Raw genomic sequence first — 57,671 nt, forward strand, 5'->3', positions numbered from 1 at the left:
GATCCGAAGGGGGTGGGGTGGAGGTCAGGCAGCGAGGAGTCAGGCCACGCGAGTTTTGGTGCGCGGGATCCATTCGTAGACTCCGGCTGCGGCGTTGTGGTGCAGGGAGAGGTCGATGGCATCGAGGATTGCCTGTCGGGGCGCGGGGCGTCCGAGTTGTTTGGCGCTGATGGCCAGGCGCACCACTCCCCCGCGTCGGGCGGTGCGACCGGCGCCGAGTACGAGTGCTTTGAACCACCAGGGTTCGGCTTTGAAGCCTTCGCCGATTCCCCAGACCCGGGCGCGGATGGTGCCGTCTCGGTCGAGATCGTGAATACCGTTGAGCGAGGCGATCATTCGGAATCCTGCCTCCGGGAGCGCCTCGATGGCTCCGGGTGAGGCGATCCAGCGCGGAGCGGCGAACACTCGGGTGCGCAGACCGGTCTGTTCCATGACGCGGTCCGCGGCCATCAGTCGCAGTCGAGCTTCGTGGCGCGGCAGTGCGGCGAACTCGGAACGTCGACGCTTAGTCGCGGCCTGGTCGTAGCCGTGCAGAACGATGGCGTCGCCACTGTCGCGACGGGAGCGCAACCATTCCTGGGTGGGCACGTCCGCGGCCAGCCGGTACTTGTCCTTCAGCCGCGGTGCGACGAGCAGCGACAGCGGGACGCCCCGTCCGTCGAGGTCTCGCGCGAACTCGGCGGCATGCTCGTAGGTGTCGTTCTTGATTCCGCTCACCGACACGATCAGGCGTCCAGACATGACTCGAGCCTCGCACACCAGCGTGAACGAGGCCCGAAGTCGATGCAGACAGAAGCTAAACGGCGATCGTTTCCTTCGGCAGGATCTTGTCGATCGCGGCGAGGACCTCGGGCGCGTCCGGCTCGGTGCGCGGGCGGAACCGGTTAGTGACGACGCCATCCGGGGAGATCAGGAACTTCTCGAAGTTCCACTGAACGTCTCCGGCTGTGCCGTCGGCGTCCTCGGTCTTGGTCAGTTCGGCGTAGAGCGGGTGCCGATTGTCACCGTTGACGTCGACCTTCTCGGTCATCGCGAACGTGACGCCGTACGTGGTGGAGCAAAAGGTTTCGATTTCTTCGGCGGTGCCGGGCTCTTGGCCACCGAACTGGTTACACGGCACCCCGACGACCGACAGGCCGCTGGCGGAGTACTCGTTGGCGAGCTTCTCCAGCTTTTCGTACTGCGGGGTCAGTCCGCACTTGGATGCGACATTGACCACGAGGACGGCCCGTCCGGCGTACTCGTCGAGCGAGGTAGGCGCACCACCCAGCGTGTTGATGCCGATGTTCTGAACTTCAGTCATCATCCGAACTTACCTGTGAGTACCGACAGAATGGAACCGACGCACAAAAGCAAGTACGACCCCGCTGGTGGCAGGGCCGTACTTGCGTTCTTCCGAACCGGGCGACGGGGGGATGCGCGTCGCCCGGCAGGTTCTTATGCCTTGGCGGCGTTCTTTTCGATGATGACCTGCTTGTCTGCGGGTGCGTCGTCTTCGGGGTAATGGTCGTCGACCATGGTTTCCTCGTCGAACGGCAGGTTGCCGTCGAGCACCGTGTTGACTCGTTCCTTGTCCAGGGTCTTGGTCCAGGTGCCGACCAGCAAGGTGGCAACGGCGTTACCCGAGAAGTTGGTGACGGCGCGGGCTTCGGACATGAAGCGGTCGATTCCGACAATGATCGGGACGCCGTCCAGCAGCTGAGGGGCATGACTTTCCAGGCCGCCGGCCAGCGTGGCCAGTCCGGCTCCGGAGACTCCGGCTGCGCCCTTGGAGGCGATGATCATGAACAGCAGCAGCGAGAACTGCTCGGGGATCGAGAGCGGCAGGTTCATGGCGTCAGCGATGAAGATCGAGGCCATCGTCAGGTAGATCGCGGTGCCGTCCAAATTGAACGAGTAACCGGTGGGGACGACGATGCCGACGGTGGTGCGCTCGACTCCGACGTGTTCCATCTTGGCGATCAGACGCGGCAGGGCCGACTCGGACGAGCTGGTGGCGACGATGAGCAGGTACTCACGGGCCAGGTACTTGACCAGCTTGAAGATCGAGAAGCCGGAAACGAACTTCAAGATCAGGCCGAGGAAGAAGAACACGAAGATGAAGCAGGTGACGTAGAAGGCCAGCATCAGAGTGCCGAGCTGCAGTACCGCGTCGAATCCGGTCTTGCCGACGACACCGGCGATGGCACCGAAGGCACCGATCGGGGCGAGCCACAGGATCATCGTCAGGATGCGGAAGACGAGCTTCTGTACTGCACCGATGCCCTTGAGGATGCCTTCGCCGCTCTTGCCCATGGCCTGCAGGGCGAAGCCGACGAGGATGGCGACGAACAACGTCTGCAGTACCGAACCTGCGGTGAGCGACGACAGCAGCGAGGTCGGAATGATGCCTGCGATGAAGTCCATCGTGCCGCCGGCCGCCTCGGCCGTTTTGACCAGTTCATCGGCTCCGCCGCTGGGCGGGATGTCCAGACCGTCACCGGGCTGGATCAGGTTGCCGACGACCATGCCGATACCGAGCGCGATGGTGGACATGCTGAGGAAGTAGGCCAGGGCCAAGCCGCCGACGCGACCGACACTGGCTGCCGCGCGGACCGAACCGATGCCGAGAACAATGGTGCAGAAGATGACCGGGCTGATCATCATCTTGATCAGGCTGACGAAGAGCGTGCCGAGCACGGCCAGCGAGACGCCGAAGTCCTTCCACACCAGGCCGACGATGACTCCGGCGATGACGGCGATAATCACCGCGATGTAGAGCCAGTGAGTCTTGTCGCGCTTCTTCTTGGGCTCGGTGGGCGGATTGTCGAACCGCTCCGCATCGATGGTTGTCATGAATGTTCCTTCTGGTTCAAGTGAAGCGCGAGTCGAACTGCGGACTTCGTAACTGTCGCGGGTGGAGTGAGGTGGGTCACCCCTGCTGAGAGATGATGTTGCTGCACCCAGTGACTGGAGTCACCTATACGTTCATTCTGTTCACATCGATGTTTCTTGTCTGAAAGGAATGTGTTGTCCTCGAAGCGGCCGCTGAGCGTGGCGGGCCAGGTTTTGGTCCTGCAACTGGTCGTCATGGCCGTCGTCGTTCTCGCCGGCGGGATCCTGACGATCCTCAACGAGAGGTCCAACAGCGACGACGCCACCCGACGTGAGGTGACGGCGATCGCGGTGAGTATCGCCAACGAACCGTCGACGCCGCTGGCCATCGAATCCGAAGACCCGACGTCTCGTCTGCAGCCGGAAACGGAGAAGATCAGGCAGGTCACCGGGGTCGACTTCATCGTCGTCATGGCTCCCGATCGCACCCGCTTCACGCACACCACCGTCGACCTGATCGGTAAACCGTTCAGCGGCAACATCGATCGCGCACTGCTCGGTGAGACGTTCACCGAGACGTACGTGGGCTCTCTCGGCCCGTCCATCAGGGCGGTCACACCCGTCACCGATACCGACGGCGAGATCGTCGGTCTCGTGTCCGCTGGAGTCACCCGCCAGAAGATCAGCGATCAGTTCCTGCAAGGCCTGCCGTTGATCCTCGCCGTCGTGCTCGCGGCCTTCGTCGTCGCTGCGGCCGGTTCGACGCTGCTCAGCCGCCGGCTACGGCGTCAGACATTGGGGATGGCTCCGGCCGAATTGCGGACGATGTACGAGCATCACGACGCCGTTCTGCATTCCATTGGCGAGGGTCTGTTGGTGTTCGGACGCAGCGACGAGGCGGAGTTGGTCAACGACGAGGCCCGACGCCTTCTCGACCTACCGGACGGGCCGGTATCGCTGACGTCGTTGCCGGAGTCGATGCAACAGATGGACACCGGGATCGTCCGCGGTGAGCTGCATCTGACGAAAGATCGTGTACTCGTCGTCAACCAGGATCCGGTCATGTGGGAGGGCAAACGCCTGGGTAACGTCCTGACGATTCGCGATCAGACCGAGTTGCGTTCGTTGATGGGCGAATTGGATTCGGTGCGCAGTTTCGCGGAGTCACTGCGCTCGCAGGCGCACGAGGCGGCGAATCGGTTGCACACGGTCATCACGATGGTCGAACTCGGTCGGCCCGAAGAAGCCGTCGAATTCGCGACGGCCGACCTCGAACTCTCGCAGACGCTCATCGACCGGTTGATGAACGCGGTCGGCGAGCCTGCGCTCGCGGCGCTGTTGCTCGGCAAGGTCAGCCAGGCTGCCGAACAGGGCGTCGAGCTGACGATCACCGACGACACGGCGATGGAACACGAAGGGGTTCTGACTGCTCGCGAATTGGTGACGCTGGTAGGCAATCTGATAGACAATGCGATCGATGCCTCGAAAGAATCCGACCAGCCGTGGGTCGAAGTGACGGTCCGCGACGCCGACGGTGAACTCGTCGTCCGGGTGGCCGACAGTGGTCCCGGCATGCCACCGGAAACCTTGAAAGCTGCTCTCCGGCGGGGATACTCGACCAAATCCGGATCTCGCGGACTCGGCCTCGCGCTCGTGACGCAGGTGATCACGCGGCACGGTGGCACGTTGACCTCGGAAGTGACGTACGGGTCGGTGTTGGTGGCGACCATTCCGGGAGCGACGTCGTGATCCGCGTACTGATCGTCGACGACGAACCGCTCATCGCCGAGGCACATAAGACGTACGTCGAGCGGACACCCGGTTTCGACGTGGCCGGAGTCGCACACACCGGCGCTGCGGCCATGCGATTCGCCAGCACCGAACCAGTCGATCTGGTGTTGCTGGACATCGGCCTGCCCGACGCCAGTGGCATCGACGTCGCTGCGGCGCTCGGCGGTCTTCGTCCGAGCCCCGACGTCATTGCCATCACCTCCGAACGTGATCTGTCAGTAGTTCGTTCCGCAGTGGCGCACGGCATCGTGCTGTATCTGCTCAAACCGTTCACGTTCGCGGCGTTTCGAGACAAGCTCGAGCGCTACCGCGAATTCCACGACGCATTACCCGCCGGCGAGAACGCGTCCAGTCAGCGAGACATCGACCGTGCGATGGCACACCTGCGCACGGCCGACGAACGCGTCTCCACCCCCAAAGGCATTGCCCCGCAGACGATGGACGGCATCACCGCCAGCGTCAAGGAATCCGTCGACGGCCTCAACGCCTCCGAGGCGGCCAAGGTTGTCGGCGTATCCCGGGTGACGGCCTGGCGCTACCTCGAACGACTGGCCGACGACGGCCTCGTCACCCGGCACACCGAATACGGCAAAGCCGGGCGACCACAGGTCCGCTATGTGTGGCGTTAGAGCGGCTGGCGCCGCATGTGAGTGGAAACTCGTAGCAGGCTACGAATTTCCACTCACATGGGCACCGGTCTTCTCGACGATCCAGGCGTACTCGAAAGCCGCTTCTTTCCATTTCTCGTAGCGTCCGCTGACTCCGCCGTGTCCGGCGCTCATTTCGGTCTTGAGGAGCAGGTCCGAGTCACCCGTCTTCGTGGCACGCAGGGCCGCAACCCATTTGGCCGGTTCGACGTACAGGACGCGGGTGTCGTTGATGGACGTGATCGCGAGGATCGACGGGTAGTCCTTGGCCTCGACGTTCTCGTAGGGGCTGTACGACTTCATGTACTCGTACACCTCCTTGTCCGCCAACGGGTTTCCCCACTCGTCCCATTCGATCACCGTCAACGGCAGCGACGGGTCGAGGATGGAGGTGAGTGGGTCGACGAACGGCACGTTGGCCAGGATGCCGTTGAACAGCTCGGGTGCGAGGTTGGCCACCGCACCCATCAGCAGTCCGCCTGCGCTGCCGCCGTCGGCAACCAGATGCTTCGGTGAGGTACGGCCGGTGTCGATCAGATGCTGTGCGGCAGCGATGAAGTCGGTGAACGTGTTCTTCTTCTGCAGCGTCTTGCCCTGGTCGTACCAGTGTCTACCCATCTCACCGCCGCCGCGCACGTGTGCGACGACGAAGACGATGCCGCGGTCGAGCAGGGACAGACGCGCTACCGAGAACGACGGGTCCATCGATGCCTCGTACGATCCGTAGCCGTACAGCAGCGTGGGAGCAGGCGCCTCGGGGACGTCCTTGCGAGCGATGACCGACAGCGGAATCTGTGTTCCGTCCGGCGCGGTCGCCCACTCTCGGTGCTGCACATAGTCGCCGGCATCGAACTGACCCAACACCGGCTGCGATTTACGAAGCAGCAGTTCACCGCTCGCGATATCCAGGTCGTAGACCTGACCGGGCGTGATGAACGAGGTGTAGACCATCCTCAGCAGGGGCTGATCCCATTCCGGGTTCGAGCCCGCACCGACGGAGTAGAGCTCCTCGTCGAACTCCAGCTCGCGGTACTCGCCGTATCCCTCGTCGGTCAGCGGCCAGATCGCCATGCGGGTCAACGCTTCTCGGCGGTAGGTGAAGATCAGGTGGCTCGCGAAGGCGTCGATGTCCTCGACTCGGACGTCGCCCTGATGCGGAACCAGAATGCGCTGATCGAGTGGATCGCTGACCGGGGCCTCGGCGAGCAGGAAGTTCTCGGCCTTCTCCCCCTCAGTACCCCAGCCGTTGACCGAGCCGTTGTGGGTGATCAGGAAGCGATCCTCACCGGCCACGACGGCGTGTTCGATGCTGTACTCGATGCCGTCCGTGCGCGGCAGTACGACGCGGAACTCGCCCTCGGGATCGGTGGATTCCAGGACGAGGCACTCGGAGGTGATCTTGGAGCCGACCCAGATCATCAGGTACTTCTCACTGCGCGTGGAACCGAATCCGACCCAGTAGCTCTCGTCTGGCTCGTGAAACACCTTGACGTCCTCGGCTTTGCCGAGGGTGTGCCGCCAGACGGTGTCGGGACGCCAGGACTCGTCGACCGTCAGGTAGAACACGTGGGTAGCGTCGGCGGTCCAGGTGGCTCCCGGCGCGACGTTCTCGATGGTGTCGGCGAGCAGCTCACCGGTCTCGAGGTTCTTGAAACGCAGCGTGTACCGCTCGTCACCCTCGGTGTCGGTCGAGTACGCCAGCAACGTGCCGTCGAGGCTGATCGAGAAGGCCCCGAGCGAGAAGAAGTCGTGACCTTCGGCTTCGACGTTGGCGTCGAGCAGGATCTGCTCCCCCGGCACATCCACGTCGGACGACAGTGTCGGCGGTGTCCAGTCGTCGGAAGAGTCGACGGGACAACGGCATTGGAGGCCGTACGACTTTCCCTCGACGGTGCGTGAGTAGTACCACCACTGGCCCATGCGCGTCGGCACGGACAGGTCGGTCTCCTGGGTGCGCGATTTGATCTCGTCGAAGATCTTGCCGCGGAGTGCTTCCAGTCCGGCCGTCTGCTGCTCGGTGTACGAGTTCTCGGCTTCGAGGTAGGCGATCACCTCGGGGTCTTCCTTGGCGCGCAACCACTCGTAGTTGTCGATGAACGTGTCGCCGTGATGGGTGCGCCCCTGCGGCACCTTCTTGGCAATGGGAGGGGTGATCGTCATGGCGTGACCCAATCGTCGAAGTTCAGGCCCGAGATGCGCTCGTAGGCCTCGATGTAGCGGCTGCGCGTTGCGGCGACGACGTCGTCGGGCAACGGTGGCGGTGGGGTGTCGGACGCTCGGTCCCAGCCGGATTCGCCGGTCAGCCAGTCGCGAACGAACTGCTTGTCGAAACTGGGCTGAACGCGACCTTCTTCGTACGAATCGGCAGGCCAGTAGCGCGAGGAATCGGGGGTGAGCACCTCGTCGGCGAGAACGAGGTTGCCGTCGGCATCGGTCCCGAACTCGAACTTGGTGTCCGCGAGAATGATTCCGCGTTCCAGAGCGAAGTTGGCTGCACGCGAATAGATCTCGATGGTGTCTTCGCGGAGCTTGAAGGCCAGCTCGGCACCGACCAGTTCGACGGCCTGGTCGAAGGTGATGTTCTCGTCGTGCTCGCCCAGTTCGGCCTTGGCGGCAGGAGTGAAGATGACCTCGTCGAGTTTGCTCGATTCGATCAGGCCGGGCGGCAGTTCGACGCCGCACACCTTTCCGGTCGCGTTGTAGTCCGCCAACCCGGATCCGGTGAGATAGCCGCGAGCAACGCACTCGATCGGCACCATGTTCAGCTTCTTCACCACCAGGGCGCGGCCGAGCAGTTCGGCGGGGATGCGTTCGTCGAGCGGATCACCGGCCAGGTGGTTGACGCCGCCGAGCTCCTCGAAGAAGAACACGCTCATCGCCGTCAACACCCGTCCCTTGTCCGGGATCGGGGTGTCGAGGATGTGGTCGTAGGCCGAAATTCGATCGCTCGCGACGAGCAGCAGATGCGCGTCGTCGATCGTGTACAGATCGCGGACCTTGCCGCCGGCCAGATGCTCGTAGCTACTCAGTGATGGTCGCACGAGGCTCAACACTATCTGGGCCGGTGCCGCCACGTCGGCGGGCAGGGATCACAATGACTAGCAATGGCAACGACCGAATCGACCCCGGACATCGGATTCCGCTCCGAACGCGGTCCCATCCTGATCGCGCTGATGCTCAGCTCGTCGCTGGTTGCGCTGGACGCGACGATCATCGCCACTGCGGTGCTCACCATCGTCGGCGACCTCGGCGGGTTTGCGCAGTTCCCGTGGTTGTTCTCGATCTACCTGCTGGCACAGGCTGTCTCGGTGCCGCTCTACGGCAAATTGTCCGATCTGTTCGGGCGCAAAAGGATCATGGTGTTCGGCATCGCGGTGTTCTGCCTGGGCTCGATTCTGTGCGGCCTGGCGTGGAGCATGCCTGCTCTGATTGCTTTCCGCGCGATTCAGGGACTCGGTGCGGGTGCCGTGCAGCCGATGTCCATCACGATCGCAGGCGACATCTACACGCTGCCCGAGCGCGCCAAGGTGCAGGGCTACCTGGCCAGCGTGTGGGCGATTTCCTCGGTGCTCGGCCCCGCCCTCGGTGGCGTCTTCTCCGAGTACCTGTCGTGGCGGTGGATCTTTTTCATCAACATTCCGCTGTGCGCGGTGGCGGCGTTCATGTTGCTGCGCAAGTTCGAGGAAGGCGCTGTCGAACGCACCAAGCCGAAGATCGATTACCTCGGTGCAGCTCTGCTCACCGTCGGCGCGACGATGGTGCTCCTCGGCCTGCTCGAAGGCGGCCAGTCCTGGGCCTGGGGTTCGCCGATCAGCATCGCGATCTTCGTTGTGGGCTTCCTACTGCTGGCGGTGTTCGCATGGGTCGAGTCCCGCGCCGAGGAGCCGATCCTGCCGCTGTGGGTGTTCACCCGGCGGGTGCTGGTGGTCAGCAGCTTCATCTCGTTGCTCGTCGGCGCATTGATCCTGGGACTGACGTCCTACGTCCCGACCTTCGTACAGGGCGTGTTCGGCACCGGAGCCATCATCGCCGGCTTCTCGCTGTCCACGCTGACCCTCGGCTGGCCGATCGCGGCATCCCAGTCCGGACGGGTGTACCTGCGCTTCGGCTTCCGCACGACGGCAGTGGTCGGCGGTTCGATCGGGATCGTGGGTACGGCACTGACGACTCTGCTCGACGCCGATTCGCAGATCTGGCACGTCGCGGCGATGTGCTTCGTCATCGGCCTCGGCATGGGGTTGATCGCGAGCCCCACATTGATCGCCGCACAGTCGAGCGTCGAGTGGGCCGAACGCGGCGTCGTCACCTCCACCAACATGTTCGCCCGTTCACTCGGTAGCGCCGTCGGCGTCGCGGTGTTCGGTGCCATCGTCAACGCCCGTGTGTCCGGAGATCCAGAACCCGAACAACTGTCCGACGCCATCCATCTGGTCTTCATCGGAGTGCTGGTCGCCGCCGTCCTGATGACTGTCGCTGCGGTGTTCATGCCCAGGCGCACTGCCCGATAACTCGCCCACTGGTTCCGCCGCGTACCGCGACCGGAACCCTACGTCACGGCATCAACTCACCGAACGCGAAAACCAGTGCACCAGTGAGGTCACCGAGACGTTCACGGCTGTACCGGGAGCGAATCGGTCGCAGGCCCGAGCGACGACACGCAGCCGGAGCCCGGTATCGCGGTGTCGCACAGTGACCGAGCATTCGGGGCCGGTGAACACTTCGTGTTCGACGAGAAATTCGCCGTCCTCGCGCTCCGAGACCACCAACTGCTCGGGCCTGAGCAAGACCTGCCCCATACCCGTTGCCCTGGTGGTGGATTCGAGACGACCGAGAACGGTGTCGACCCAACCGTCGCGCGCGGCAGCGTCGACGTAATAGGCGTCGCCGACGAAGCTCGCCACAGCCGGCGTGGTGGGGCGCTCGTACAGTGCACGCGGCGTATCGACCTGCGCGCAGCGCCCACCCAGCAGGACCGCAACCCGATCCGCGGTGCCCAGTGCCTCGGCCCGATCGTGGGTGACGAGAATGGACGCGGTCTTGCTGGTGAGCAACAACTCTCGCACGTCCTGCCGAATCGAGGTCCGCAGACCCGCATCGAGAGCAGCGAACGGCTCGTCCATCAACACCACCGACGGAGCCGGGGCCAGCGCACGCGCCAACGCGATCCGCTGCTGCTGCCCGCCCGAGAGTTCGCTGGGTCGGACCGCACCGGCGTCGGGCAGTCCGACGAGCTCGAGCATCTCGTCGACGCGGCGGGCCCGTTCGGCTCGGCCGGACAGGTACGGCCGCACGAACCCTGTGCGCAAACCGAATTCGATGTTCCGGCGCACCGTCAGATGCGGAAACAGTCCACCTTCCTGCGGCATCAGGCCTACTCCCCGCTTCTCCGGCGGCACCTGGACACGCCCGCCGACGGAGAGGTCGCGCCCATCGGCGGTGATGCGGCCCGCGTCGATACGGTGCAGGCCTGCGATCGATCGAAGCAGAGTCGTCTTGCCGCAGCCGGAGGGTCCGAGCACGGCGAGCATCTCACCGTCGCCGAGGTCGAGATCGATTCCGTGCAGCACCGTCGTACTGCCGTACGAGGCAACGAGATCGGACATCACCATGCTCATGACAGTGCCACTCGCTTTCGCGTCGTACGCCGCAGCGCCCGCGTCAGGACGATCGTCGGGACGACGGAGATCAGGATCAATGCGAGGGCGTAGGGGGCCGCCTCGCCGTAGCGGAATGCCTCGGTGGTGGACCACAGCGTGGTCGCGAGCGTGTCCACACCGCGGGGGCGCAGCATCAACGTCGCCGGTAGTTCCTTGGCGACGGTCAAAAACACCAGAGCGGCTCCGGCCGCGATGCCGGGCGCGGCGACAGGAATCGTCACCCGCAGGTCGGTGCGCACGCGTCCTGCCCCGATGGTCCGTGAGACATCCTCCAGCACAACCGGAGTGGCCTCGATCACCGATCGGGTGCTGCCTACGGCCAACGGCAGGAACAGCACCACGTACGCCAGCACCAGCAGCACTGCGGTCTGATAGAACGACGGTAGGAACCTGATTCCGAGAAACACCGTGGCGAGCCCTACCGTGATCCCCGGTAGTCCGTGCGCGATGTACGTGGACAACTCGGCACCGCGGGCGGCCCTCGACGTGGATCGGGCCGCGAACAGCGCGACCGGCAACGCGAGTAAGGCCACCACCACGGCGGTCGTCGCGGAGTACTGGACGGTCGTGGCCGTGACGGCCAGCACGTCCACCCAGTCGACGGTGAAGCGCAACGATCGACTCAGCCACCGCACCAGGGCCAGAATCGGTACCAGCACCGAAACACCGAGGGCTGCAACGACAACGGCCAGAGCAGGCGCGCGCCACCGGCCCAGAACCACAGGCTCGGCCATCCGGTCGGTACCCGATCCCACCCTCGCCGTGGCCCCGCGTCGGGCACGCCGTTCGAGGAGGGTCAACACCAACGCGCCCACCACGAGGACCAGCCCGAGAACAGCGGCCGCGGTGCGATCGAGTCCGCCGCGATAAGCACTGTAGACGCCGAGAGTGAAGGCGTCGTACCGCATCAGCGCCACCGCTCCGAAGTCACTGATCGTGTACAGCGACACCAGCAGTGCACCTGCTGCCGCAGCCGGAACGACGCGGCGACACTCGACCGTCAACGCGGTCCGCAGCGCCCCGCGACCCAGGGTTCGAGAGACCTCGGCCAACGACGGGTCAGCGGTGGCGAACGCAGCGGACACCGGCAGCATCACCAGCGGGAAGCACGACAATGTGAGCACCAGCGCGGCACCGGAAAAGCCTGCCAACGAGGGGAATTCGGCGATCCACAGATAGCCGGACACGTACGACGGGATGGCCAACGGTGCCGCGAGGATCATCGAGAAGATGCGTCGACCCGGTAGATCGGTTCGGACGGTCAACCACGCGAGCAGCGCGCCCACCACGACGGACGCGACCACCACGGTGAGGGCGAGCGTCGTCGTCCGGACAACGAGGTCGAGCGTGCGTTGCCGCAGAAGCAGCCGCAGGACCTTCTCGGTTCCGCCGTCGAACGCTCGAACGAACAGGTAGACCAAGGGTGTCAGCGTCAGCGCTCCCACGCACAACGCGGCCGTCCCGAGAACGGGACGACCGCCGAAGTGGTGCCGCCGAAGCGGCTGGAGTGCAGACACGAACCCGGAATCGAGCACCGACTAGATGATTCCGACGTCGGTGAGCAGGGTCTGGGTGGCGTCGAGGGACGAGAGCCGGCCCAGATCGAGGTCGGTCGAGCCCAGGTCGGACAGCGGCGGCAGGTCGTAGTCCGAGGTGACACCGTCGATGACGGGGTACTCGGCGGTCTCGTTGGCGAAGTACGTCTGCGATTCGGTCGAGAGCAGCTCGCGCACGAAATCGAATGCCGCTTCCTGGTTGTCCGAGGCAGCAAGTACACCGGCACCGGCGACGTTGATCAGCGCGCCGGGGTCGCCGGGCTCGAAGTAGTGCAGCTCGACGGGAGCGTCGGCACCGTTCTCGTCCTTGAACGGGTACCAGTAGTAGTGGTTGAGCAGTCCCGTGGCGACCTGACCGTCGTTGACGGCGGTCAGCAGCGGACCGTTGCCCTCGAACGCGACCGGCTCGTTGGCGACGAACCCTTCTAGCCAGGTGCGGGCACCCTCCTCGCCGCGCTGTACGCGCAGGGCAGTGACGAATGCCTGGAACGAGGCGTTGGTCGGTGCGTAGCCGATCTGTCCGCGCCAGCGTGGGTCGAGCAGTCCGTCGATACCGGTGGGCAGATCTGCTGCCTGCACCGAATCGGAGTTGTAGGCCAGCACGCGGGCCCGTGCGGAGGTCGCGACCCAGGTGCCATCGGTGCCGCGGTACTGCTCGGGGACGAGCGAGAGGATGTCCTCGGGCAGCGGTGCGAGTGCGCCCGCCTCGTCGAGAGCGCCGAGAGCACCTGCATCCTGACCGTAGAAGACGTCCGCCGGAGTCGCGTCGCCCTCTTCGAGGATCTTCGCGGCCTGGGCGTTGGTGTTGCCCGAGTAGTCGACCTCGATGCCGCCGCCGATGCGTTCGATCAGGGGGTCGACGAGTTCTTCGCCGCGGCCGGAGTACACCACCAGGGCGGACTCTGCGGTGGCGGACTCGGAGGTGGAGGTGGTGTCACCGGAGTCCGAAGAGCTGCAGGCGACCAAACCGAGGGCAAGGGTTGCACTGCACGAGAGCAGCGCCAGACGGCGAACGGTGAACACGGTTCTCCTGACGAAAACGGGTCAAACGGACAATTCGAGAAAGTACACCACCAAGGTGAGGCTCAGCTACTTTCCCCCCCGGATTGAACGACCGGCAGCCCGGGCATTCCCGCCCGATGACCGAACGCGTGCTCGTCACCGGTGCCAGCATCGCCGGCCCCACCGTCGCCTACTGGCTCGACAGAGCGGGATACGACGTCGTCGTCGTCGAGCGCAGTCCGCAGCTGCGTCTGGGCGGCCAGAACATCGACGTCCGCGGTAGTGGACGCGAGGTGCTGCGGCGCATGGGCCTGGAGCAGACCCTGCTGGCCAACGGCACCACCGAGAAGGGCACCAGATTCGTCGACGATTCCGACGCCACCATCGCGGCCTTTCCGGCCGGAGACGGATCACACGACGGACCGACGGCGGAGATGGAGATTCTGCGCGGCGAGTTCGCGCGGATTCTCGTCGAATCAGCCGGTCCGCGAACCGAGTACCGGTACGGCGATCGCGTCGTCGACGTGGCTCAGGATGCCGACGGCGTCGATGTCACGTTCGCGTCGAACGCAGCGGAGAGGTTCGACCTCGTCGTGTTCGCCGACGGAATCCGTTCCAGTAGCAGAGAACTGGCGTTTCCTGCCGAGGCGGAGACCACGCCGGTCGGCTTGTACACCGCCTACGGGGTTTTGCCGAAGGGACCGAGTGACGACGGCTGGTGGCGGTGGTACAACGCCCCCGGATCCAGGGTCGCCAATCTGCGCCCGGACAACCTCGGCACGACGCGTTTCAGCCTGTCCTGGGTGTCCGACGACGGCGGGTACGAAACCGCGTCCACCGAAGAAGTCGTTGCCGCCTTGCGAGCGACGTTCGCCGACGTCGGCTGGGAAGTGCCCAGAATCCTGAATTCGCTCGGACCGGATTCGGAGCTCTACGTCGACTATCTGGCCCAGGTGCAGGCTCCGCGATGGTCGAACGGCAGAATCGGCATGCTGGGCGACGCTGCTTGGTGCGCAACACCATTGAGCGGGATGGGCACCACGTTGTCGGTCACCGGGGCCTACGTGCTCGCCGGGGAACTCGCCCGAGCGCGCGATCATCGCGCCGGGTTCGAGGCCTTCGAGGCGCGCATGCGTCCGTTCGTGAATCAGGCTCAGAAGCTGCCGCCCGGCGTGCCTCGCGTCGCGCATCCGAAAACGACTGTGGGAGTAGCTGCTTTTCGCACCGTGCTGCGTCTGGCCGGATCGAAGCCGGTCCAGGCGGTCACGAGCAGATTCCTCGGTCCCGACGCGGCGACGCTGGAATTGCCCGACTACGAATTTCGGCGCTAGAGCCCGACCCGCTCGAGCAGCGCGTCGAATGCCTCACTGGCTTCCTGCTCGGTGCGGCCGGATTCGATGACGCCGTTGTACACAGCGAGCGCCTCCTCCTGATACTGCTTGTACTTTTCGAGCCACTTCTCGGAATCTGCCCGCCAATATCCGATGATGTCGAAATGCGCTATGTCGTAGCCCAGTTCCTTACGGAAGTACTTACGCACCCGACGCGAGGACGACGCCTCTGCGGCGAACCACACGTAACCGCGTCCCTCGGGCAACGGGTAGGCGAGCACGGCGTCGTCGAGCACGCTGGCGCTGTCACCGTTCCCGGATCCGATACGCCAATCGAACGTGACATCGGCCGGGGTTTCGAAGGATTGGATGTCGCCGCGCTCGAGCACCTCGACAATGGCGTGCGCCTTCGCCCCGGCCGGCAACTGTTCGACGAGCCGGCCGAGCGCGGGCAACCCGGTCATGTCGGCGACCAGCAGGAGCCATTCGACGTCGGCGGGAGGTGAGTACCAGGATCGCGGACGCGTGAAGAGCACCGTCTGACCCGGGGCGGCCTGCTGGGCCCACGTCGCCGCGACCCCACCCTCGTGCGCGAAGAAGTCGATGGTCAATTCACCACGTTCCTCGTCGAGGCGCCGAATGGTGTAGTTGCGGCCCTCCGGTGCGTTCTCGAGACCGTGGAACCACCACACACCGTCGACCTCGGTCATCGGCGGCGGCTTCGTTTCCCCCGCCCGAGGGAAATAGACACCGACACATTCGTCGGGCACCCCGAGTGTGCGGTAGCCGGCAACATGCTCGCCGCCGAACGTCACGCGCACCATGTGCACGGTCAGCCGTTCCACCGCAACGACGTCGGCATAGTAGAAGCCGACCGATCCTTCACTCATCTTCGTCCTCGATACATATCTCGTCGTTTCTTCCGAGAACCCTCAGGCTAACCCCGGTAAGCATGTCCGCCGAACTCGGCGATGGTCGAGCCCCAACCCAATGATCCGAAACGGGGCGGCTCGAACCCCGACCCGACGACCAACTCCCGTACTTCAGCGGCACTGCGACGACCCGAGCCGTACAGACACAGCCGCAACAGGTCGTCCTCCGTGTCATGGTCATCGGCGGTGTCGGGATCGAGCAGGTCGGTGATCAGCACCACCCGCCGCCCCGAATTCCCCAGTGCCGTCAGCAGCACTCGGGCATCGGCGTCGGGGTGAGAATCGAGCACGTCGGCCGCGATCACCAGATCGACAGGCTCGACCAACGGAACGAATTCACTGGCGTCGATGCGTTCGACCAGGTCCCGACGCGACGGAGCCACATCGGCTGCCGTGCGATCGCCCTGAGCGGGGAGTCCGACGAGACGTAGCGTCAGGTCGGGGTGCATGCGCGCCAGAGTATCCGCGTACACACCACCGCCCTCGCCGTAGATTGCGACGGTCCGAACTGCCTTCAGGTCGACTGCATCGGGCAGCGCGGGCGCTCGATACACGGCACCGAACGCTGCTTCTTCGTGAAAGTCAGCGGCGAACCCGTCCTCGTTCATCTTGTCGACGAAGCCGTGCTGCCGCGCCGGTGCCCCGCTACGTACGGTGTCGAGAAGGCCGAGGAACGCCATGTCCAGTCGTGAATGAACCCTGTCGAAATTCAACGACTGAGTGACGAAGGCTTCCGGGTCGCTGAGAAGCGCACCCATCTCGGAGAGTCCGAAACGGGTGCCGTCGGTGGTCAACAGTCCCATCAGAACCAGATGCCGCAGCAGCTTGGCGGTGGCACCGGGATGCGTCGAACATCGAGCTGCGATGTCCGACGGCGTGCCTGCCCCGCCGTCGATCGCGGCGAAGATACCGACGGTGACGGCGGTACGAATGGCGAACGGCGGCAACAACTCCGACAATTCGTGCAGCTGGGCATCGGGATCCGACTCCGCCGATGATCCGACAGCTGCGATCTCGCGTCGCTTCCAGTACCCGGCGATCTCGACGAATTGCTTCGCAATTTCCTTGTCCACCTTGGCCCAGCGACGCAGGGGTTTGATCGTCGACGCCTCCCCCGCCACCCACAGGTATGGCTGTCCGGGACGCCACTGCGCATGCTGCACCGTCTCCACCAAGCGTGACTCGCCGCCACTGTCGGTCCGACAGAGCCAGGTGATATCCACCGGCGCAGCGCTTGTCAGCTCCTGCCGGTGTGCGTGCTCGGAAACCTCGATGACCACCGTGGCAGGTAGATCGGCGGGCAACTTCTCCAGACAGTGCGCGATTGCGGGCAACGCAGTCTCGTCGCCGGCGATCAACATCCAGTCGACGCCGACGGGCAGTCCGGCCGAATGCTTGGGTCCGGCAACGAGAATCTTCTCGCCGGGCTGGACCGTCTTGGCCCAGTCGGCTGCCAGTCCACCCTCGTGGGCCGCGAAGTCGAGAGCCATCTCGCGGCGCTCGTCGTCGAAACGACGCACCGTGTAGGTCCGGCCGTACGGGAACGATCCCGGTGGCCAGTCGACCGTTCCGTCACCCGCGTTCTCGGGCACCGGAAACGGCAGCTTCCCGCTGATCGGATCCACCGGAAGGACTTTGACGTCGTCGTCGAATCCGGTGCTACGCACCGGTGGCAGCTCGACGCCGTCACGCACATGCGCATCCATCGACGGACCGCCCACGACGACGCGCCGCATCCCGGGCGTCACGTCTTCCACGGCCAGTACGTCGAGTTCCCGCATACAGATCGGAAAAACTCGAACCTCGCGGACGGTCCCCGCCATCGAGTGCTCTCTTTCGGTTTCGTATCGATCTCGATTACACAGCGAACGTCTGCTGGACGATATCGAGCGTGCCCATCACGCCGTCGTAGTCCGGGCGGTAGCTCGTGGCCGGAAGCTCGTACACCGTGCCGGACGTGAAAGCAGGTAGAGCGGCGTAGGCCGGATCTCCTTGCAGCTCGGCCAGACTGCGCCCGGCAACCGGAACCACGAACATCACCGGCGCACTCGCGATCGGCGCGAGCAGTTCGGGGCTGACCACAAATGAATCGCCAGAACCGTACAGCTCCGGGTTGTTCGCTTTGGTCATGACGTCGTCGGGCTCGAATCCGACCGACTCGAGCAACGTTGGCAATGCCGCGGTCTGCGGAATGAACGAGGGCTCGTTCGTGCTCAACGAGAGCAGGTACGACACCGGCGCGCCGGGAACGGCGATCGAATCCTTCACCTCGGAAACCCTGTCTTCGTACGCCGTCATCAGTGCCTCGACCTTGTTGGATTCACCGGCGGCCTCGGCGACCTCCTCGAGCTCGCCCTGCCAGGTAGTGACGCTCGACGGCACCAGCACGGTCGGTGCGATCTGGGTCAACTGCTCATATGATTGCTGCGCCAGAACAGCTGCGAAGCCTTGCCCTCCACCGATGATGAGATCGGGCGCGGCCTGTGCGATGGCTTCGAGGTCGAGCTGATCTCCGGCCGGCAACTCCAGAGTGCCTTGTGCCTGCGCCTTCTCGGCCCACTGTGGCGGAAAACCACCGTCGAGATTGGTCACTCCGAGCAGCCGAGTGTCGGCGATGGTAACGGGAGCATCGAGAGTGAACAGGTAGCCCGCCAGGCCCGCGGACAGCACGGCAATGCGCTGCGGGTCCGCCGGAACGATCACCTCGCCCTGGTCGGTCGAGATCACCCGGGTGTCGCTCGTAGAGGTTCCCGCTCCCTCGTTCGATGCGGGCTCGGAGCTGCAGGCGGCCGAGCCGAGGGCGACGAGTGCCGCCGAGGCGAGGGCAACGACGCGGAGGGCCCGTCGCTCGGTATGTGTACGGCGACGGCCTGCTTCGGGCTTCTTCCAACTCGGCACTGATGGATCCTTTCGAGATCTCCACGCGAACCCGAAGGTCCGTTTTTCCGAGTGTAAACCAAGGCTTACCTACTATGTGTCGGCGGTATAGCCGATCGTCGTCGTTCTCACCCGAGGAACCACCCGAGGAATCACCAACGGAGTGTGCGATTCGGGGTCGTCGATGATGCGGCACGGCAGTCCGAACACCGCCTCGACCAGCTCGGCGGTGACCACCTGCGCGGGTGGGCCCTCGGTGACCACCGCACCGTCCTTCATCGCGATGATGTGGTCGGCGTACCTGCACGCATGGTTGAGGTCGTGCAACACCGCGACCAGGGTGTTGCCGTTCTCCCGATTCAACGCGGCGAGCAAATCGAGAAGTTCGATCTGGTGCGCGATGTCGAGAAACGTCGTCGGCTCGTCCAAGAGCAACAGCGGTGTCTGTTGCGCGAGAACCATTGCCACCCAGACTCTTTGCCGCTGTCCGCCGGACAGCTCGTCGACCGGACGGGCCGACAACGGTGTCACTCCGGTCGCATTCATGGCCGCCACCACTGCCGCCTCGTCCGCCGTCGACCATTGCCGGATCAACTTCTGATGCGGATAGCGGCCTCGCGCAACGAGATCGGCCACCGAGATGCCGTCCGGCGCGATGGAGGTTTGCGGCAGGAGCCCGAGTCGGCGAGCGACCTCCTTCGCCGGATACGACGAGATGGACTTGCCGTCGAGCAATACCGCCCCACCGGTCGGCTTCAGCAGCCGCGACAACGCGCGCAACAGTGTCGATTTACCGCAGGCGTTCGGCCCGACGATCACGGTGAACTTGCCGTCGGGAATCTCGACGGTCAGCTTCTCGCTGATGATTCGTTTGTCGTATCCGACGGTGATGCCGTCCGCGTACAGGCGTGGCCTCGTCGTCATTGCTTCCGCCCTTCTCGTGCCAACAACCAGACGAAGTACGCGCCGCCCACACAGACCGTCACCACGCCGACCGGAAGTTGAGTGGGTGCGAACACTCGTTGCGCTGCAACGTCACTGACGATCAGGAGCAGAGCGCCCATGCACGCCGCGGGCACCATGGCCACCGACGAGGTACCGGTGAGTCGTCGGGCCAACTGCGGCGCGGCGAGCGCAACGAACGAAATGGGCCCCGCTGCGGCCGTGACCAGTGCCGTGAGGGCGACCCCGAGAATCACCAGCATCAGACGCGTCGGCTCGACGCGGATTCCGAGCGCTCTCGCCGCGTCGTCGCCCATCTCGAGTACCGGTAGCCGTGTCGACAGCGCCGCCGCCACGGGGGTGACGACAGCCAGGGCCACGAGAACGGGAACCACCTGCGGCCACCCCAGCCCGTTGAGTGTGCCCGCGCCCCAGACGGCGGCTGCGATTGCCTCGGAGACATCGGCTTTCACCACGAGCCAGGTGTTGACGGACGCCAGGACGGCACTGACCGCGATACCGACGATGATCAATCGAAAGCCCTGCACGCCGCGCTTGTAGGCGAGCACGTACACCACGGCGGCGGCCACCAGTCCCCCGACGAGCGCGCCCGCTCCGGTCCGGTAGTAACCGCCACCGAGGGTGAGGATGACGACGAGAGCGCCGGTGTACGCGCCGGTCGAGAAGCCGATGATGTCCGGGCTGCCCAACGGATTTCGGGTCAACGACTGAAAGATCGCACCCGACACCCCCAGGGCAGCTCCGAACAGGAATGCCAGGGCAACCCGGGGGAACCGCGACTGCATCACGACGATCTCGGTGATGCGCGGGGCGTCGCCGAACACCGCCGCGAGCACCTGGCCCGGTGGAACGTGGTAATCGCCGGTGCCGATCGCGAGGACGGCGACAACCGCTGTCAGCAACAGCAGGGCCGCGCAGACGAGGACCGTACGAACGTCGATTCGTGCGCCCAGCACGGTGCGAACGATCCACACCCTTCTGCCGAAGTCGATGTTCCCGGCGCGCGGTGCCCGGATCACAGCCCGCTCGCCTTCTTTCGGCGGACCAACAGGATCAGGACGGGGGCCCCGACGAAAGCGGTGACGATACCGACCTGCAACTCCCCCGGCTCGATGACGATCCGGCCGACGACGTCGGCGAACAACAGCAGTGCCGGTGCCGCGAACACGGTGTGGATCAGAATCCAACGCTGGTCCGGCCCGACGAACCAGCGCACCATGTGCGGCACCATCAGCCCCACGAACCCGACCGGTCCCGCCGCCGCAGTCGCTGCTCCGGCCAACAGGGTCACGGCAACGACCCCGACGGTCCGCGTCCGAAGCGCATCGGCTCCCAACGACCGGGCCAGCTCGTCGCCCAGTGCGATCGCATTGAGCGGACGCGCGACGAGCGCCGCAAGACACAGTCCGAGTACGACGAACGGGCCGGTCGCCGCCGCGATGTCGAGGCCTCGACCCGCCAACGAGCCTGCGCCCCAGAACCGCATCCTGGCGAAGGCGTCCGGGTCCAGCAGCAGCATCCCGGAGGTGACGCCGCCGAGCACCGCACCGAGGGCAATACCGGAGAGCGTCAAGCGAATCGGAGTTGCGCCCGCTCGCCCCACCGAACCCAGCGCGTACACCGCGACGGTGGCGAGAACGGCACCGACGAACGCGAACCACACATAGAAGCGAACGTCGGTCACGCCCAACACCCCGACTGCGAAGGCGACGAAGAGTGCCGCTCCGGCATTGACGCCCAGAATGCCCGGGTCGGCCAACGGGTTGCGCGTCATCGCCTGGATCAGCGCGCCCGCGACGCCGAGCGCGGTACCGACGAGCACACCGAGCACGGTCCGTGGAACTCGGAGCTCGCGGACGATCACCGCGTCGGTGGAACCGTTCGAAGACCACAGTGCGTGCCACACGTCACCGACAGCGATGTTCTCGGCTCCCACAGCGATACTCACCAGGCACAGAATCGCGAGGACGGCGACGACGAGAATCAGACCGGCGGTCCTGCCGGCGTCGGTTCGGGCCAGACCACCGACGAGAGCCGGAACATCGCTCTGTTCCGGCTCGTCGCCCGCAGTGATACCCCGCCGTTTCACACCACCGAACGCACCCTTGCACCCACCGCGGACTTGACGATCTCACCGCTGCGCACAGCGATGTTGGACAGCAGAGAGGACGTCAGTCCGTGGGTGTGCTCGGTGCCGCCCTGCAGGTAGATCGAACCCGCTGTCGATCCACGCGTGACGAGCCGGTAGTCCCGCGTCACGCGAGGACCGTGCGCATCGAATTCGACGGCGTCGAACAACGGCCCGAGGATGTCGGGCAGATCGAGGGACGTGAAGCCGGTGGCATAGACGACAGCGTCGCACAGCACGTCCTCGGCCAGTCCTGTCGGCCCGTGTTCCACCGATGCCCGCACGCCCGACGCCTCCTCCGTGACTTCGGCCAGTCGGGAGGCTCCGTGCACGAACAGCCGGCGCTGTCCGCTGACCCGCTCGGCGTACTCGCGCGCGTACAACTCCTCGATCAGGGGCAGGTCGACGGCGGAGTAGTTGGTTCCGCGGTGATAGTGCAGCAGCTGATCGCGCAGAGAATGCGAGGACGAGTAGAAGTCGTCGACGGCGGTCGGATCGAAGATGCGGTTGGCGTAGGGGCTGTCGTCGGCCGGGCTGTACCCGTACTTGCGCAGTACCGCATGCACCGATGCCTCCGGATAGGTCGAATGCAGGTAGTCGACCACTTCGGCTGCGCTCTGCCCGGCACCGACGACGACGAACGTGCGGTGGTTCCGTGACGGCAGCCGGTCGAGGTGGCCGAGTAGGTCGTGGTTGTGGAATTGCCGCGCCGACGCCGTGACCCCGTCCGGCAGGGCCGCGGTCAGGCCGCCGGCGAGCACGATGTTGCGGCCGCGGACGGTCCCGGTGCGTCGCCCCTCGGTGCGGACGCCGTAACCGTCACCGGTGTCGACGACCGCGGACGCCCGCGTGCCGTAGTGCACCGCGGCGTCGACTTTGCCTGCGGCCCAGGACAGGTAGTCGTGAAACTCGAGCCGGCTGGGGAAGAACGTTTGCAGATTGATGAAGTGGTTGAGCCGGCCCCGTTCGGCGAGATACGACAGAAACGTGTACTCGCTGCTCGCATTGCGCTGGGTGGCAAGGTCTTTGAGGAAGGAGATCTGCATCGTGGTTCCCGGCAGCAACATTCCGGGGTGCCAGGCGAACTCGTCCTTCGACTCGAGGAAGCACGAGGTCAGGCGCTCGGCCGGAGCACACTGTCGATTGTGTTCCTCGATCGCGATGGCCAAGCCGAGGTTGGAGGGCCCGAAGCCGACCCCGACGATGTCGTATTCGCCGTCGAGGTCGCCGCTGTAGTCGTCGCTCGGGCTCATCGGATGCTCGCCCCCGACATCTGATCGAGCGCACCGGGGACCGGTTCGGCAGGGTCCACTCCGAGGGCAACGATGCTGTTGTCCGAGTCGACGTGCACCACGGAGGGACTGTGTGTGGGCAGCTCGGCGTTCTCGACCTGACGGAACGACATGATGATCACCAGATCACCCGGAGACACCAGATGGGCCGCGGCACCGTTGATTCCGATCACGCCGGATCCCGGATGGCCTTCGATCACGTAGGTGACCAAGCGAGCGCCGTTGGTGATGTCGACGACATGGACCTGTTCGCCCTCGATCAGATCGGCCGCCTGCATCAGAGTCGAATCGATCGTGATGGACCCGACGTAGTGCAGATCGGCGTGAGTGACAGTGGCACGGTGGATCTTTCCACCCAGCATGGTGCGGTGCATCAGGCGTCGTTCTCCTTCTTGCGGACGAGATATGGGGCAACGCTGGCGAGCTTCTCGCAGGTCTCGTCGAATTCACGTTCGGGCTTGGACTGGCCGACGATGCCGGCTCCGGCACGCAGCCACGCGGAACCCTGCTGCTCGTAGACGGCGCGCAGCACGAGTGCTGCTTCGAATTCTCCCGTCGACGATGCCTTCACGACGGCACCGGAGTACAGGCCGCGCGGTGAGTCGTCGAGCCGACCGATGGCGTCGATGGCCTCCTTCTTCGGGATCCCCGACGCCGTGACGGCCGGAAACAGGGCACCGAAGGCATCCCAGCAGGACAGGTCCTCGCGCAGGCGTGCGCGCACGGTGGACGCGAGATGTTGGACACTTCCCCGTTCGCGCACGCTCATGAAGTCCGAGACGGCCGTCGACCCCGGGCTGGCGATCGATTCGAGTTCCTCGAACGAGGTACGCACGGACACAGCGTGTTCGGTGATCTCTTTCGGATCCTGTTCGAGATCGGACTTCGCTGCCGAGTCGGCATCGGAACCGAGTCCGAACGCTCTCGTTCCCGCGAGCGGCTCGGTGGTGACGATCCCGTGTGCGTCGACGGAGGCGACCAGTTCCGGGCTGAAGCCTGCGGCACGCAGATCGCCGAGATGCAGCAGAAAAGAGCGGGCCGGAGTGTTCGCCGTACGCCCGGCGCGGTAGGTGCCCGGCATGTCGAGATCGAATGGGATACGCACGCTCCGGGACAGAATGACCTTGGCGTAGTCGCCCCGTCGGATTTCCGTTACGGCCTGTTCGACGCGGCCGCGGTAGTCGTCGAGATCTCCGCCGACGTCGAGAGCGTGCACGGTCGGCAGCTCGTCGCCGCCGATCGCGTCGAGTGCGGCCAGTACCGAGGCGCGGTCCTCGTCGCTGCCGGTCACCTCGACGGCATCGTGTTCGCGGCCGAAGCGGACCTCGACGCGGGGCACCACCAGGTGCGCGAGGATGTCGTCGGCGTCGCGCCCGGCGGCAGTGGACCGATCGACGTCGTGCAGGTGCTCCGCGAACCCGAAACCGACGAATCCGTAAGCGTTCCACTGTTCTCGGGTCAGGCCCGTGCACGCCTCGCTCAGGGCCGCTGCCGGGTTACCGGACCAGCTCCGCTCGGTCGGTTCTCCGGCCCCCCAGGTGGTGGTCACGAGGTGGGGCCGAAGCACGATGCGAGCGACCACGCCCCCCGCGAACACCCAGCGTCCCCGGTCCTCGTACACGACGTACTCGTCGAACAATCCGGACTCCGCCAACGCGACGACCGTACGCAGTCCCCGCTGCAGTTCGGTCCCCTCGGCCGTGTCCATCGTCGTTTCTTCGACAACGGTCATTGTGTGTGCACTCCTGACGGTGAATCGGTCCGTGACCGCGCATTGCGCGCAACGTCTGCGGTCGGCATCGGCGCGCGCCTTCGATAGGGAACGCTAACCTAACCTACTCGGCAGCACAACGGCTTCCTCGGTGTCAGCGAACACGGCGTAGATCGAGCACCGAGATACCCCAGCCGACCAGCGTCGACGCCGCGACCTCGAGGCCGGCATCGGCTGCTACGCAGGCAAATTCGGCTTTCGTTCGTACACCGCTGCCGTGCATGCAGAGCATCAGCAAGTCGAATTCCGACTGGTCCTCGTTGAACGACCCGTCGTTGGACAGTCGCTCGACGACCACCAATTTTCCGTTGTCGGCCAATCCTGTTGCCGCGTTGCGCAACAGCAGTGCGAGATCGTCGTCTCGATAGTGTCCGGTGACCTCGAGCAACAGATACGCGTCGAATCCGTTCCCGTGCTCCACATGCGGCTCGGACATCACGCTCTGCGGGTGATTCACCACTCGCCCTTCGAGTTCGGGCCATTTCCCGAGGTCGCGTCGAATCAGGTCGAGTTCGCTGGGCAACCCGAGCACACCCGCCGATACTCCGTCGTACCGGGAGAGAACGGAACCGAGCACCACTCCGGATCCTGCCCCCGCCACCAACAGGGTCGAGACCCCGTCGAACGAATAGTCTTGCACCAGAGCAGGACCCAGGAACGCGGCCTCGTCGGCGATGTGGTTGTGATGCAGTTCGGCGAGCCGCGGGGACGCCTCGAGGTCTTCGGCCAACGTGTTGCCGGTCAGCAGGCTCGCGCTGGCGGTACCGGTCCGCAGGCTGTCCACCAGACCTGTGATCGACAGTTCCACCCGTGCCTCGATCCCGTCCAGGTCCAGCCAGTGCGAGATCCAGTCGTCGCCGAGCATCGCCTCCCCGATATCGCCGAGAATCAGATCACCGGTGGAGTTCTCGGCGAGGACGTCGACGGCACGCAGATAGCGCACGAATTTCGCGAGGGCGCGCGCGTCCGTCTCGGTGGCTTCCGCCAGCGATTCGACGGAGCACGCCCCTCGGGACACGTGCAACGGGATACGTAACGTGTTGGCCGCCCTGAAAGCGAAGGGCGACAGTATTTCCGCACGTTCGGCGAGCCTGTCGAACGGCTCGGACTCACCGCCGCTGAGGTCGGGCACCTCGGGATCGTCGGCGCGGGTCAGAACCTCGGCGCGACGCCAGTACCCGGTGACGTCGACCATCTCCGACGGCAGGCCGCGATCCTCGCGTAGATACCGACGGATTCCTTTGAGAGCGGTCGCTTCCCCTGCTACCCAGGCGAACACCGTTCCGTCCCACCAGGGTGCCGCCCGCACCGCACTGTCGAGCAAGTCGCCGGTGCCGGCGGTGACGCCGTCACGGTGGACCCACGTGATCTCGGCGTCGGCGGCCGTCGGCAACGGCAACTCTCGCTCGACGTCGGCGACCTCGACGAACACCCGAATTCGCCGGCCCGGCAATGCCTCTTCGAGATACCGAGCGATGGCAGGTAACGCGGTCTCGTCGCCGACGAGCAACACCCAGTCGACATCGGCCGGAGCATGGCCCGACCGCACCGGTCCGAGCAGGGTGATGGAATCGCCGACGCGGCAACGCCGACCCCACGTCGACGCGATGCCGGTGTCGTGGGTGACGAAGTCGAGAGTCACCTGCGCGGTCTCGGGATCGACGCTGCGCACGGTGTAGTTGCGGGTCACCGGACGCGGATCACGCGGCCATTCGACGGTGCGCTCGTGCTGGGTCGGAAGCACCACCGTGCCGTCGGTCTCCGCCGGGAAGAACAACCGAACGAAGTCGTCGAATCCTTCGCTCCGCAACGCCGGGAACCGGTAGTCGCCGCGCGAGAACTCGCGCAGCTGCGGCCCACCCAACACGATTCGGCGCATACCCGAACCCAGTTGACGTGTTTCGATCACCGTTGCCGTGCGCAGGACTTCGGGAAAGACGACCTGAAGTCGATGGGACCTTGCCACGGTGGAACACGCTCCTGTCGTCGAAAGTGAATACGCCTGTGCTCGCGTCGAGTGGGCCGCCCGAGTGTTGTCAGCCCTGAACGTTCTCGGCGGCAGTGTTCAGCGCCGAGGCCACGTCGTCGAGGATGTACGGGATCGTCAGCACCGTCAGGCCACCGAACGCGAAGTTCTTGTCGGCACTGAGGGCCTCGGTGGAGGCGGTACGCCCTTGCGAAAGTACGGGCTGCGAGGCCACGGCGGGTTCGGCCAGGAACCCGGCGAGAGATTCCTTGTCGTACGCCACGACGAACAGCACGTCGGACTTCAGCAACGACGCCTGTTCGAGGCTGAGCTCGAAGTACACGGCGTCGGGGTCCTTGGCCGGGTCGGCCTGTTGGATGGTGGGCTCGTTGACGAGACCGAGCTGCTCGAGGAACTCGACTCGTACGTCGTTGTCCTTGCTGACGGCGAAAGTGCCGGGTGCGTTGGGCAGCGCGACGGTGACCGTCTTGCCCTGCAGCGCAGAGTACTTCGTCGCCGCATCGGCAATCGAGCCCTCGACTCCGGAAACCAGGTCGGCGGCCTCCTTCTCCTTGCCCAGCGCCTTGCCCGCGATGGTCAGCTGGTCCTCCCACGACGTGGTCCACTGTTTGTCCGGGTACGCGACGACGGGCGCGATGTCGGAGAGCTTGTCGAACTCCTCCTGGCTCAACCCCGAGTACGGCGCGAAGATCAGATCCGGTGCGGCGGCAGCGAACTGCTCGACCGGAACCGCTCCGGTGCCGTCACCGGAGAGCAGTGTCGGCGCGTCGCCGCCCAGGTCGGCGAGAGCCTTGGCGTCCCACGGCAGAACGCCGCGTTCGTCCGCACCGTACTGGGCACCGTCGAATGTAGGCATCGCAACGGGTACGACTCCGAGGGCGAGAATCGCGTCCTGGTTCGACCAACCCCAGGTCGCGATCCGCTTCGGTGCCTCGGGGATCGTCGCGGATCCGAGTGCCGAGTCGATCGTGACCGGAAATGCGGACTCCTGCGCAGACGTCGTGGAGTCGGCGGCAGGCGTCTCCTCGGTGTCGCTGCTGCATCCGGCGGCGAGGGCGATGGTCAGCCCTCCGGCGAGCGCGATCGACGCGGCGCTCCTCATCCACTTCGTACGAACCTTCATCGTTCCTCGGAACCTCTCGACTCGACCACGCACTGACTGCGTCCACACCCGACCGGGCGAGGCGACTGACAAGGTAGCACTAATGAGGTTACCCTTGCCTCATTAGCCCGTCCTCGGACTCCCTGTCCTCCACGATTCGACACGCGGCCGACAGGGCCTCCCGCCAGAGCCCGGCCAGTTCCTCCACACCGTCGAGCACTCCTGCCGGCCACGTGTACGTCACACCGAGTACCGACGCCCCGTCCTGTTCGTGCACGTAGCTGTCGACGACCAACGCATAGCCGCAGGGCGTCTCGGTGCCGGGCGTGGTGTCGAGACTGCTACGCAGTCGGCTGGCCCCGAACGGACCGCCTGCCGCGGTGTCGAAACGGCCCAGATAATTGAATTCGATGTCGGCCGTGGGCATGTGCCGCAGCACCGCACCCGCCTCGCCGCTGCACCACCGCAGCATGCCGTACGTCGACCCGTCTCCCGGCACCGAATCCCTCGACCTAGCCGCGTCCGTCGCGATCGTACGCAGAACCGATTCTGCGGCAACAGGATCGGACCGGTGCGACATCAGGGCGCGACGGTCGGTCGCGTCAGCGGTCAGGCGGAGCGGGAACACAGCCGTGAGCCATCCGACCACGGAAGAGCCGTCCACCCGATCGGACGCGATTCCCGACCGCCCGTGCCCCTCCACGTCGACGACGAACGACTGCGGACCCGCCGCACCGCTGTCCATCCATTCGACTGTCGCGGCCGCGAACGTTCCCAACAACAGATGTTCGACGGACACCCCGAGCCGCGGGCGGGCTGCGGCGAGAATCCGCGCGCTTTCCTGAGGGGAGAGCGCGAACGTGGTGGTGCGTACGCCTGCACCGGTATCGACCGACGGATCGACCGGACGCACCAACGGAACCCGTTCAGCCCCGTCGCCGACGCGTGTCCAGTACTCCAGATCGGCGAGCACCTCGGCAGAGCCGGCGAGGCGGTGGATCTCGTGCGCCCACTGCCGCATGGAGGGCCCGATCGGGCCGCGATCCGCCGACAACCGCTGCTGCCACGCAGTCGTGATGTCCGGCAGCAGTATTCGCCAGCTGACCCCGTCGACCACGAGGTGATGCAGCGTGATCAGGAGCTCTCCCGAGGAGTCGGTGTCACCGTGGTGGCGCAGCCACACCACATCGACCATCCGGCCGATCCGGGGATCGAGCCGACCACGTGCCGCGCGTGACTGGGCGGCAACACGTTCTGCGAGCAGCGATTCGGTGAGCCCGTCCACATACTCGGTACGGACCCACTCGGCCACGTCGGCAGTACCGTCCGGCAACACGGTGAACACGGACTCGGAGCCGGGACGACGCTCGAAACTCGAATGCAGGATGGGGTGCCTGGCCACCACGAGATCGAGAAGCTCGATCAGCGAGTTCTCGGTCAGATCGGCGGGAGCCTCCAGCAACACCGCCTGCGAGATCTCGTCGACGGACCCATCGAGGCTGTCCATCCAGCGGAGGATCGGTGTCAACGGGACTTCTCCGTACGGCGACAGTTCCTCGACGCCGGAGGCCATCGGTTGCGCCGACTCCGCTTGCTGAGCAAGTGCTTCCGGCGTGCGCCGAGCGACGATGTGACGGGGCGAGACCGCCATGCCCACCGTCCGCAGCCGCGCCGACAACTCCATGGCCATGATGCTGTCGCCCCCGAGATCGAAGAAGTCGTCGTCCGCGGAGACCTCCGGCACATGCAGCACGGCGGCTACTGCGCGGCATATCTCCCGCTCGACGTCGGTGCGCGGCGCGCGCCCGGAACCGAGAGTCAGGACGGGGTCGGGTAACGCGGCCGCATCGAGCTTTCCGTTCGGCAGCACAGGGAACGCATCGAGCACGGTCACCGACGATGGAACCATGTACGACGGAAGGAGTTCGCCCAGACCCGCGCGCACGGCGCTCACGTCGATCGTCCGTCCCGGCGCAGCAACGACGTATCCAGCGAGGGTCGCCTGCCCGGTAGCGACACCCGACGTATGCACCAGCACCCGCGCGTCTGCGACGGCATCGATCTCTCGCAATCGACTTTCGACTTCCCCCACTTCGACGCGATGCCCGCGGATCTTGACCTGGTCGTCCGCGCGACCTGCATACCTCAATGTGCCGGATTCGGTCCACGACACGAGATCCCCGGTCCGATAGAGCCGAGTACCGTCCGCGGCGAAGGGATCGGCAACGAAGCGGTGCGCGGTGCGTCCGGGCGCGTTGCGATACCCGCGCACCACGCCCGGCCCGGCCAAATAGAGCTCGCCGAGCGCCCCGGGAGGCGCGAGCCGAAGACAGGCGTCCAACACGTATGCCTTCAGGTTGGTCACCGGCCTACCGATCACGGGCTCGGGCGACAGATCCGTCGATGTGAACACCGCATCGACGGTGGCCTCGGTGGGTCCGTAGAAGTTGTAGGCGACCACAGACTCGTTCGCGCGCAACCTGTTCCACAAGTCGACCGATACCGCCTCGCCGCCGACCCCGACCGACGTGAGTGTGTCGATCGATCCCGACCGCATCATCTGTTCGAGCAACGACGGTACGACCTCGATGAAATCCACCGACAGCGTTCGCAGTCGCTCGGTGAGTTCTCTCGGATCGAGAACGACCTCGGGATCGATGAGATGTACTGTGTGCCCGCCGAACATCCACAACTGCGGTTGCCAGGATGCGTCGAAGGCCATCGACCAGGCATGCGCCACGTTCAGAGTGTCCGTGCCCGCGCGCGCCGCCGTCGGCAGATGCACGCTCTCGCGATGGGAGTGATAGAGATTCGCCAGTCCTCGGTGCGGTACCGAGACTCCCTTGGGCACACCGGTCGTACCGGAGGTGTAGATGAAGTACACCGGGTGGTCGGGATGCAATGCGGACCGACGCTCGGAATCGGTAACGGCAATCCCGTCCGTCGACGACGGCGTCAGGGCCTCGACCGCCGATGCCGTCACCGTGATCACCGGCTGCGCATCGTCGAGAATCTGCCGCGCGCGTTCGGTGGGCCAGTTCGGGTCGATCGGGAGGTAGGCGGCCCCGGACTTCATGACCCCGAGGATCGTCGCCATCGTCGTCACGGTTCGTGGGGCCTCGACGGCCACGATATCTTCCGCGCCGACACCGAAACCGAGGAGCCATCGCGCAATTCGATTGGAGACGCGATCGAGCTCGGCGAACGTCAGAGCCGTGGCGGCGTCTGCAACAGCAACGGTGTCCGGTCGCAACGCGACGCGGTCGGCGAACAGGTCCACCATCGTCCCGTCCGGATACCGACGCTGCGAGCCGGCGTACTCGGTGCGGAGAATCCGAGTCGTCGTCTCGTCGACGAGAGACAGTGCGGCGATCGGCGGGTCGCCTTCGTCGGCGAACGCACCCAACACCGAGGTCAGTGCGGACGCCACTGCGCGGGCGCGAGCCACGGGCACCGAGTCGCTGCGGTATTCGACCACCAGCCGCATCCGTTCGCCCGGATGGACCGTCAACACGAGCGGGTAGTGCGTCACTGTGTGGAACTCGGCGACCGACACCGAGAAGTTCTCGGCATCGACACCCGAAGTGTCTGCAGCAGCGAAGTTCTCGAACACCACGAGTGTGTCGAACAGCGTTCCCCGCCCGACGGCCTTCTGAATGTCTGCCAGGCCCACGTGATGATGTGGAGCCACGGCGATCGAGAAGTCCCGCAGACCAGCGAGCACGGTCGACAAACGTGCATCGGGTCCGACGTCGACACGGACGGGAACGGTGTTGATGAACAGTCCGACCATGTCTGCGACGCGATCGAGGTCGGTGGGACGCCCCGAGACCGTCGAGCCGAACACGACCGACGGGGAATCCGTGAATGCCGAGAGCACCACGGCCCATGCTGCATCGACCAGTTCGCTCAGCGTCGACGATCGACGACGCGCCGACTCGATGAGCCGAGCGGTGTCCTGTGCACTCCACTCGAGGTCGATCTCGTGCGCCTCGGAACGTACCGACGACGATGCCGACGCAGCCGACGCTGCCACCATCGTCGGTGCCACGTCCGCGCCGAGCGCGCGACGCCACGCGTCGACGGACGAGTCGTCGCGGCCCGCGAGCCACCGCAGGTAGTCGTCGAACCGCGCAGGTTCCGGCAGTGCCAGGCCTCGGTAGAGCTTGAACAGCTCGGTACCCACAGTGCCCATGGACCACCCGTCCACGAGAAGATGGTGGACGGTCAGCACCACCCGGTGACGATCGTTCCCGCAGTCCAGCAGCAGAATTCGGACGAGCGAGTCCTGCTCTATGTCGAACGCACGCCTGTCCTGGTCGATCAGGTCACGGGCGGTAGGCGATGTCGGATCGTCGACGACATGACGGCGGAGTACGACTCGACCCGTATCGCGGATCGCGACGGTCGCCCCGGTGCTCAACGTCAGAAAGCGCGAGCGCAGCGCTGGATGACGGTCGAGGAGCGCGTCGAGTGCGCCCTCGAGACGTCGCGGATCCAGCAGCCCGTGCACCTCGAATTCGGTGGCGATGACGTAGATTTCCTCCACTCCGTCGCCCGAGGCTACGGACTGGAATGCCAAACCCCGCTGCAGCGGAGTGGCCGGGCGAGCTGCCTCTGGATCGATTCCATGAGAGCGCAATTCGGCTACATCGGCATCGGTCAGCAGCGCTGCCGAACTGTCGGGCCGGTCGACGATCGCAACGGCCCGGGCGCTTCGGCCCCGCTCCACCAGCCCTGCGACCGTTCGACACTCGAAGACGTCTGCGGTGGTGATCGGAAGTCCGGCGGTGCGCGCGTGATGGACGAGGGTGATGGCGGTGATGCTGTCGCCGCCGAGCGAGAAGAAGTCGTCGTCGACGCCGATGGACTGGGCGCTCTCCGCACGGGTGGTGTCTGCGAACAGCGCCGCGAGCGCTCGCTCGTCCTCGGATGCAGCCGGTCGCGATCGGCTGGGACCACCGTCGGGTATTCCGCGCTCCTGCAGAACTTTTCGATCGGCCTTGCCATTGGGGGTTCTGGGAACACTGTCGACGGCCACCCAGAATGCGGGCACCAGATAGTCGGGAACCCGGCGACGAAGCGCCTCCCGCACCGACGCGGTGTCGACCGAGTCGGGAGTCACGTAGGCCACCAGCACACCGACGCCGTCACCGTCGGACACAGCGACCACGGCGCACTCGTCGACCGAAGGGTCACTGGCCGTCCAACTTTCGACCTCACCCAGTTCGACGCGATGGCCTCTGATCTTGACCTGACGATCGTCTCGACCCAGAAATACCAGGACGCCGTCGACGAGACGGGCACGGTCCCCGGTGCGGTACATTCGCGCGCCATCGCCGCCGGGATCTGCGACGAAGCGAGTCGCGGTCTCGGCCGGTTTCCCGGAGTATCCGCGGGCGAGCTGCACGCCCGACACGTACAGGTCGGCAGGAACGGCGTTCCGAACCGGGCGTAGCCGAGAGTCGAGCAGCCGCAGTGTGGTGTTGTCCACCGAGGTTCCGATGACCGCAGGGTCGCCGTCGACCCGATGGGCGGCGACGTCGCCTGCGACTTCGGAGGATCCGTAGGAATTGTCGATCGTGGCGTCCGGCGTCACCGCTCGGATCACGTCGATCATGTGGTCGGTCAACGGTTCTCCGCTGAGTATCCAACCGGTCACCGAAGCGCAGTCCGACGGTGCCGTAGCGGCCAACGCGGCAGCCAGAGAACCGATGGCGGTGACCTGTTCGGCACCGGACCGTCCGATGAGCGAGGCCACGGCACCCGAATCGCCGTACTGGTGATCCTGTGCGAGTACCACACGTTGGCCCGCGAGAATGCCGGTGAGCAACTCCGTCGCGCCGTCGATGAACGCCAGCGAACTCTTGGCAACTCGGCTGCCCGGTCTGCCCCACCGCGTCACCGCCCACTGCAGCCGGTTGGCCAACGCGTTCCTGGTGCCGACCACACCCTTGGGCGTTCCGGTCGAACCCGACGTGTACACGAGATAGGCCGCGCACTCACCCGGGACGCTGCGACCGAACGGCGACGTCCAGTCCTGTTGTCGTACAACGGTATCGACACGGACCGCAGTCTCCATATCCGTCAGTGCCGCGGGGGTCGCATCGTCGATCAACAGCAGGTCGTGCCCGGAATCGGACAGGATCAGTTCGATCCGCTCACGCGGGTAGCGAATGTCGACGGGTACGAACGCTGCGCCGACGTCGATGGTCGCCAACAGCGCCGCCACCATGTCGAGACCTCTGCCCACCGCAACAGCGACGCGGCTTTCGACACCGATGTGGTGCACACGCAGCAGTGCGGACACCTGTCCGACCCGCGTGGACAACTGCCCGAACGTGATGTGCTCGCCGCCGATCAGCAGTGCCACGTCGTCGCGGGACTGCTCGAAGCGTGCTGCCAGAGCGGTCTCGATCGGCACCACGGTTCGGTCCGGTCCGACGCTGCGCCCCTGGCCATGTGGGGCGGCCACCAGTCGAGTGACGTCGATGTGCGACACTGTCGTCATCCGATCGAGCATCTCGACGAACGTCTCGGCGTACATGGCGGCCTGCCGCCGGCCGACAGTGGCCTCGTCGTGCAGTACGAACGCCCACAGAGCAGGATCGGGGCCCACGATCAACGCCATCGGGAAGCTCATGTGCGCACCCAGCACCGTGATCTCGTCGACGGTCCCGCTCGTCTCGGGTATCGGTGCGGGATAGTTCTGGTACACGACTATGGTGTCGAACAGCTCTCCGCCGCCGACTGTTCCGGCGATGTCGGACAGCCCGAGGAACCGATACTCGTCCAGGTCGAGGTGGTCTGCCTGCACGCGTGCGAGCATCTCGGTCGCCGTTGCAGCCGAGTTCCACCGCAGGCGGACAGGCACGGTGTTGAGCAGCAAACCCACCATCGCCTCGGCACCATCGAGATCGAACGGCCTCAGCGACGTCGCCATCCCGAAGGCCACATCGTCGGAACCGGTTCTCGCCGACAGCATCGCCGCCCAGGCTGTCTGCACGACGACGTTCGTGGTCACGCCGGTACGACGCGCGTATTCGGACACCCGCTGGGCCAACGCATCGTCGATATCGACGTCCAGGCGCGAGCGCGTGCCCGCGCTGGACCCATTCGTTCGGTCCCCGGCAACGAGAGTCGCGGACTCGAACCCGTCGAGGTAGTCGGCCCACCGTTGACGCGCAGTGTCGTTGTCCTGCAACGCTGTCCACGCGAGATAATCGCCGAAGTCGGGTGCAGGCGGCAACTGCGCCCCCTCGCCCGATTCGTAGAGAGCGATCAGCTCCCTGACGAAGATGGCCTCGGACCACCCGTCCATCAGCGCGTGATGGTAGGTGATCAGAACTCGCGGGGCGCGCGCAGAAGTGGAGTAGGAGAAGCGAATCAGCGGCTGCTCGAAGAACGCGAACCCGGCCGAGCGGTCTCGTCGGAGATGATCATCCCACTCGTCGTCGACGGCCGTGACGACCGGCGTCGACGCGCGCGGTACCACCCAGACCAGATCACCGTTACGGCGTTGCCGCAGCAGCGCTCTGATGTTCGGGTAGCGATCCAACAGCAGTTCGAGGGCACGATCGAGCCGGCCGCGATCCACCGCGGCGGACAGGTCGAGCACCGTCTGTGACAGGTACGGATCCTGCGCTCGCTCGGCGAGCGTCGATTGCAGGTACATCCCGACCTGCAGTGCGGTGAGTGGGAGTACGGCGGCGATCTTGGACTGCGACGTGGCCGCGGTATCGGTCGTCATGTCTGCTCACATACTGCTTTCGAATTCGTCGAGCTCGTCCTGGGACAGTTCCACCGTGGCGGCGGCGTGGACAGCGGGGCGTGCGTCGGCGTCCGGTGTGAGCTCCGCCCCGAACATTCGCACCGTCCGCTTGCGCATCACCGCACGCGGTGCCAGCGGAATCGAGGCCTTTCGCGCCCGCGATGCCACGGCCAGGCAGGTGATGCTGTCGCCGCCCAGCGCGAAGAAGTCGTCGTCGATACCCACGCGTCCGACACCCAGAACCGCCGCGACGATCTCGCACAACATCGTTTCCACCGGCGTTCGGGCCGGTACGAACGTGCCTCCGCCCACGGCGTCGACGGTCGGAAGAGCCCGCACATCGAGCTTGCCGTTGATCGTCATCGGAATGCGTTCCAGGGCAGCGAACAACGTCGGCACCATGTACTCCGGCAACGTCGCTGCCAGCCGGTCTCGAATGGAACCGAACAGCACGGACGTGTCGGTCGTACCGCCGTCGCGAGGAACGACGTATGCGGCCAAAGCGCGAGTACCACTCCCGATCTGCACCGTACGCACCACCGCGCCCATCACACCCTCGCATGCGGCCACGGCGCGTTCGACCTCTGCGGTCTCCACTCGATAGCCGCGAATCTTCACCTGGTCGTCCGCGCGACCGAGGTAGTCGAACAGACCGTCGGCTCGAATGCGAACCAGATCACCGGTGCGGTACATCCGTCCGCCCGGAGTCAAGGGGTCGGCCACGAATCTCGTTGCCGTGTCGCCGAATCGGTTCACATAGCCGCGCGCAAGACCGACACCGGAGAGGTACAACTCCCCCACCGAACCGATCGGGACCGGCCGTAGCCACTGGTCCAGGACGGACGCACGTGTGCCCAGAATCGGTGATCCGATGGACGGCCCGACGCTGTCCCTTGTTCCGGTACCGAGCGCGTTGATCGTGTACTCGGTAGGCCCGTACAGGTTGTAGCCGATGCCGTCGAGCCGACTCCACAGTGCATCCGGTACCGCCTCACCACCCAGCAAGACCAGGGGAATTCGATGTCCGTCGCGTTCGTCCAACAGTCCGAGATCGAGCAGATGTCCGGCATACGTGGGCGTCACGTTGACCACGTCGATTCTGTTCTGCTCGCAGTAGTGAGCCAATGCCTCACCGTCGCGGCGTAATTCCTCGTCGCAGATGTGTACCTCGTGACCTTCGACGAGCCACAGCAACTCCTCCCACGACATGTCGAAGGAGAACGACACCGTGTGTGCGATCCGCAGGGTACGGTCTCCTGCCGCGGCGACGGTGGGAGCGAAGATCTCGTTCCGGTGATTGATCTGCATGTTTGTCAGACCGCGATACGGAGTGACGACGCCCTTCGGTGTTCCGGTCGAGCCGGAGGTGTAGATGACGTAGGCGGGGTGCTCGAGTCGGCCGACGGTGCCGGACGCAAAACCGACCGACGCTGTGGCCTCCTCGACTTTCGACGCGTCGATGTCGTACGCCAACTCTGTTGCGACCTCAGGGGAGTCGACGACCATCCGTGTGGCGGTGGTGGCCAATCCCCGACTCTCCGTGTCCACCGTCGACACCAGAACGGCCGGTTGCGCGTCGGCCAACATGACGTCGAGACGCTCTGTCGGATAGTCGAGTTCGAGGGGCAGGTACGCGGCACCGGTACGCAGCACCGCGAACAGGGCCACCACCATCCCCACCGATCTCGGCAGAGCGAGGGCCACGATGCGTTCGGGAGCGGCACCCCGGCGAAGCAGCGCCAGTGCGCAGGCGTTCACCCGCCGGTCGAGGTCGCCGAAGGTCAGCCGCCGGTCTCCGAACACCAACGCGATGTCGTCGGGAACGGCCGCGGCGCGTGCGGCGAGCAATTCGGCGATCGTGTTGTCCTGCAGTCGTTCCGATCGGCCGTCGAACTCGTTCTCGACGACACTCGGCATGTCGCCCGGGGCAGACGGCCAGCGCGATATCGGCAGATCGGGCTGCGCTGCAACGGTATCGAGTGCCGATGCGAACGAGTCGAGCAGCGATCGGGCACGCTCGTCGTCCACAGAATCGGGTAGATACGTCACCGACAGGTTCAGTTCATCGCCGGGATCCACTGCGATGGACACCGGGAACTCGGACCCATCGACGGTCGAGATGTGTCGCACGCGGCGCTCGTTCCCCGCCGACGTCGATTCTTGTCGTCCCGCAGGCCCGGCAGCGTTACGCAGGACGAGCAGGGTGTCGAACAGAGCCCCCGCACCGATGGCCTGCTGAATTCCACCGAGACCGAGGGTGTCGTGCGGCATCAGGTCGAGACGCTGATCCTGCACGCGCGCAGCCACATCGGTGGCCGAATCGAATCCACCTGCCGTCACCCGGATCGGCACCGTGCTGATGAACGCGCCGATCGCGGTGTCGGAACCGGCCACATCCATGGGCCGACCGGCGACGGCGGTACCGAACACCACATCGGACCGCCCCACCACACGCATCAACACACTCGCCCAGGCCGCTGCGAGAACCGTGAACAGAGTCGAACCGGATCGACGTGCGTGCAGATCCAGCGCGCCGGACACCGCTGCCGTCACTCTGCGTTCGATCCTGCGGGATGAACCGTCCCCGCGGGTGGCCTCCGTGGCCACCGAGGTCGGGCTGTCGATATCGCCGAAGTACCGCTGCCACGCCTGCTCGGACGCGGCACGGTCGCGAGAAGCCAGCCAACGCAGATACTCACGGTAGCCGTGGTCCGTAGTAACGGGCGTGCCGTTCTCGTCGTGCTGCTCCAGGACTCGAGCCACGAGCAGTGCCGAGGATCCGCCGTCGAAGCACCCGAACCAGTAGGTGGTCAACAGTCGGTCGACCCCTCCGGGAAGGTGCACCAGGGTGACCCGAAACAGTGGCGGCGCAGCGATGTCGAACGAGAGCGCCCGGTCGTCCGCGAGAATCCGGCTCCATCGATCGTCCACCTCGCTCGCCGGGTACGCACGGAGATCCACCACCGTCAACGGTGCCTGCACCGCAGAGAGTACGACCTGGGCCGGCGCGGTGTCGTCCGGCGTCACGAAGGCCGTCCGCATCGCCGCGGTGGTATCGACGACCGATTGCAGAGCTCGCCTGATCCTGTCGTCGTCGAGGACGCGGTCGACCTCGACGACGGTGCGGACGGTGTACAGCTCGGTGGCATCGGCGTCGACACCTACCTGGAAGACGAGCCCGAGCTGCAGTGGTGACAGTGGCCAGACGTCGTCGATGGATCCGAATTGCTCCCTCAACGAATCGAATTCGGTGGACTCGACGTCTGCGAGTGGGCCGCGGCTCGCCTCGGGTGCGGCCTCGTCGCCTCGGGCACGCCGCAACCGCTCCTGCACCAACCTACGTCTGACGTCGTCGAGATCCATGGGTTCCTTCATCGAGTCGGCTGCTGTTGCGTGCACTGTGTGACGAGCAAGGACTTGTCCACTTTGCCGATGGCGGTGACGGGCAGCGATGTTCGTGTCACCACGCGATCGGGCAGTTTGAATCCGGCGCAGCCGGCCGCCGTCAGGAAGGCCCGCACGTCGGCGACGGTCGGACCACTTCCGTTCGGCACCACGACTGCGCAGACACTTTCGCCCACAGCGGCATCGGGCACCCCGATCACCGCGACCCGCGCTACTGCAGGATGGGTGAGCAGCAGGTCTTCGAGCTCGTCGGCCGCGACGTTCTCGCCGTTTCGGGTGATCACGTCCTTGATGCGACCGGTGACGACGAGATGGCCGGACTCGAGCTCGCGCACCTGATCCCCACTGCGATAGAACCCATCAGGGGTGATGGCAGTCGTATTATGTTCTGCCGCAGAATAATAGCCATTGATGGTGTAGGGGCCCCGCGTCAGCAATTCACCGACTTCCCCGGGCGATACATCGTTTCCGTGCGCATCGACGACGCGCACCTCGTCCAAATGGGACAACGGCCTGCCTTGCGTTCCGATCACCAGTTCCGCGCTGTCCTCGGCTCGGGTGTAGTTCAGTAGCCCTTCGGCCATGCCGAACACCTGCTGCAGCCGGCATCCGAGCGCGGGCTCGACCAGCTTGGCGACCTCAGGTGCCAGCTTCGCTCCCCCGACCTGCAGCAACCGCAAGCTGGACAGGTCTGCATCCTCCCATTCCGTTGCCTCGCACCACAGATGAGTCAACGTCGGAACCAGCGCCGTGATCGTCACGCGATACCTCTCGATCAGCGCGAACGCGTGGTCTGGGCTGGCACTGCCGGAGAACACCACCGTTGCCCCTACCCCGAGGGCACCGAGCAGCCCGGGGCATGCGAGCGGAAAGTTGTGTGCGGCAGGGAGAACGGCGAGATACACGTCCTCGGGACCGAGAGCGCAGACTTCCGCACTGGCCCTGGCGTTGTATTCGTAATCGTTGTGCGTACGGGCAATCAGCTTGGGCAATCCCGTCGTGCCACCGGAGACCAGCAGTAAGGCAGGATCGGTCGGCCGGGCGCGCGGAAACTGTCGGGGCACCCCGGCCACCGCGGACAGAGAGGTATGGGACCCGCCGCCGTTCGATTCGGGTCCGGAACTGTCGACGAAGACGTGCCGAACACTCGTCACCGACGCGAGGACCTCATCGGCGAGTTCGCAATAGTCGAAGTCGCCGTCCCGATCGGAGATCACGTACGCCACCGCCGATGCGGTGGCGGCAAGATGGGTGATCTCACGTCGGCGATGTGCAGGCAGCGTCAGCACCGGAACTGCTCCGCATTCGAGCAATGCGAACAGCACGACCGCAAAGTTCACGGAGTTCGGCAATTGCACGACCACCCGGTCGCCCGGTTCGATGCCGCGATCGGCGAATCCGGCTGCGACGCTCCGCACTCGTCGAAGCAGCTCGTCGTACCTCAGCTCCGTGCGATCGTCGACGACCGCCCTCGAAGGGCCGAACTGCGTCGCCCACGTTGCGAACACCTCCGGAAGGGTTTCACCTCGCCACAACCCGGCGTCGAGGTACCTGCGGGCACGCTCGTCGCCGAACGGCACGAAAGCGTCGGCGTCCGGCTCGGCAAGTTCGGTCATGTTCTGCACCATGGATTCTCGTCCTCCGGGAATGCGAAGCGGGTCATGAATGGTGTTCGAGCGCGGCCGACAGTTCGTCCTCCGACATCGCTTCGACCGACAGGAAGATCTCGGCGGTGGCTTCGAGGAATTCTGCGTCACCTTCTGCGTCGATCATCCGGTCCGCGAGCCCGGCCACGGTGGGTGCCGCGAACATCATGCGCACGGTGACCGACGTGATGTCGAAGGACTCGCGAATGCGGGCGACGATGGTCGTCGCCAGGACGGAATCGCCGCCGAGCGCGAAGAGCGTGTCCGTCACACCGATGCCGTCGACCCCGAGTACCTTCTGCCAGATCAGGGCGAGGGCGCTTTCGAGGTGAGTTCTGGGCGAAATCCGGGCATCGACCCGTTCGCTTTCTCCCGCTGCGCGACACAGCCGGACGACGGCAGCGGAGTCGATCTTGCCGTTGACGGTCAGCGGCAGCGCGGAGACCGTCACGATCTGCTCCGGCACCATGTGCGCTGGGAGACGCTCGGCGGCCCTGGCCCTCACGGCCGCTACCGTCTCACGGGGATCCGCGTCTCGATCGGTCGGCACCACGGCGGACAGCAGGATCGGAGCTGCGGTGCGGTCGACAACGGCTGCGGCAGTGGCCACCTCGTGATCCGCGGCGAGTGCCGCTTCGATCTCTCCGAGTTCGATCCGAAATCCGTTGATCTTGATCTGGTTGTCCACACGGCCCACGAATTCGACCATGGAGCCGGTCTCGGCCATCGAGCCGGGGCAGTACCGAACCAGGTCTCCGGTGCGGTACCAGCGGTAGCCGTCGGCCTCGACGAAGCGCTCGTTCGTACGCTCGGGATCGCCCAGATAGCCGTCGGCGAGACCGACGCCCGCGACCCACAACTCACCGGGCACCCAGTCCGGCACCTGGTTCCCACGCGCATCGACCACCCGAAGCGCCATCGACGCGAGCGGCACCCCGAACGGGACCGTGCGCCAGTTCGGATCGACGTCCACGACCTCACAGATGCTGTTGTGGATCGCGGTTTCCGTAGCGCCACCGAGTCCGGCGAACCGACATCCGGGAACCGCCGCCGTCAGCCGCCGGTAAAGGTCGATACCCACCTTGTCGCCGCCGAGCATGACGACCTCGAGCGAACCGCCCACATCGTCACCGGTGGAGAGGATCATGTCCAGCAGCGGGGGCACGCAGCTGATCACCGTGACGCGGTGCGCACGAATCAGAGCGGCCCAGCGCTGCGGATCCTTGCGCTCGTGTTCCTGGATTAGCACGGCCGTACCGCCGGCCGCGAACACCGAGAACAGGTCGAACGTGCACAGGTCGAAGTCCAACTCGGACAGGCACAATGGACGGTAGCCCTCGTTCAGGTCGAAACGTTCGACCAGATCCATGATCGTGTTCATCGCGGCGCGATGCGAGACCACAACACCTTTCGGTTCACCCGTGGAGCCGGAGGTGAAGATCATGTATGCGGGCGCGGTGTCGGGGCCGAGGTGCGGGGCGGGCCGCGGCTCACTCAGGATCGCGTGGGACACCGCGAGACCGTCGTCGCCCGATCCGCCGATCGTCACCGTGAACCCCGCTTTTCGGGCGATCAGCGCAGCACGGCTCGACGGTTGGTCGACGCCGATCGGTACGTACACCCCGCCCGCGGCCAGAACACCCAGGATCGCGATCACCTGATCGGGCCCTTTGGGCAAGGTCACGCCCACCGTGTCGCCCACCCCCACGCCGCGATCGGTCAGCGCAGCAGCTACTTTCAGAGCACGATCTCGTAAGTCTCCGTACGTCATCGACTCGTTCTCGCCCCACTCGAGCGCCAGCGCGTCGGGATGCTGCGACGCGCGATCGAAGAAGGCGCGGTGCAGAGTCTCGTTCCCGGCTGACTGCGACGCGTCCGTTCGGGGTACATCGGCTGACGGAGTTCGCGACATCAGCTGACGCGGTGGAACCAGCTGACCCACAGGCTCCGCCCACACGGAGTCACCGTCGACCACGAGTGCGCGAACCAGCGTCTCGAACGCGTCGAACATCGCGTCGGGAACTCCTGGGAGGAACTCGTTCTCGCGTATGTCCCAGTTGACCAACACGCCACCGTCGAGTTCGGTGATCTGCGCGTCGAGAACCACCTGCGGCCCCTGCGACATGATCCACACCGGATCACCGAAGACCTGCCGCGCGCGAGCGTCGAACAACTCGCCCAAACCGAGCGCGCTCGTGAAGACGACGGGAGCCAGCACCGGCTCTCCTCGACGGCGGCCGAGGTCGCGCAGCACCTCGACCCCGGAATAGTCGGCGTGCGAGGCGTCTTCGTGCAGTCGGGACCGGATCCGACGGGAACGTTCGACGAACGAGAGCGGCTCGCTCAGATCGACTTCCAGCATGACCGACGACGAGAAGTCACCGATGAGATTCTCGACGTCGGGATGCGTCGGAGCGCGATCGAACATGGGCACGTTGAGCAGAAACCGTTGTTCGCGGGACCAGGCACCGATCACCTCGGCGAACGCCGTGGCCACTGCCACCGCCGGGGTGACTCCGTGGGCTCTGGCGTGCGTCTGGAGATTGCCGTATGCCGCGGAGTCGAGATGAATTGCCCGACGCAATGCTACCGGGTCACCCGAATCATGTTCCAGCAACGGAAGGGTGGGCGCTCCGGGCAGTGAGTCGAGGCGCTCGGACCAGTAGCGTTCGGCCTGAGCACGGGCGCTGCGTCGATCGAGCGGCCGATCGGCGAGGTACCGCGAATAGCTGTACTCGATTGCCCGGAGGGGATCGCCGTCGTAGGCCCGCGCCAGGTCTGCAACCAGAATACGGAAACTCACTGCGTCGCCGGCGATCATGTCGATGTCCAGGTGCAGACGCGTGCGACCGTTCGGCAGGAGCGACAGATCGGCCGAGAACATCTCGCCCGCTTCGATATCGAGCATCTGGTGGGTCAGACGGAGCCGCGTTTCTTCGAGGCGGTCGGTCGGGTCGGACTCGGATCGTAGGTCGTGGACGGTCAACCCGCGCCACCCCGAGGTCGGTTCGATGCGCTGCTGTCCGTTGTCCGAAATCCGGGCCCGCAACATCTCGTGCCGTTGCGCGACGGCATCGAGCGCCGCACGTAGTCGATCGGGATTCACTGCCTCGCCGTCGAATTCGGTGTAGAGATGCGGTGCGACCCCGCCGAACCGCTGCTCGGCACTGCGCCCGATCCAGTAGGCGTGCTGCAACAGTGCGAGATCGAACTCCGACGTGTCCGGTTCGACCAGAGTCGATTGCCGCCCGGGGTTTCGGGAACTCGATTCGGCCGAACCACCGATCAGTTCGGACCAGGCAGAAATGTTCGGCTGCGCGGCGAGCTCGGCAAACGTCACCGTCGACCCCTGCTTGCGGAATCTCCCGACCAACCGCATCAGAACGATCGATTCGAGACCGAGCTCGAACAGATCCGCGTCCATCGACACAGCCACGGGTTCCGCACCGATCAGTTCTGCAACCACCGCCCGCAGTTCGTCCCGTCCGATTCCCCGCTGATCCATCCGGTGAGTCCCCTTCGATCGACTGTGTTGCGTATGCGCGCGACCAGGCGATATCCAGAGCCCGTCCATAAGGAAAGGCTACCCTCGCTTAGTCGACCCTGAGGAGGCTAGCATCTGTGGGCCACCGCGAGGAGGGTGCCCTCGGCCCCTACCTCGACACCAGGAAGTACGGCGCTCCACTCGACATCGGCCATCTCGGCCTCGACGAAAGCAGACACGTGACACCGACTTCGAGCAGATTCGGCTCCGCACCCCGCGCCCTCACCGGGGGCATTGCGGTTCTCGTGCTTCTCGCTGCTGCCGCGTGCAGCAGCGGCACCACCGACAGCGACGACGCCGGCACCCAGGCCGTCGACCTGAACGCGAACCCAGCCGCGTGCAGTGCGAACGACCGCGTCGACTCGGTCGACCGAGCGTCCGGACCGTTCACGTACACCGACGGCCGCGGACGGACCGTGTCCCTCGATGCACAACCGACCAGAATCATCGCCGACGAGGAATCCGCCGCTGCGCTGATGTCGTACGGAATCAAGCCGATCGCCATCTGGTCGACGACGCCGATGGGCACCAGCCCGATTCTGAGTTGCTCCGATCTGACGGGCATCGAATCGGTCGGCGAGACCTGGGGCACCTTCGATTTCGAGAAAGCCGCCAGCCTGGACCCGGATCTCGTCATCGGTGAGTTCAACCCGAGATTCGGCCAGTTCGGCAAGTTGACCACGACGGCCGATTCGTCCAAGGCCGACACGATCGATCGGATCGCTCCCACCCTGGGGGTCACCTTGGACACGACGTCGACCGCGAAGACCATCGAGAACTACGCCGGGTTGGCGTCGTCGCTCGGCGTCGACCTCGACACCCCACAACTGGCAGACATCAAGTCCGACTACGACGCTGCTGTCACCAACTTCAAGAAGGTTGCGTCCGAACGTCAGGACCTCACCGGAGTCGGAGTCTGGCCCCTCGACGTCGCCTACGTACTCGATCCGTCGGCGGATCCCGACTTCAGCGACTACGAAAGCTGGGGCCTGAAGATGTACACACCCGACGGCACCGACGACGGTTACTGGAAGAAGGTGTCCTGGGAGAACGTGTCGAGTGTCGATGCCGATGTCGCGTTCGTCTACCACGACGTTGCCAACGCATCCGACGTGAAGCTTGCCGACATCCCGAGCCGTTACCCCGGCTTCGACACCATCTCCGCCGTCGAGAAGCAACAGATGGTGCTGTGGGACTACGGCGCCAACAAGAGCTACAGCCGCTACACCAACACCATCAACGTCTACGCCGATGCACTGTCCAAGGCGCAGAAGGTCACTGCCGAGTAAGCGCGGCCGCGATCTCCGCCGCCAGTCGGTCGAGTTCGGATCGATGCGGCGACGACGGCCGAGCCCGCAGGCCGAATCCGTCGCCGATCATGCGCGGGATGACGTGCAGATGTACGTGGAAGATTTCCTGACCTGCCACCGTGCCGTCGGCGAGGAACAGGTTCACCCCGGCGACGCGCGGATTGCTCGCTCGCACAGCGGCAGCCACCTTCTGCCCGACGACGAACAGATGCGCACCGATCTCGGGCGGCAACTCGGCCAGCGTCCGATACTGCTGCTTGGGCACCACGAGCACGTGCCCGGTGGTGAGAGGCCTGATGTCCATGAACGCGATCGCGGTGTCGTCCTCGTGGACGCGCGACGCCTCGGCGGTCCCGGCAATGATCTCGGAGAAAATCGTGTAGGGGTTCACGGCATCGAGCCTAGGCGCGAGCGCTGACTGCACGAACGACACCGCGACTGCTGAAACTGCACGACTGACTCGACCCGACTACTGTTTGCCGATGAGCATCGGCGGGGTTCTCTTCGACATCGACGGCGTACTCGTCACGTCGTGGCAGGCGGTACCCGGAGCAGCCGCGACGCTGAAGTACCTGGACAACAACGACATTGCACGCGCGTTCCTGACCAACACGACCTCGAAGACGCGCGAGCAGATAGCGACGGCATTGCGCGACGTCGGACTCGACGTCCATTCCGACGAGATCGTCACCGCCGCGTCGCTCACCGCGGATCATCTACGCGAGAACTACCCGGATGCTCGGGTGGTCATGATCAACAACGGCGAGATCGCGGCCGATATGCCGGGCATCGAATTCGTCGACGAGTCGTCCGGGGATCCGGATGTCGTGGTCGTCGGCGGTGCCGGCCCGGAGTTCACACACGAACGGCTCAGCCGCGTCTACGACTGGCTGTGTCGCGGCATTCCCGTCGTCGCGATGCATCGATCGTTGATGTGGAGTACCGGTGGCGGGTTGCGCATCGACACCGGCATGTACCTCGCCGGGATGGAGCAAGCGTCCGGACACGCCGCGAAAGCCATCGGCAAGCCCGCTCCGCTTGGCTTCCGCACGGCATCCGAGCGGATGGGCGTCGACCCGGACGACGTCGTCATGGTCGGCGACGACCTCGACAACGACGTCCTCGCCGCCCAGGTCGTCGGCATGACCGGTGTTCTGGTGCGCACCGGAAAGTTCCGTCAGGACGTGCTCGATCGACGCATCACCGACGAATTCGCGATGGAACCCGATCACGTGATCGACTCCGTCGCAGACCTGCCGGACGTCCTGATGTGACTGGAAACTCGTAGCCCACTACGAGTTTCCACTCACAACAGAGAACTCAGAGAATCGGCGACGGGCTGTAGGCCGCACCGGCCGGGAACTTCGCGATCAGCCGCTCCACGGCCGAGACGACCGCGCTGACCTGTGCGTCCGCTGCACCGACGAAGGCCGTCTTGTCGGCCAGCGCCGCATCGAGTGCAGCGCGGTCGAGCGGCAGTCGGTCGTCGGCAGCCAGGCGATCCAGCAGGTCGGGCTCGAGTCCCTGCTCACGCATGGCCAACGCGACGGCGACGGCGTGTTCCTTGATCGCCTCGTGCGCGGTCTCGCGGCCGACGCCTGCGCGTACGGCCGCCATCAGCACCTTGGTCGTCGCGAGGAACGGCAGGTAGCGATCCAGTTCCTTGGCGATGACGGCGGGGTACGCCCCGAACTCGTCGAGCACGGTCAGGAAGGTCTCGATGAGACCGTCGATGGCGAAGAACGCGTCGGGCAGCGCGACGCGACGCACGACGGAACAGAAGACGTCGCCCTCGTTCCACTGCGCTCCGGCGAGCTCGGCAGCCATCGATCCGTAGCCGCGAAGCACCACCTGCAGGCCGTTGACGCGTTCGCACGAGCGGGTGTTCATCTTGTGCGGCATCGCCGACGACCCGACCTGGCCGGGCTGGAAGCCCTCGGTGACCAGCTCGTGGCCCGCCATCAGACGGACGGTGTGCGCGAACGACGACGGCCCGGCACCCACCTGGACCAGCGCGGACACGACCTCGTGATCGAGCGAGCGGGGATACACCTGGCCGACGCTCGTGAGCGTGTGCCGGAAGCCGAGATGATCGGCGACGATGCGTTCGAGTGCGACGAGCTTCGCGGAGTCTCCGCCGAAGAGGTCGAGCATGTCCTGCGAGGTGCCCATCGGGCCCTTGATTCCGCGCAGTGGGTAACGCGCGATCAGTTCCTGCAGCCGGGACAGCGCGAGCAGCAGCTCGTCGGCGGCCGATGCGAAACGCTTGCCCAGCGTGGTGGCCTGGGCGGCGACGTTGTGGCTTCGACCGGCCATGACGAGGGCAGAGTATTCGGCGGCGCGTTCGGCCACCCGCTTCGCCACGGCGACACCGTGCGTGTGGACGTGTTCGAGCGAACGCAGAATCTGCAGCTGCTCGACGTTCTCGGTCAGGTCGCGGCTGGTGAGTCCCTTGTGGATGTGCTCGTGACCGGCGAGGGCGTTGAACTCCTCGATGCGAGCCTTCACGTCGTGTCTGGTGACGCGTTCCCGCTCGGCGATCGATGCCAGGTCGACCTGGTCGGCGACAGCTTCGTAATCGGCGATCGCCGCGTTGGGCACGTCGACTCCGAGCGAGGACTGTGCGCGCAGCACGGCAATCCACAGTTGCCGTTCGAGCGTGATCTTGTATTCCGGAGACCACAGCTCCACCAGTTCGGGGCTTGCGTAACGGGTGGCCAGGACATTCGGGATGCTCACGAGCATCCAGCTTACGTGGCCCAGTTGTCGGTCTCGGAAGACGACTGCACTGTTTCGAAAGTGGACTGCCGCCACCGACCTCCCGCGATCATCGCCGCGTGGAATAAGAGCACCGCATTCCGATGTTGCAGCCGCCGTGAGCCGAACAGTGAAGGTCGACATCTGGTCCGACATCGCGTGCCCGTGGTGCTTCGTCGGTAAGCGCCGTTTCGAGGCAGGTGCTGCGGAGTTCATCGCCGATGGTGGGACGCTCGAGGTGGAGTTCCACTCGTTCGAGCTGGCACCCGACACACCGGTCGACTTCGACGGCACCGAGGTCGACTTCCTCGTCTCCCACAAAGGCATGCCGGCCGCCCAGGTCACGCAGATGTTGGGGCAGATGACCGAGCTGGCCGCAGGCGAGGGGCTCGCGTACGACTTCGACGCCGTGCAGCACACCAACACCGTCAAGGCGCACGAACTCCTGCACTTCGCCAAGTCGAAGGGCAAGCAGGTCGAGATGAAGGAACGGCTGCTGGCGGCCTACTTCGAGGAGGGCCGCCACGTCGGACGCGTCGACGACCTCGCCGACCTGGCCGCGGAGCTCGGTCTCGATCGTGACGAGGTGGTCGAGGCGCTGAAGTCCGAGGAATACCTGCCCGCCGTGCGCGCGGACAAGGAGCAGGCCATCGCCTACGGAATCAGTGGTGTGCCGTTCTTCGTGATCGACGGTCGCCTCGGTGTGTCGGGCGCGCAGGAACCGTCGGTGTTCGCCGACGTCCTGCAGAAGGCCGCGGCCGGCGCATGAGTGGCCCTTTCGAAATGGTCGGCGACTTGGAGATGGTCGGCGACGACCGCGGCCCCGTCTGCGAGGACGGTGTGTGCGAGGTGCCGCCGATCCGAGACGCAGACTCGGGCGAGAACGACTTCGGGCTGAACACGCCGGCCTGAGGGGGGCAGGCCTGAGGGGGCCGGAATCAATCGGCCGACACCTGTTCCGCCGGTGCCACGATGTCGATGACGGCCAACAGCATGCTCCGCGCCATTTCGCGCGGATCGGGATCCACCTCGCTGAGCGCGCCCACCACTGCACCGTCGACCACTGCCACGAGTCGTCGTAACTGCTCTTCCTGCACCGTTCGGCCGGATCTGCGGAGCACGTCGGTGAGCAGGTCGTCGATCTGGGCGCGCAGCCTCAACTGCACCTCGCGCAGTTCGGGATGCCGAGCCGACGCGATGAACCTCTCGTATCTGGCGACCAGTTGCTCGTGGCCGCCCTGCGGGCCGATCAGCAGATCGACGATGAGGTCGACGGTCGACTCCATCTTCTGCGAGCACTTGCCCTCGTCGTCGATACGTCCGCGCATGACGTCGATCTCGCGGGTCCCGACGACGTCGACCGCCGCGGCCACCAAGTCGCCGAGCGACTCGAAATAGTAGGTGGTCGACGCCAACGGCAGTCCGGCGCGAGCGGCCACCGACCGGTGCCGAACCGCGTCGAATCCGCCCTCGACCAGCAGGTCTGCAGCCGCCGACGCCAGAGCGTGGCGGCGGCGCACTCCCTTCGGAGTCGCACCCGACACCTTGTGCTGCGACTCGGTCGGACCTGCGGACATTCCAGTCATCGTGCCAGCTCGCAGCCGTTCGTCGGACTGCTTTCGCGCTATGGAATTGTCAGTGTTCGTGGCTCATCGACCTATCGACCTTCGCTCCGACACCATCACCCGACCAGATTCGATCATGCGACAAGCAATGGCCGACGCCGAAGTGGGCGACGACGTCCTCGATCACGATCCGACGATGGCGGCGCTCGAGGAGAGAGTGGCGGATCTGCTCGGCTTCGAGGCGGCGCTGTGGGTGCCGTCCGGTTCGATGGGCAACATCATCGCGCTGATGCTCCATCTGCAGCGCGGCGATCGTTTCCTGGCCCCCGAGCACGCGCACGTCCTGGGCTCTGAGCTCGGCACCGCAGCCTGGTTGGCGGGCGGAATGCCCGAGGCACTTCCCCACGACGGTGGCCCCGGACGCCCCCTTGCGTCGACGGTGCGTGCGGCAGCCGGCGGCGTCGGGCCGTACTTCGCCCTGCGGACCACATTGCTCTCACTCGAGAACACACACAATTTCGCCGGCGGTGCCGTGCTAGGACCGGACGAGTGGGCGGAACTCGTTGCTGCCGGACGTGACTCGGGATTGAGAATTCACCTCGACGGGGCTCGGCTATGGAATGCCGCTGTGGCACTGGATGTTCCGATCGCGTCGTTGACCGCCGGCGCAGACACGGTGCAGGTCTGCCTGAGCAAGGGGCTCGGCGCACCCGTCGGCTCGATGCTCGTCTCCGATGCCGCGCGAATCCACGAGGCCCGGCGTGTGCGAAAGATGTTGGGCGGCGGCGTTCGTCAGGGCGGGGTTCTGGCTGCGGCAGGGCTCGTCGCCCTGGATCGAATCGGCGATCTCGCCGAGGATCACCAAATGCCTCGACGCTGGCACGCGGCCTTCGTGAACGCGGCTGGGAGGTCGCGGAACCCCAGACGAACATCGTGCTCGCCGCCGTCGCCGATCCTGTTCGGACGGTGACCGAGCTGGCCGATCTGGGAATCGCGGCCGTCACCGTCGCCGGCAAGGTGCGCTTCGTGACGCATCGCGACGTGTCCGCCGCCGACATCGACGAAGTGTTGGAGCGGCTGCACCGCACGTGAGCGCAGCGCTTTCCTGTCGTTCCGCAGGCTCCACTCCTGCCTCGTAGCCTGCTACGAGTTTCCATTCACATGCGACGTAGTCGCTCCAACGCTTCTTCGACGTCGGACGTGGTGCCCGCGAACGAGAATCGCACCGTGTGGTTCCCACGGACGGTGTCGAAGTCGACGCCGGGTGCCAACGCGACACCGGTCTCGGCCAGCACTCGGGCGCACCAACTACGCGAGTCGTCGGTGAGATGCGCGATGTCGGCGTACACGTAGAAGGCACCGTCGGCCGGAGCCAGATCGGTGATACCCAACGCAGGCAAACCGTCGAGCAGGATCCTGCGGTTGACGGCGTACCGCTCGACATGCGAATCCAGCTCGCGGCGCGACTCTTCGGTGAACGCCGCAATGGCTGCCACCTGCGAGATCGCCGGCGGGCAGACCGTCATGTTCGACGCCAAACGTTCGACGGCCCTGCGCAATCGGGCCGGCAGCAGCATCCAGCCCATGCGCCACCCCGTCATCGAGAAGTACTTGGACACCGACCCGATGGCCACGGATTCCTTCGACGTCTCCCAGGCGCTCGACGTGTGTGCGTCGCCGTAGGAGATGCCGTGATAGATCTCGTCGGAGATCAACAGGGTTCCGTGCTCGTCGCACCAGCGTGCGATGGCGGCCAGCTCGTCGGGGTCGATGATCGTGCCGGTGGGATTGGCCGGACTGGCGACGATGAGCCCGGCAGGCGGCTCCGGTAGTTCGTCGAGCATCGCGACAGTGGGCTGGAACCGTGTCTCCTCCACACAATCCAGTTCGACGACGCGACAGCCCAACGCCGCCAACGTGTTTCGATATGCCGGGTACCCCGGCCTGGCCATGACGACGGTATCCCCCGCGTCGAACGCAGCGAGGAACAGCAACGTGAATGCGCCCGACGACCCAGTGGTGATCACCACGTCGTCGGCCTCGACGGTGATGCCGTACCGCGTGCTGTGATAATCCGCGATCGCTTGCCGTAGCGGCAGAATGCCCAGCGTTTCGGTGTACCCGAGCAAATGCGAATCCAGAGCGTCTCGGGTGGCGCGCAACACCGGCTCGGGTGCCCTGGTCGCCGGCTGACCTGCGGCAAGAGACAGCACATCACCGTGAGTACGCGCCCGCTCGGCCGCCGCGGCGAACACATCCATCACGTGGAACGGCTCGACCTTCGATCGCTGCGATTCACTGTGCATTCCATCGACACTACTGACCTCATCGCCCACAATTTCGCGGCAGGCACGGGATTGTGCGGGCCGAACAGGTGAGCTGGGTGCCCACAATTCCGCGGCAAGCACGGCATCCCGCCTCCGGCCACAAATAGTGGACACTCAGCACAGTTCGGCCGAACAGGCGAGCTCACTGCCCACAATTCCGCGGCAAGCACGGGATCGCGCCTCCAGCGACAAATAGTGGACACTCAGCACAGTGGAGCCGAACAGGCGAGCTCACTGTCCACAATTTCGCGGCAGGCACGGGATCCCGCCTCCGGCCACACATAGTGGACACTCAGCTCAGTGCCTTCCGGCGACGTCGAACGGTCTCGATGATCTGGCGCACCACGGCGTCGAGGTCGGTCATCACCAGCGCGGCCGAGTATCGCAGCACGAGCCACCCGTCGAGTTGCAGTGCGTTCTGGCGCACTCGGTCGTTGGTGAACACCCCCGGCGCGCTGTGGAATTCACGGCCGTCGATCTCGATGATCACCCGGGCTCGACGGTCCAACAGATCGGCGAAGTACTGCCCCACCGCCGCGTTGATCTCGAGAAAGTAGCCTGCCGCGGTGAGTGCGCGGGCCACCAGTCGTTCCGGTTCGGAGAGCGTGCGTGGGCAGCACTGTCGCAGCTGCTTCTTCGCTTCGGTGACCCCTGCCATTCCGGCCGACTTCGCGCATTGCGTCGCCAATCCGCGTTTGCTGACGGACCCGCTCAGCGCTGCGTCGACGAACGGTTCCAGGGCTGCCCCACCGAGTGACGCCGACACGTCGACGATGCACTGCTCGATCGTCACGACAGGGAGGGCGTCGACGAAACTCGTCTCTCGAATGGTTCGACGATATGCGCGGAGCCACGAAGGGCACCGCGCTCGCGTGCTGCGGGGCACGGTGATGTGCACCTGTTCGGGTTCGTCATCGATCAGGTTCCACCACCACGCCGCAGTCAGGTGACTGAGCACCGCAGCCGGTTTCCACAGCGTCGCGGCGACGCATCGCTCGCGGAACGACGGCTCTCCAGTGCAGTAGACGCCCGGCAACAGCCGAGTCAGTGTGCCGACCCTGGCCCGATAGTCGATTGCCCCTGCGCTGACGCCACTGTCGAGTAGTTGCTGTCTCGTGAATACCCCCATGGTCGAACAGCTTCGCGCTCGAGAACCGTTCGCGGGAGCCCGATCCGAGAAATGTGGACAACGCGAATGCCTGTGGACAACTGGGCTCAGTGTCCACTTTCCGAGCCGGCGATCGGGATCCCGTGTGCTACGGCAAATAGTGGACACCCAGCACAGCTAGCCTCAGCAACTGGGCTCAGCGTCCACTCTCAGCCCCGGCCATCGGGATCCCGTGCACGACGGCAAATAGTGGACACTCAGCACACCTGCTTCGCGTGCATCGACCTACAGCGAGATGCGACCCTCCACTGCAGCGAGGCCGATGTCGGTGCGGAAGTGACTGCCCGGCAATCGGATTCCGGCGATCCGGGAGTAGGCGTCATCTCGGGCGGCGGTGAGGTCGAATCCGGTGCCGACCACACTCAACACGCGTCCGCCCGCAGACACCACCACTCCGTCCTTGACCGCAGTGCCGGCATGCAGGACGCCTTCGCCCTCGGAGCCGAGAATCTCGTCACCGGTGCGGGGGCGACCGGGGTAGTTCTCGGCGGCGATGACGACGGTGACCGCCGCGCCGTCCTTCCAACGCAGCGGGGGCAGTGACGCCAGCGTGCCGGTGGCCGTCGCATTCAGCGCCTCGCCGAGCGGCGACTCCAGCAAGGCCAGCACCGCCTGTGTCTCGGGATCACCGAAGCGACAGTTGAATTCGACGACGGCCGGGCCGTCGGCACCCATCGCGAGGCCGGCGTACAGCAGACCCGAGAACGGCACGCCACGCTTCACCATCTCGGCGGCAACGGGTTTCACCACGTCACGGACGATCTCGTCGACGGCACCTTCGGGCAACCATGGGAGTGGGGTGTACGCGCCCATGCCCCCGGTGTTGGGGCCGGTATCTCCGTCGCCGACGCGTTTGTGGTCCTGCGCGGGCAGCAGCGGAACCACGGTCTCGCCGTCGACGAGGCAGAACAGGGACACCTCGGGGCCGTCGAGGAACGACTCGAGCAGTACCGGGTGACCGTTTTCGAGGAGTTCGGCGGCGTGGTCGCGGGCGACGAGGCGGTCGGTGGTGACGACGACGCCTTTGCCTGCGGCGAGTCCGTCGTCCTTGACGACCCAGTTGGGGCCGAATCGGTCGAGGGCGGCATCGAGCAGTGCGGGCGAGTCGACTATTTCGCTGTGTGCGGTTCGCACGCCTGCCTTTGCCATGACGTCTTTGGCGAAGGCCTTGGATCCTTCGATGCGTGCGGCGTCGGCCGACGGGCCGAACGTGGCGATGCCGGCCTCGCGCAGAGAATCGGCCACTCCGAGAACCAGGGGCACCTCGGGCCCGATGACGACGAGATCCACCTCGAGCTTCGTGGCCAGTGCTGTCACCGCCTCACCGGATGCCACGTCGACGGCGTGCTGTTCGGCGAGCGTGGCTGTGCCTGCATTGCCGGGAGCGACGAACAGTTTGTCGACCGACGGGTCGGCCTTCAACGCAAGTAGAAGGGCGTGCTCACGAGCACCGGAACCTATGACGAGTACGCGCACAGTGCATCAGACTATCTGCTCGACGCCGACGGGCCCCGCACCTGTCGTGATGCGGGGCCCGTCGGGGATGGCGAGATTACTGTGTCAGGTCGTACAGCGTGACGTTGTCGACGGTGGTCGCGGTGAAGTTCTCGGTCACCCATGCCGAGATTTCGGCCGAGGAACCCGACTCCCTGCCACCCATACCGCCGCCTCCGATGAAGTAGTGGATTCGGCCGTCGGCCACGTACTGCTGGAACTCGGCCAGCGTCGGCGACGGGTCGGTTCCGTTGAAGCCGCCCACGGGCATGACGGGATCCTCGGTGGCCAGTTGATAACCCGCCGCGGTGTTGGCACCGATGGCCGCCGCCACCCAGGTGTACGAACCTGCGTCCTGTTCGAGCATTGCGGTGACCTCGGCGGTCGGGGTGCTGCCTTCGAGCAGTCCACCCATACCGCCGCCCATGCCCATCTCGGCTCCGCCCGGCAGCTGGCCGGCCTGACCCGGGAGTCCCGCCGGTGGCTGCATTCCGGCCGGCATCTGTGCACCGGGAGGCAGCTGCATTCCACCCGGCAGACCACCCTGCCCGCGCCGGCCCTCACCCATGCCGCCGAATCCGCGCATACCGGTGTTCGGCCCGGCGGACACGATCGATCCGGTGTGCGGGGTGCCGATCGTGTCCACCGCGTACGCCGTCGGCCCGGCCAGTCCGGCGAACATCACCGCGAGAATCGCGACCGCGGCGAGCCTGCCGCGAGTGAGGGCCGGAATCAGCAGAGCCACCACCGCCACCACACCGACGACCAGGATCGCCCACTTCAGCCACGGCACGAAGCTCGCGCTACGGCCGAGCAGCACCCACGCCAGTGCGACGGTCGACGCCACCGCGAGCGCCATCGCGATCCGGACCCACAACCGCTGTCGTTCGCGCCACAGCACAACACTGCCGATACCGACGAGCGCAGCGACGGCAGGCGAGAGTGCGACCGTGTAATACGAGTGGAAGATGCCGGCCATGAAGCTGAACGTCAGACCGGTGACGAGCAGCCATGCGCCCCATACGATCAACGACACGCGTTGCGCATCGGTGCGAGGGGCTTTTCCTCGCAACACCAGCCCCGTCACCAGCAACAACAATGCGGCGGGAATGAGCCAGGCGATCTGGCCGCCCTGGGAGGCGTCGAACATGCGGAGGATGCCGGTCTCGCCCCACATCGACCCGCCACCACCACCGCCCGGGGTGACGCTTCCTGTCTCGTTGCCGCTGAGTCGGCCCAACCCGTTGTAGCCGAGAGTCAGTTCCAGAATCGAATTGTTCTGCGAGCCACCGACCCACGGCCGCGAGGATGCCGGCCAGAATTCGACGATCAGCAACCACCAACCGGCCGAGACGATCATGGCTCCGAGTGCGGCGAACAGTTGCAGCACTCGAGTGCCGAGTTTGGGCGGCCCGGCGATCAAGTACGTCAAGGCCAGCGGCGGTACGACGAGCATCACCTGAAGCTGCTTGGTGAGAAAGCCGAATCCGACGAACATACCGGTGATCAACAGCCACTTGGTCTTTCCCGATTCGACGCCTCGCAACATGGCCCAGACGGCGGCGATCATCAGTAGCACCAGCAACGCGTCGGGATTGTTGAACCGAAACATCAGTGCGGCAGCGGGAGTCAGCGCCAGCACCAGTCCGGCGAGCAACCCGGCGGCCGCACCGAATCGGCGGACGACGACGGCTCGCAGCAGCGCAACGGAGGCGACTCCGAGCAGCGCCTGCGGCACCAGCATCGCCCAGGTGTTGAGCCCGAACACCCGCACCGACAACGACATCAACCACAGCGACATCGGCGGCTTGTCGACGGTGATCGAGTTGGCGGCATCGGAGGATCCGAAGAAGAAGGCCTTCCACGACACCGAACCTGCCTGTATCGCTGCGGAATAGAAGGAGTTGGCCCAACCCGAGGCACCGAGTCCCCAGATGTATGCCACGCCCGTGCCGATCAGCAGAGCGGTCAACCCGAGGAGTTCCCACCGCCGGGAGGTCGCCGGCTCGGTCGGCGCGGCCGCGGACGGCCGTTCGATCGTCGTGGTCATCGGTTCTCCCCCAAAGGATCGGACACCGAAAGATCGGACACCGAAAGATCGGGCTCCGGATTACGGAAGACCCACCGCAGTGCGACGAATCGGCACACGGTGGCAACGAGATTGGCGACGACGAGAACTGCGAGTTCGACGTGCCGCGACACGTCCGGGGACCAGGCGTGCAGTATCGCGAGCGAGCCGCTGGTCATCAGCAGCGCGAAGCCGAAGATCGCCAGACCCTGCAGCTGATGCTTACCCGCGCTCGCGGGCCCTCGGACGCCGAAAGTGAAGGCACGGTTGGCCGCTGTGTTCAGTACCGCGGTGATGAGCAGTCCGGCGAAGTTCGCGGCCTGTGCCCCGATCATGGGATGCAGCACCAGATACAGCAGTGCGTAGGCCACGGTGCTCGCGACACCGATGATGCCGAATCGCACCAGCTGGCCGATCATTCCGTGCGGTACACCGGCCACGAGCGGCTCCCGTCCCAGGCTTCGACGCAGTTCGGCGACGGGGAGCATTCCGGTCGCAAGGGCACGACCGACGCGCCAGCATCCCTGCAGATCCTTGACGGCGGTATCGAGGAGGTGGACGCTGCTGTCGGGGTCGTCGACCCAATCGACCGGCACCTCGTGAATCCGTAGGCCGACCTTCTCGGCGATGACGAGCAGTTCGGTGTCGAAGAACCATCCGGTGTCTTCGACGAGTGGAAGCAACTGGCGAGCAACATCGGTGCGCATCGCCTTGAACCCGCACTGGGCGTCGGAGAAGCGGGCGCGCAGCGAGGTGCGCAGGATGA

40 protein-coding genes and 2 pseudogenes (1 of these 42 running past the window's edge) are annotated in these 57,671 nt (G+C 65.5%); 10 read left to right on the forward strand and 32 right to left on the reverse strand.

Going from position 1 to position 57,671, the window contains the following annotated elements; translation table 11 throughout:
* Positions 1-39: 39 nt before the first annotated feature.
* The 3 genes from CH262_RS24735 to CH262_RS24745 form a co-directional block, all read right to left on the reverse strand.
* Positions 40-741: a DUF2334 domain-containing protein gene (locus CH262_RS24735; RefSeq protein ID WP_094718710.1), complete on the reverse strand. Its 702-nt coding sequence runs from the start codon at positions 739-741 to the stop codon at positions 40-42.
* 55 nt (positions 742-796) lie between these two features.
* Positions 797-1,306, reverse strand: a complete 510-nt coding sequence (locus CH262_RS24740) for a glutathione peroxidase (protein ID WP_027495833.1) — start codon at positions 1,304-1,306, stop codon at positions 797-799.
* A 131-nt stretch (positions 1,307-1,437) separates the two neighbouring features.
* Positions 1,438-2,835, reverse strand: a complete 1,398-nt coding sequence (locus tag CH262_RS24745) for a cation:dicarboxylate symporter family transporter (RefSeq protein ID WP_032386372.1) — start codon at positions 2,833-2,835, stop codon at positions 1,438-1,440.
* Between the two features lie 234 nt (positions 2,836-3,069).
* Here CH262_RS24745 and CH262_RS24750 point away from each other — a divergent pair, with 234 nt between their 5' ends.
* Together CH262_RS24750 and CH262_RS24755 are read left to right on the forward strand one after the other, a co-directional pair.
* Positions 3,070-4,563: a sensor histidine kinase gene (locus CH262_RS24750; RefSeq protein ID WP_230073743.1), complete on the forward strand. Its 1,494-nt coding sequence runs from the start codon at positions 3,070-3,072 to the stop codon at positions 4,561-4,563.
* Positions 4,560-5,234, forward strand: a complete 675-nt coding sequence (locus CH262_RS24755) for a response regulator (RefSeq protein ID WP_032374017.1) — start codon at positions 4,560-4,562, stop codon at positions 5,232-5,234. Before CH262_RS24750 ends, CH262_RS24755 begins: the two co-directional genes overlap by 4 nt.
* Before the next feature lie 39 nt (positions 5,235-5,273).
* Here CH262_RS24755 and CH262_RS24760 read toward each other — a convergent pair whose 3' ends face one another.
* Together CH262_RS24760 and CH262_RS24765 are read right to left on the reverse strand one after the other, a co-directional pair.
* Entirely contained in the window at positions 5,274-7,412 is a 2,139-nt protein-coding gene (locus CH262_RS24760; RefSeq protein ID WP_094718683.1) for a S9 family peptidase, read from the reverse strand.
* A complete protein-coding gene (locus tag CH262_RS24765; RefSeq protein WP_032386737.1) occupies positions 7,409-8,293 on the reverse strand; it encodes a phosphoribosylaminoimidazolesuccinocarboxamide synthase in 885 nt (294 codons plus the stop codon). Before CH262_RS24765 ends, CH262_RS24760 begins: the two co-directional genes overlap by 4 nt.
* 63 nt (positions 8,294-8,356) lie before the next feature.
* Between CH262_RS24765 and CH262_RS24770 the strand changes: the two genes are divergently transcribed.
* Positions 8,357-9,760, forward strand: a complete 1,404-nt coding sequence (locus CH262_RS24770; protein WP_094718684.1) for an MDR family MFS transporter — start codon at positions 8,357-8,359, stop codon at positions 9,758-9,760.
* 51 nt (positions 9,761-9,811) lie between these two features.
* Here the strand turns inward: CH262_RS24770 and CH262_RS24775 are convergent, their stop codons facing one another.
* The 3 genes from CH262_RS24775 to CH262_RS24785 are packed head-to-tail and all read right to left on the reverse strand — an operon-like array spanning position 9,812 to position 13,488.
* Entirely contained in the window at positions 9,812-10,861 is a 1,050-nt protein-coding gene (locus CH262_RS24775) for an ABC transporter ATP-binding protein (RefSeq protein ID WP_256988973.1), read from the reverse strand.
* Between the two features lie 2 nt (positions 10,862-10,863).
* Complete coding sequence (locus tag CH262_RS24780; protein ID WP_256988974.1) at positions 10,864-12,426, reverse strand: ABC transporter permease; 1,563 nt, start codon at positions 12,424-12,426, stop codon at positions 10,864-10,866.
* A gap of 21 nt (positions 12,427-12,447) precedes the next feature.
* Positions 12,448-13,488 carry an iron ABC transporter substrate-binding protein gene (locus tag CH262_RS24785; protein WP_094718686.1) on the reverse strand — a complete coding sequence of 347 codons (1,041 nt, stop codon included), beginning with the start codon at positions 13,486-13,488 and terminating at the stop codon, positions 12,448-12,450.
* Positions 13,489-13,604: 116 nt separating this feature from the next.
* Here CH262_RS24785 and CH262_RS24790 point away from each other — a divergent pair, with 116 nt between their 5' ends.
* A complete protein-coding gene (locus tag CH262_RS24790; RefSeq protein ID WP_032400077.1) occupies positions 13,605-14,798 on the forward strand; it encodes an FAD-dependent monooxygenase in 1,194 nt (397 codons plus the stop codon).
* On the opposite strand, the gene CH262_RS24795 is transcribed toward CH262_RS24790, so the two are convergent.
* The 16 genes and pseudogenes from CH262_RS24795 to CH262_RS24865 all read right to left on the reverse strand — a co-directional run bounded on the left by CH262_RS24795 (position 14,795) and on the right by CH262_RS24865 (position 44,177).
* Entirely contained in the window at positions 14,795-15,688 is an 894-nt protein-coding gene (locus CH262_RS24795) for a siderophore-interacting protein (protein ID WP_094718687.1), read from the reverse strand. The two genes, CH262_RS24790 and CH262_RS24795, sit on opposite strands and share 4 nt — an antisense overlap.
* A 47-nt stretch (positions 15,689-15,735) precedes the next feature.
* The gene (locus CH262_RS24800; protein ID WP_094718688.1) at positions 15,736-17,553 is read right to left on the reverse strand and encodes a siderophore-interacting protein; all 1,818 of its coding nucleotides are present in this window, start codon (positions 17,551-17,553) and stop codon (positions 15,736-15,738) included.
* Positions 17,554-17,587: 34 nt separating this feature from the next.
* Positions 17,588-18,628 carry an ABC transporter substrate-binding protein gene (locus tag CH262_RS24805; protein WP_094718689.1) on the reverse strand — a complete coding sequence of 347 codons (1,041 nt, stop codon included), beginning with the start codon at positions 18,626-18,628 and terminating at the stop codon, positions 17,588-17,590.
* A gap of 72 nt (positions 18,629-18,700) precedes the next feature.
* Positions 18,701-19,531: an ABC transporter ATP-binding protein gene (locus CH262_RS24810; RefSeq protein ID WP_094718690.1), complete on the reverse strand. Its 831-nt coding sequence runs from the start codon at positions 19,529-19,531 to the stop codon at positions 18,701-18,703.
* Positions 19,528-20,589 (reverse strand): FecCD family ABC transporter permease, encoded by a 1,062-nt coding sequence (locus CH262_RS24815; protein WP_371829095.1) that lies wholly within the window; start codon positions 20,587-20,589, stop codon positions 19,528-19,530. Before CH262_RS24815 ends, CH262_RS24810 begins: the two co-directional genes overlap by 4 nt.
* Positions 20,586-21,644 (reverse strand): FecCD family ABC transporter permease, encoded by a 1,059-nt coding sequence (locus tag CH262_RS24820; protein WP_032381796.1) that lies wholly within the window; start codon positions 21,642-21,644, stop codon positions 20,586-20,588. Before CH262_RS24820 ends, CH262_RS24815 begins: the two co-directional genes overlap by 4 nt.
* 11 nt (positions 21,645-21,655) lie before the next feature.
* Entirely contained in the window at positions 21,656-22,951 is a 1,296-nt protein-coding gene (locus tag CH262_RS24825; protein WP_094718692.1) for a lysine N(6)-hydroxylase/L-ornithine N(5)-oxygenase family protein, read from the reverse strand.
* The gene (panD, locus tag CH262_RS24830) at positions 22,948-23,364 is read right to left on the reverse strand and encodes an aspartate 1-decarboxylase (RefSeq protein WP_027495817.1); all 417 of its coding nucleotides are present in this window, start codon (positions 23,362-23,364) and stop codon (positions 22,948-22,950) included. The genes CH262_RS24825 and panD overlap by 4 nt, the downstream gene beginning before the upstream one ends.
* The gene (locus tag CH262_RS24835; protein WP_027495816.1) at positions 23,364-24,722 is read right to left on the reverse strand and encodes a salicylate synthase; all 1,359 of its coding nucleotides are present in this window, start codon (positions 24,720-24,722) and stop codon (positions 23,364-23,366) included. Before CH262_RS24835 ends, panD begins: the two co-directional genes overlap by 1 nt.
* A gap of 133 nt (positions 24,723-24,855) precedes the next feature.
* Positions 24,856-26,727 (reverse strand): siderophore-interacting protein, encoded by a 1,872-nt coding sequence (locus CH262_RS24840; RefSeq protein WP_094718693.1) that lies wholly within the window; start codon positions 26,725-26,727, stop codon positions 24,856-24,858.
* 70 nt (positions 26,728-26,797) lie between these two features.
* Positions 26,798-27,871 (reverse strand): ABC transporter substrate-binding protein, encoded by a 1,074-nt coding sequence (locus CH262_RS24845; RefSeq protein ID WP_027495815.1) that lies wholly within the window; start codon positions 27,869-27,871, stop codon positions 26,798-26,800.
* 88 nt (positions 27,872-27,959) lie between these two features.
* A complete protein-coding gene (locus CH262_RS24850) occupies positions 27,960-35,600 on the reverse strand; it encodes a non-ribosomal peptide synthetase (RefSeq protein ID WP_094718694.1) in 7,641 nt (2,546 codons plus the stop codon).
* 105 nt (positions 35,601-35,705) lie between these two features.
* A pseudogene (locus CH262_RS28520) lies at positions 35,706-37,493 on the reverse strand (non-ribosomal peptide synthetase); the annotation flags it as partial.
* A 78-nt stretch (positions 37,494-37,571) separates the two neighbouring features.
* Positions 37,572-38,996: pseudogene (locus CH262_RS28525) on the reverse strand (condensation domain-containing protein); the annotation flags it as partial.
* The gene (locus tag CH262_RS24860; protein ID WP_094718712.1) at positions 38,993-40,642 is read right to left on the reverse strand and encodes a (2,3-dihydroxybenzoyl)adenylate synthase; all 1,650 of its coding nucleotides are present in this window, start codon (positions 40,640-40,642) and stop codon (positions 38,993-38,995) included. The gene CH262_RS24860 and the pseudogene CH262_RS28525, both read right to left, overlap by 4 nt.
* 43 nt (positions 40,643-40,685) lie before the next feature.
* The gene (locus CH262_RS24865; protein ID WP_094718696.1) at positions 40,686-44,177 is read right to left on the reverse strand and encodes a non-ribosomal peptide synthetase; all 3,492 of its coding nucleotides are present in this window, start codon (positions 44,175-44,177) and stop codon (positions 40,686-40,688) included.
* A 116-nt stretch (positions 44,178-44,293) separates the two neighbouring features.
* On the opposite strand from CH262_RS24865, the gene CH262_RS24870 reads away from it, so the two are divergent.
* Entirely contained in the window at positions 44,294-45,505 is a 1,212-nt protein-coding gene (locus CH262_RS24870; RefSeq protein ID WP_032386384.1) for an ABC transporter substrate-binding protein, read from the forward strand.
* On the opposite strand, the gene CH262_RS24875 is transcribed toward CH262_RS24870, so the two are convergent.
* Positions 45,492-45,917 (reverse strand): HIT family protein, encoded by a 426-nt coding sequence (locus tag CH262_RS24875; RefSeq protein ID WP_027495809.1) that lies wholly within the window; start codon positions 45,915-45,917, stop codon positions 45,492-45,494. The genes CH262_RS24870 and CH262_RS24875 overlap by 14 nt on opposite strands.
* A gap of 91 nt (positions 45,918-46,008) precedes the next feature.
* On the opposite strand from CH262_RS24875, the gene CH262_RS24880 reads away from it, so the two are divergent.
* Entirely contained in the window at positions 46,009-46,800 is a 792-nt protein-coding gene (locus CH262_RS24880; RefSeq protein WP_032371356.1) for an HAD-IIA family hydrolase, read from the forward strand.
* Positions 46,801-46,846: 46 nt separating this feature from the next.
* On the opposite strand, the gene purB is transcribed toward CH262_RS24880, so the two are convergent.
* On the reverse strand, positions 46,847-48,271 hold the full coding sequence (gene purB, locus CH262_RS24885; protein WP_094718697.1) for an adenylosuccinate lyase: 1,425 nt from the start codon (positions 48,269-48,271) through the stop codon (positions 46,847-46,849).
* Positions 48,272-48,401: 130 nt separating this feature from the next.
* Between purB and CH262_RS24890 the strand changes: the two genes are divergently transcribed.
* Together CH262_RS24890 and CH262_RS27880 are read left to right on the forward strand one after the other, a co-directional pair.
* Positions 48,402-49,052, forward strand: coding sequence for a DsbA family oxidoreductase (locus CH262_RS24890; RefSeq protein ID WP_218829331.1), 651 nt, complete (start codon positions 48,402-48,404; stop codon positions 49,050-49,052).
* On the forward strand, positions 49,049-49,195 hold the full coding sequence (locus CH262_RS27880; protein WP_179275109.1) for a hypothetical protein: 147 nt from the start codon (positions 49,049-49,051) through the stop codon (positions 49,193-49,195). Before CH262_RS24890 ends, CH262_RS27880 begins: the two co-directional genes overlap by 4 nt.
* A gap of 26 nt (positions 49,196-49,221) precedes the next feature.
* Here the strand turns inward: CH262_RS27880 and CH262_RS24895 are convergent, their stop codons facing one another.
* On the reverse strand, positions 49,222-49,869 hold the full coding sequence (locus CH262_RS24895; RefSeq protein WP_032367536.1) for a TetR/AcrR family transcriptional regulator: 648 nt from the start codon (positions 49,867-49,869) through the stop codon (positions 49,222-49,224).
* A gap of 58 nt (positions 49,870-49,927) precedes the next feature.
* Here CH262_RS24895 and CH262_RS24900 point away from each other — a divergent pair, with 58 nt between their 5' ends.
* Together CH262_RS24900 and CH262_RS28260 are read left to right on the forward strand one after the other, a co-directional pair.
* On the forward strand, positions 49,928-50,818 hold the full coding sequence (locus tag CH262_RS24900) for a threonine aldolase family protein (RefSeq protein WP_256988977.1): 891 nt from the start codon (positions 49,928-49,930) through the stop codon (positions 50,816-50,818).
* Positions 50,815-50,940 carry a hypothetical protein gene (locus CH262_RS28260; protein ID WP_256988978.1) on the forward strand — a complete coding sequence of 42 codons (126 nt, stop codon included), beginning with the start codon at positions 50,815-50,817 and terminating at the stop codon, positions 50,938-50,940. The genes CH262_RS24900 and CH262_RS28260 overlap by 4 nt, the downstream gene beginning before the upstream one ends.
* 65 nt (positions 50,941-51,005) lie before the next feature.
* Here CH262_RS28260 and CH262_RS24905 read toward each other — a convergent pair whose 3' ends face one another.
* The 5 genes from CH262_RS24905 to CH262_RS24925 form a co-directional block, all read right to left on the reverse strand.
* A complete protein-coding gene (locus CH262_RS24905; protein ID WP_094718698.1) occupies positions 51,006-52,154 on the reverse strand; it encodes a pyridoxal phosphate-dependent aminotransferase in 1,149 nt (382 codons plus the stop codon).
* Between the two features lie 313 nt (positions 52,155-52,467).
* Positions 52,468-53,304, reverse strand: a complete 837-nt coding sequence (locus tag CH262_RS24910) for a DUF559 domain-containing protein (protein WP_094718699.1) — start codon at positions 53,302-53,304, stop codon at positions 52,468-52,470.
* 264 nt (positions 53,305-53,568) lie between these two features.
* Positions 53,569-54,819: a phosphoribosylamine--glycine ligase gene (gene purD / locus CH262_RS24915; RefSeq protein ID WP_094718700.1), complete on the reverse strand. Its 1,251-nt coding sequence runs from the start codon at positions 54,817-54,819 to the stop codon at positions 53,569-53,571.
* Positions 54,820-54,895: 76 nt separating this feature from the next.
* On the reverse strand, positions 54,896-56,887 hold the full coding sequence (locus CH262_RS24920) for a glycosyltransferase family 39 protein (protein ID WP_094718701.1): 1,992 nt from the start codon (positions 56,885-56,887) through the stop codon (positions 54,896-54,898).
* Positions 56,884-57,671: the 3' portion of a bifunctional glycosyltransferase family 2/GtrA family protein gene (locus CH262_RS24925; protein ID WP_094718702.1), read on the reverse strand. The gene runs 484 nt beyond the window's last position; only the last 788 of its 1,272 coding nucleotides appear in the window; the start codon falls outside the window, past its right edge; the stop codon is at positions 56,884-56,886. Before CH262_RS24925 ends, CH262_RS24920 begins: the two co-directional genes overlap by 4 nt.

Origin of the sequence: Rhodococcus sp. 05-2255-1e, from assembly GCF_002259025.1 — a bacterium.
Classification (GTDB): domain Bacteria; phylum Actinomycetota; class Actinomycetes; order Mycobacteriales; family Mycobacteriaceae; genus Rhodococcoides; species Rhodococcoides fascians.

What these genes read in the sequence shown, in the direction of transcription:
- CH262_RS24795 (WP_094718687.1), bottom strand. Translation starts at nt 15,688, where the DNA reads ATGAGTGAAGGATCGGTCGGCTTCTACTATGCCGACGTCGTTGCGGTG.
- CH262_RS24895 (WP_032367536.1), bottom strand. Translation starts at nt 49,869, where the DNA reads ATGACTGGAATGTCCGCAGGTCCGACCGAGTCGCAGCACAAGGTGTCG.
- CH262_RS24825 (WP_094718692.1), bottom strand. Translation starts at nt 22,951, where the DNA reads ATGAGCCCGAGCGACGACTACAGCGGCGACCTCGACGGCGAATACGAC.
- CH262_RS24810 (WP_094718690.1), bottom strand. Translation starts at nt 19,531, where the DNA reads ATGACGACGAGGCCACGCCTGTACGCGGACGGCATCACCGTCGGATAC.
- CH262_RS24800 (WP_094718688.1), bottom strand. Translation starts at nt 17,553, where the DNA reads ATGGCGGGGACCGTCCGCGAGGTTCGAGTTTTTCCGATCTGTATGCGG.
- CH262_RS24790 (WP_032400077.1), top strand. Translation starts at nt 13,605, where the DNA reads ATGACCGAACGCGTGCTCGTCACCGGTGCCAGCATCGCCGGCCCCACC.
- CH262_RS24850 (WP_094718694.1), bottom strand. Translation starts at nt 35,600, where the DNA reads ATGACGACCGATACCGCGGCCACGTCGCAGTCCAAGATCGCCGCCGTA.
- CH262_RS24750 (WP_230073743.1), top strand. Translation starts at nt 3,070, where the DNA reads ATGGCCGTCGTCGTTCTCGCCGGCGGGATCCTGACGATCCTCAACGAG.
- CH262_RS24905 (WP_094718698.1), bottom strand. Translation starts at nt 52,154, where the DNA reads ATGCACAGTGAATCGCAGCGATCGAAGGTCGAGCCGTTCCACGTGATG.
- CH262_RS24920 (WP_094718701.1), bottom strand. Translation starts at nt 56,887, where the DNA reads ATGACCACGACGATCGAACGGCCGTCCGCGGCCGCGCCGACCGAGCCG.
- purB (WP_094718697.1), bottom strand. Translation starts at nt 48,271, where the DNA reads ATGCTCGTGAGCATCCCGAATGTCCTGGCCACCCGTTACGCAAGCCCC.
- CH262_RS24880 (WP_032371356.1), top strand. Translation starts at nt 46,009, where the DNA reads ATGAGCATCGGCGGGGTTCTCTTCGACATCGACGGCGTACTCGTCACG.
- CH262_RS24740 (WP_027495833.1), bottom strand. Translation starts at nt 1,306, where the DNA reads ATGATGACTGAAGTTCAGAACATCGGCATCAACACGCTGGGTGGTGCG.
- panD (WP_027495817.1), bottom strand. Translation starts at nt 23,364, where the DNA reads ATGCACCGCACCATGCTGGGTGGAAAGATCCACCGTGCCACTGTCACT.
- CH262_RS24745 (WP_032386372.1), bottom strand. Translation starts at nt 2,835, where the DNA reads ATGACAACCATCGATGCGGAGCGGTTCGACAATCCGCCCACCGAGCCC.
- CH262_RS24770 (WP_094718684.1), top strand. Translation starts at nt 8,357, where the DNA reads ATGGCAACGACCGAATCGACCCCGGACATCGGATTCCGCTCCGAACGC.
- CH262_RS24910 (WP_094718699.1), bottom strand. Translation starts at nt 53,304, where the DNA reads ATGGGGGTATTCACGAGACAGCAACTACTCGACAGTGGCGTCAGCGCA.
- CH262_RS24775 (WP_256988973.1), bottom strand. Translation starts at nt 10,861, where the DNA reads ATGGTGATGTCCGATCTCGTTGCCTCGTACGGCAGTACGACGGTGCTG.
- CH262_RS24760 (WP_094718683.1), bottom strand. Translation starts at nt 7,412, where the DNA reads ATGACGATCACCCCTCCCATTGCCAAGAAGGTGCCGCAGGGGCGCACC.
- CH262_RS24845 (WP_027495815.1), bottom strand. Translation starts at nt 27,871, where the DNA reads ATGAAGGTTCGTACGAAGTGGATGAGGAGCGCCGCGTCGATCGCGCTC.
- CH262_RS24835 (WP_027495816.1), bottom strand. Translation starts at nt 24,722, where the DNA reads ATGACCGTTGTCGAAGAAACGACGATGGACACGGCCGAGGGGACCGAA.
- CH262_RS24865 (WP_094718696.1), bottom strand. Translation starts at nt 44,177, where the DNA reads ATGGATCAGCGGGGAATCGGACGGGACGAACTGCGGGCGGTGGTTGCA.
- CH262_RS24735 (WP_094718710.1), bottom strand. Translation starts at nt 741, where the DNA reads ATGTCTGGACGCCTGATCGTGTCGGTGAGCGGAATCAAGAACGACACC.
- CH262_RS27880 (WP_179275109.1), top strand. Translation starts at nt 49,049, where the DNA reads ATGAGTGGCCCTTTCGAAATGGTCGGCGACTTGGAGATGGTCGGCGAC.
- CH262_RS24860 (WP_094718712.1), bottom strand. Translation starts at nt 40,642, where the DNA reads ATGACCGAACTTGCCGAGCCGGACGCCGACGCTTTCGTGCCGTTCGGC.